The organism is Nibribacter ruber (assembly GCF_009913235.1).
GTDB lineage: Bacteria > Bacteroidota > Bacteroidia > Cytophagales > Hymenobacteraceae > Nibribacter > Nibribacter ruber.
Genome location: NZ_CP047897.1, coordinates 173,015 through 230,685 on the forward strand (window position 1 = coordinate 173,015; position 57,671 = coordinate 230,685).

A 57,671-nucleotide genomic window follows, 5' to 3' on the forward strand; every position below is an offset into this window, starting at 1 on the left:
CCCGTTTCTACTCCTACCAAATCAGCTGAAGAAAAAGATTCAAAGTCTTTGACGGTGACCACTGAGTACACCCCGCGCGTGTCTGAAAGTGGCATGGCCGAAGCCATTGACCAAAAAGTAGATGCCAACAAGTTCCTGGCCCTGCACAAAACGGCTCCGGTGGGTACCATCATGGCGGTGAAAAACCCCATGAACAACCAAACGGTATACGTACGCGTGATTGGGAAACTACCAGAAACCGGCGAAAACGAGAAAGTAGTCATTAAGCTATCCAAGAAGGCCTGCCAGCAGATTGGCGCCAACGACGGCCGCTTCAGAGTAGAACTTTCTTACATGCCATAAGGCGTTTTTGACCTATTTTCACCAAAAGAGGCGAAAAACGGAAACCCCAAAGGAATCCGCTTTTCGCCTCTTTTTTTATGAATAATGAATAATATGATTTTTAAATGTGAAGAATAGCTTTAGCCAGAACTGTGGGGAGGCTTTGTGTTAAAAAAAATTGCGAATCATTGAGGCTGTCTTTCCACCTTTCTTTCACCTGCGTAATAGAAGCCATTACCTGTAGTTACTTACTCATTGAGAAATTAATCACTAATCATTATTCATTAATCATTAAAAAGAGATGTCTTCCCAGATCAAGGCTTTGTTAGAGGATAGATACCAGCGTTACAATACCTTGGAGTTCATTCCGCATGATCCCATTTCTATCCCGCATAGGTTTACAGAGAAAAGAGATATTGAGATAGCAGGGTTCTTCGCGTCTATTTTGGCGTGGGGACAACGGAAGACCATCATCAACAAGTGCACTGAGCTCATGGCCCGCATGGACAATGCTCCCTACCAGTTCATCCGGCATCACCACGAAGATGATTTAAAAAGCTTGCTGGGGTTCAAGCACCGTACCTTCAATGACACAGACTTGCTGTACCTGGTCCATTTTTTTCGTTGGTTTTACGAGCAGCATAACTCCCTGGAAGTGGCATTCTTAGGAACTGGTCCTGTGCCGTTGCTTACTCAGAAAGCCAGACTGGAGCACTTTTATAACCTGGTTTTTTCTTTGCCAGAAGCCCCGCACCGAACCAGAAAACACATTTCCACCCCTGCCAAGAAATCTGCCTGCAAACGCATTAATATGTACCTGCGCTGGATGGTAAGAAAAGACGAGTCCGGCGTGGACTTCGGGATTTGGAAAAGCATCTCTCCCAAAGACTTAATCTGCCCCTGCGACGTACATGTCCAGCGCGTGGCCCGCAAACTCAAACTCATTGAACGCACCCAATCAGACTGGGCCATGGCCGAAGAACTCACCAAAAACCTCCGCGCCTATGATCCCCAAGACCCGGTAAAGTATGACTTCGCGTTGTTTGGCCTGGGGATTGAAGAGAAGTTTTAGTTGGGTTAACAATTAGTTCGCCTTGACAGTTAAGCCTTTTCAAACCTTCATTCTCTCAATAATTCAATCACTCAATCATTCACTCACTATTTTGTCATCCTGAAAAGATCTTGTGGGCATACTAGACAGGCTTGGTCATTGGAACAAGTACTTCTTGTTTTTTAATAATGAAGTCATCACAATGAAAAGGCGCTACTGCAGTTTGCCACCAAGATCCTTACAGGATGACAAAAGCGAAGGTTTTGCGGTTACTTATAGTTGTAGGTGTAAGTAAATAGCAATTTTTTGTATGGCGTTTTTGGCTTCTTTTCCTGAAAACAGGCCAAAAATGAGTGTTTACCTCAACTTTCACCTGTTGAGTCCTTGCACCAGCGCATCCAAATAATTCGCCCCGAAAAGGAACATCCCATTACCTCTATCTGTTATCCAATGCTTGGCAATGCTGTTTTTAACCTACTTTTGTAAAAACAGCCAAAAAACGAATAACGGTTAACCAATAACAACCAACGATACTTGATATACCCATCAAATTTTGAACAAAAGATTGGCTTCGGGCAGATTAGGGAAATGCTCTCTGATTCCTGCTTGAGTCCGCTGGGACGCCGTTTTGTGGAGCGGGTCCAATTCCTGAACCGTTTTGACCTGGTGGAACGACTGCTGCAACAGGCAGATGAGTTTGCCCAGATTCTTCGCTCCGGCGAGGACTTTCCATCACAGTATTACTTTGACGTAACCGAGCACCTGAACCGGGCCGCTTTAGAAGGAGCGTTTCTGGAAGTGCGCGGCGTCTTCGAGATAAAAATGTCATTGCGGGCCATCCGGCAGGCACTGGGCTTCTTTTTTGAGGCGGAGGAAGAGGCTTTTCCTGCCCTCAAAGCGCTCACGCAGGGCGTAGAGGTAGACCGCGCGCTGGTGGCTGCCTTAGACAAACTGGTAGATGATGCCGGCAATGTGCGGGATGATGCCTCACCGGAGTTGCAGCGCGTAAAGCGCGACCTCATTGGTCAGCAGACGCAGTTGCGCAAGACCATCAGCAGTATTCTGCGCCACGCCAAGCAGGAAGGCTGGACGCCCGGCGATGCCGAGCCTACCATCAGAGGCGGCCGCCTGGTGATTCCTGTTATTGCCGAATACAAGCGCCGCATCAAAGGCTTGATTCATGATGAGTCTACCACCGGCCAAACCGTTTACCTGGAACCTGAAAGCGTCTTTGAACTCAACAATGACATCAAAGACCTGGAGAACGCCTATCATAGAGAGATGATTAGGTTACTGACGGCGGTCACCAACCAGGTGCGCCACCATCTTCCTAACCTGAAGAAGGCGTACCAGTTCCTGTCCTTGCTGGATTTCATTAGAGCCAAGGCGGTGCTGGCCAACAGAATTGGCGGCATCATGCCCACTCTGCACAAACAACAGCTGATTAAATGGAAAGACGCCCGCCATCCCATTCTGCATTTAACCATGCAGGCACACGGTAAAAAAGCAGTGCCACTTTCACTGGAGTTGAACCCTACGCAGCGCATCCTCTTGATTTCGGGACCTAACGCCGGGGGTAAATCGGTGGCCATGAAGACGGTGGGCCTGCTGCAGTACATGTTGCAGTGCGGACTCTTGATTCCGGTGGGAGAGGGCTCAGAGGCTGGTATGTTTGACGATGTTTTCTTGGATATGGGCGATGAGCAATCCATTGAAAATGACTTGAGTACGTACAGCTCGCACTTGCAAAACATGAAGCAGTTTGTGCTGTTCGCGGGTAAGAAATCTTTGGTTTTGGTAGATGAGTTCGGGACGGGTACGGAGCCGGTTCTGGGTGGAGCCATTGCTGAGGCAGTCTTGGGGCAGCTGCACCAACAGAAGGTTTACGGCGTCATCACCACCCACTATACCAACCTCAAGAACTTCGCGGAAAAGACCCCTGAAATTGTGAACGGGGCCATGCGCTACAACCCCTCAGAACTGCAGCCTCTCTACCAGCTGGAGATTGGCAAGCCGGGCAGTTCCTTCGCCCTGGAGATTGCCCGCAAGATTGGTTTGCCCAAAAACATTCTGGACAAAGCCGGCACTTTGGTGGGTAAAGAGAAAATACGCTATGACCGCCTGCTGGAGCAATTAGAACAAGAAAAGACCGACTTTGAACAACGCAACGCCAGCGTAGCCAAGCAGGAACGCAAACTGCAGAAAGCGGTGCAGGAATACACTGAGCTCAAGCAGCACCTGGAGGAAAGCAAGACAGACGTTCTCCGGAACGCCAAGGCCCAGGCCAAACTCCTGCTCAAAGACGCCAATCAGCAGATTGAAAGCACCATTGAGCAGATAAGAAAAAGTCAGGCAGAGAAGGAACAGACCAAGGCTGCGCGTCAGGAACTGGAAACTTTCAAGGCAAAGCTGCTACCAGAACCTAAGCCTGCCATCCGGAACGGAAACGCGAAAAGTGGTCCGTTGCAGGTAGGTGAACGCGTGGTACTACAGGGGCAGGATTCAGTAGGCGAGTTACTGGCCGTCAAAGGTAAAACCGCCGAGGTGAGTTTTGGTGGCCTCAAAACCATTGTCAAGCTGGACAAACTGGAACGCCCAGACCACAACGCCGCCTGGATGAAGGAGAAGAAAGCCAAGGACAAGGAAGCCGCCACCGCCACAGGCCCTTCTAAAGGCTTGGACGTGACCCAGCGCATGGCAGATTTTCAGCACACCTTAGACGTGCGCGGCAAGTACGCCGAGGACGCCCTGACCACCGTGATGAATTTCATGGACGACGCCATCATGCTGGGCATTCCAGAGGTAAAAATCATCCATGGCCGCGGCAATGGCGTGCTCAAGCAAGTGGTGCGGGATTACGTGCGCACCTTGAAAGAAGTAGCCAGCGTAGGCAATGAGCACATAGAACGCGGCGGGGACGGTGCTTCAGTTATTGTTTTGAAGTAGTTGATATAAAATCTTATTGGATAGAAGTATAAATTAGTCCAAGCAATTTGATAATCATGATTTTGATTAATATCCTTTATTCGGCTTATTTTCTTTTCTTGAATTTTATAGTTTTTTTAACCTTAGCAAGAGCAAATAAGGTAAGTAGATTGAATATATGGTAGCTAGCTAGCTTTGTGGCGCTAGTTACCATATTGCATAATGACTTTCTAGACACTAATTACTTTATGACTTCTGAAGCATACTGGCGAATATTATGGTTTAGCTTCAGTTTAGTTTTATTACATTATGGTGACGGCTTACAAAAGTTAGTGATAGAGAAAGCTGTCCCGTCACAGGGTGTTGGAAATCAAAATATTGCCGGAGCAACTTTGAAAATATTTGATTTTTTGCGGTACAAGGTTATTTATGTTATGATTTCTTGCTACCAACTAGTTGCTATCTGGGTTCCAGTAGTAAGGGAGAGCTTAGTATCAATAAAAGAAAATGGGTTGATTCTACTTTTTAGTTGAGATTATAAACTTTCCGTTTTTTGCCTACTTTACAGAAAACAAGCCAAAATCGCCTATAAATGAAAAAGACCAGCCGAAAGCGCTGGCCTTTTTCATTTATAGGCGATTAAATTTCCTTCGTTCAAGGCAATTAAGTTATAGAGTCTTTAGATGATATTCACCTCGGGCGAAAGACTGATGCCGAATTTCTCTTCCACGGACTTTATGATTTCATAGGCCAGGGCTTTTACCTCATTGCCGGTGGCGCCGCCGTAGTTTACCAGCACTAAGGCTTGGTCTTTGTGCACGCCGTGTTTGCCCAGAACCTTTCCTTTCCAGCCACACTGCTCAATCAGCCAGCCGGCCGGCACTTTCACGGTATGCTCGCTCACGGGGTAACCAGGCATGGTGGGGTATTGCTCCTTCAGGATGTCAAACTGCGCGAGGCCGATCTCAGGGTTTTTGAAAAAAGAGCCGGCGTTGCCAATCTTGGCCGGATCTGGAAGCTTGGTTCTTCTAATGTGAATTACGGCATCACTAATGGCTTTCAGGCTCAATTCTTTCACCTGCATTTCTTCCAGGGTGTTGCTGATGGCCCCGTATGACGTGTTGAAGGTAGGATTACGGGTGAGTTGTAAGGTAACCGAGGTGACAATGTATCTGCCTTTGGCTTCTTTCTTGAAAATGCTTTCACGGTAGCCAAAGTTGCACTCCTCTTTCCCGAAGGTGATGGTCTGGCCCGTCTCCATTTCCACGGCCTCTAAGGAGTAGAAGGTGTCTTTCAGCTCAACGCCATAAGCACCAATGTTCTGCAGTGGGGCCGCGCCCACCGTCCCAGGTATCAGGGAAAGGTTTTCAATGCCGCCCAAGCCTTGTTCAATAGTATACAGCACCAGGTCATGCCAGGTCTCGCCGCTACCCGCCGTCACCAGCACGTGCTCCTGGTCTTCCTGGGGTGCTTGGGTAATGCCTTTGATGCGGTTGAGCAAAACGGCTGCTTCCACATCCTGGGTGAACAAGACGTTGCTGCCACCGCCCAGAATCAGTTTGGGGAGCGCCTTCACCTGAGGGTGCTGCAATAATTCCTGCAGCTCTTCCTTAGAAGTGAATTCAGCTAGCAGGGTGGCTTTGGCGTCTATCCCGAAGGTATTGTACGGTTGCAGGGAGGCGGCTCTCTGGAGTTCCATAGGCAAGGTGAAAGGTTCTGTAAGGGAACAAAGTTACAGAAACCCGGTAAGATTGAGGAAACCCGACGCGTAAACCTGTGATTATCTTTCCCCAACGGCAATGGCTGCCATGGAGAAGGCGGCAGAATGGGCTTTTTTTCTGAACTTGCAGGCTGTAAACCGTAAATTCCTTTCACCTTCATTTAACAAATCCACTATGGCCGCACCTACCAAACCCGTCAACTTTAACATGACTGCCACCACACTGGCCGGCCTGGAGGAAGTGCTGGCGCAGGAACTAACAGACCTGGGGGCCAAGTTTGTGAAAGTGGGAGTGCGGGCCGTGACCTTTTCCGGTGACCAGCGCCTGTTGTACAACGCCAACCTATGGTGCCGCACCGCCATCAGAATCTTAAAGCCGTTTGCGCAATTCAAGGCCAGGGATGAGAAGGAGCTATACATGAAAGTGCGGGAGCAAGACTGGAGCCGTCACCTTACCGTGAACAGTACCTTCGCCATCAACGCAGTGGTGTCCAGGTCAACGTTTGAGCACTCCTTGTTTGTGTCTCAGTTGACCAAAGACGCCATTGTGGACCAGTTCAGGGATAAGACAGGCAAGCGGCCCAGCGTAGACGTGACCACCCCAGACGTGCGCATTAACCTGCACATGCATGAGAACATCGTTTCCTTGGCCCTGGATGCCTCCGGCGATTCTCTGCACCGCCGCGGGTACCGTCAGCAGACCAACGTAGCGCCATTGAATGAAGTGTTGGCCGCCGGCATTCTCATGCTGTCTGGCTGGGATAGAAAGTCGCCGTTGTATGACCCCATGTGCGGTTCTGGCACCATTCTAGCCGAAGCCGCCATGATGGCCCATAACATTGCCCCTGGCGTCTACCGCCGCGATTACGGTTTTATGCGTTGGCCAGACTATAATGCTGAGCTGTATAAAGAAGTCTACCAAGCCGCCCTGGCCCAGGAAGACCGGGACGCGGAAGTGGAAATTTTTGGCTCAGACATTGACCCAGACTTCGTGGAAGCAGCTTTCCAGAACCTGGAGTTCGCAGAATTGGATGAATACGTGCGTATTAAAGAGCTCAACTTCGCCCAGGCCACCAAGCCCGTAGACAAAGGCATTCTTGTCTTGAACCCTCCGTACGGGGAACGCATTGGCGACGACCGCGAAATGAACGACCTCTACAAAATGATAGGAGACACGCTCAAAAGCAATTTCCAGGATTGGGATGCCGCCATCTTCACTGGCAATTTGGAGGCAGCCAAGCACATCGGCTTAAAACCTTCCAGAAGAATACCCTTGTACAATGGCCCCATTGAGTGCCGTCTGTTCAAATATGAATTGTACCAAGGCAGCAGGAGAGAAGTAGCAGAGTAAACCCAGACACATGCCCTACATTAAAAGAGCCCAAAGACGGTCGTTTTTGGGCTCTTTTGGTGAAAACAGGCTAAAAACGGGCTGCCACTTTTCAATCCAAAGATTTGCTAAAAGGTAAGGGAGGCAACAAACGAGGCCGAAGACAGACCAGCCTGCGGGGCTAGCAAGAGGCGGCTTTTGCGAGCCTTCAGCTTTTGCTCCGTTAAATTATACAGAAACACTGCGCCCTTGGCGGATAGATAGCCCACGGCAGCACCGGCCATGACGTCTGTGGCCCAGTGGGCGTTGTCATTGATGCGGGAAAGTCCCACCAAGGTGGCCGTACCATAGGCCACCGGAGAAACCCAGCCATGCTCTTGGCCATACACAGAAGCTACGGAAGTGGCCATCGCAAAAGCCACCGTTGTATGCGAGGAGGGGAAGGAGGTATTGTCAGAGACTTCTTCGCCCCAGTCATAAAAATGATTCTCCCCAGTAACGCTAGGCCGATAGCGGTGCACCTGGTTTTTGACCAAGCCGGTAAAACCTCCGCTTATGAGCAAACTTCCCAGAGACACCATGCCTACCTTTTTCAAGTTAGGGTTGTTGATGGCAAAGCCAGCCAGTGCCACGGTTCCTGTAACCGGCAGTAGAAGGCTGTGCCTGCCCATTGGTTCAACGGCTTGAGCCAACATATCCATAGGCGCTGTTCTATGTTGCTGCGTAAATTTTTGCAGCGGTTCGTCTACCCATGCGTAGGTGGCCGTCCAGAGGGCCGCACTGCCCAGCACTAATCCCGTTATTTTCAGGGCAGGAGAGAACCTGGGTTGGTGAGCAAACTTTTGCGCAGCGGCCGTGTCTTGTTGTAGCCCTATAATAGGCAACGTGTCTTGAACATGCCTAGGCCCTGGATCCTGCTGTCTGGGCTGCGCATATGCCGGCAAAGCCCCACCCGAAAAAAAGGGCAGGCACATACAAAGGCAGAGCAGTTTCAGGTACTTCATGGCGGGGCACTCAAAAAGAGAATACGCTATTTAAGAGTCACGGCCAAAGAAACGGCATCTGCCACCAAGCCGGTGTCTCGGTTATAATGGTCATAGCGCAACTCCAGCGTATTGAGCTTACTGATGCCCAGAATGCCAGCCGCGGAATTGTACCGTAGGTTCACCCCGAACAGGTGGCTCACAAACTCAGACAAGTCATAGTCGCTGGTGTAGAACTCCTCTTGGGCGGTATGGGCCCGGTAGGGAGCAAAGTAGTCTGCGGCGCTCTGGCTGTAAAAACGGTAAAACGGACTTACAGACAGGAACGGCGTAAGCTTGAAGGGTAGTTCCACCTCAGCGGAGTGGCCCATGATGCCCCAGTCATCTGTGTAAAACCGATAGAACGTCTTCACCAAAATTCGGTCCGTAGCGAAGTAGTTGAGGCGCAGGCCCAGCGGTACTTTCACGCGGGTGTCTGGTAGGCGCTCTACATGCACCGAATTGTCTGTAAAGTACACGCGCTGGTAGGGCGTAGCCAGCTGCCCCGTCTGGTAGGCTAGGTCCAGTATGAGGGAGGCCTGCAGGCGTTTGTTGATGACCTGAGCAAGAGAGGCCGAGGCATTGTACGAGTTTCTGGGATTGGTTCCCTCGGCATCTGGGTTGTCCACCGGCCCCGACGGCGTCTGCAGCGTTCTCAACTCAATGGGATAAATCATGCTCCAAGAATCCAGAAAGGCGCTCAAGGACAGGCCAATTTCGCGGTTACGGTCTTTAGAGTATTTGGCAAAGTTCACGTTCACGCCCTTAGAGAAGTAGTCATACTCTGTAGAGACAGACAAGCCGGCACCTATGGAATATCCCTTCACGTCATCTTGCATGGCCCAAGAAAGAGAGGGGTAGATGCGGTTGTCTGCCGCCGAGGCCGAGGAGATGGTGGTAGGATCAATCAAGTCTGAAGAGGCCGAGCTGTAATGGTCAAAACCTACTTCTAGCCGGAAGGAGTGCAAACGATTTTTGGCGTCTCCCTTGGCCATGGTAATGTCAAAGGTGGTGGCCACGTCGGTCAGTTCCTCAGTGCCTATGCCGCCCGTCACGGCAGAATTGTTGCCGTCCTGCCGGTAATAGCTAGTGACAAAATTGATTTCCTGGGTTTTAAGCTTGCGGCTCTTGAACGTGGTGCTGTCTGGCTGGGTAGTCTGCCCGAAGGAACTGAGAATGGTTAAAAAGAACAGCGAGGCGTGAAGGTAGATTTTCTGCATATTCTTAATTGGTTAGTTGCAGCCGCAGCCGCCACCTGTTTTGCCGCCATTGGCCCCAGAGGCTCCTTCGCGGTACAGAAGAAAATTGAGCTCCGTTTTCTGGACTTTGCGCGCGTTCAAGACCATCTCGGCATCATTGAGGTACATCTTGTTGTATTCCTGCACGGTCTGGCAAGAAAAAAGGCTCCCTGCCATAAAAAGCAAAAAGAGCCTGGTAAAATTCTGAGCAGTTAGGTTCATGTGGTCAGGTGTATGTTTTTGGAGCAATGGATTTGGTCAAAGTCGTCAATAATCAGACAGGCAATGTCGCGCATTTGGTTAATAAGGTCAAGCCCTACCTGTACCCCCATCACCATCACGGGGGTGGCCATCGCATCGGCCAACTCGGCATTGGGGCAAAGAACAGTCACGCTCTTTATTCCTGTAACGGGCAAACCGGTTTTTGGATTGATGGTGTGGCTGTATTTTTTTCCGTCTATGATGGCAAACTTTTCATAGTTGCCTGAGGTGGCCACGGCCATGTTGGAGATGTTGAACCGGGAGAAGGCGTGGAGGGCAGCGTTGGGATCTGCAATGCCAATGGTCCAGGGCTGGCCGTTGGGCTGCAGGCCCCAGGCGCTCAGGTCGCCGGCGGCGTTGACTATTCCGCTCTGCACGCCCAGCTGGAGCAGGACTTGTTTGGCTTTTTCGGCGGCGTAGCCTTTGCCAATGCCCCCAAACCCGATCCGCATGCCCTTGTGGCGCAGGAAAACGCTCTTGTCTTTGGGGTTTAATACCACGTTCTGGTAATTGACCAAACGCACCGAAGCCTTGGCCACGGCCGCGCTGGGCAGGGCCGACATGTGGGGGTCAAAGTTCCAAAGGCTTTTGTCTACCCCGCCGTAGGTGATGTCAAAGGCGCCCTGGGTGAGTTCAGAGATGCGTAGGGAACGCTCAATGAGGGCATATACCTCTTCTGACGGAGTGACCGGGGCAATGCCGGCCATGGCGTTGATCTGATTGGTCTCGCTGGAATCTGCGAAGGTGGTTAAGAGGCGCTCAATGCGCTGGATCTCAGCAACGGCGGCCTCAAGCAAGGTATCTGCCTCCTGCTGAGAGGCGGCTGCTACCGTCAATTCAAACCGATTCCCCATCAGCTTCTGCACCTTCCTGTAAAGGATGGGAGCATGTACCAATGGGGAATCTGTTGAAATCACTTAGTGGATGCTTTTGAGTTGGGTTAGAAAGGCCTGGGCGTCTTTGGCTGGGAAACCTTCCCATCTTTTGAGCACCTTGCCGTCTTCATTCACTAATAACGTTAAAGGGAACACGCCGGTTTTATTGTATTGCTCGGCCAGTTTCTCGTTCAGGGCAATCTGGTCTTTGGGCAGCTGGTTTTTCTTAAGTCTTGGGAAGTCGGCGTTCACCAAAACCAGATTCTGGGCGGCGTATTCCTGAAACTCGGGGTTCTCAAAAATCTGCTTTTCCATCTTGATGCAAGGTCCGCACCAGTCAGAGCCGGAGAAATTTATCAGAATAGGAGTGTGCTTCTCATGCGACACCTTTTTGGCTTGGTCCATGCTGTGCAACCAGGCGGGTGCAGTAAAGGAAAACCAGGCGCTGACCATCATTACTAACAAGTTCATAGGAGTACGTTTGAAAGGTGGAAACTAAAGTAAAAGAATTTTATGGTTCTTTCAGTGATAAGACAAGATACATGCCAAACTGGTTCCAGGTACCTAGGGCGCCTAAATTTTGTTTTTAGCCTCTTTCCTGGAAAACAGCCCAAAAACAACCGGCCCTACACCAGCCCTTTCCTGCGCAAAAGCCAGAAACCACCCAGTATCAACCAAGCCGGCCAAAGGTAGCACATGCCTACCAGCAAGGTCAGGAACAACTGCCAACCCGTACCGAAGGCATTGTAAAAACGGGTGCCTAACCCCAGACGCTCCGTAAAGCTCATAGGTACCACCTGGTACATGTTCAGCTTAATGGTACTGTAGGCGGTCTGGTCTTTCAAGAACCTGAATCTGGCCTCTGCGCTCTCAATTTCTTCCTGTACCTGGGTGAGATGCTGCTCCACCTCCAAAATATCTGGAATGTTTTTGGCCTGGTCCAGCAGGGTTCTATATCTGGCTTCTACGGCTCGTTTGGCCTTGATTCTGGCCTGCACGTCTACATAGGCGGCAGCTACGTCCTCAGCGCCCAGGTTCCGGAAGTCCAGGTTCACGCTTTCTTTCTGCAACTGCTCCAACAGCGGCAAAAAATGCTCAGGTTGCACCCTGATGACCAAGTCTGTAGACACTTCGTCTTCCTGGCTGTTTTGCGTGGTGTTGGAGATAAGGCCATTGGCTTTCTTAACGGCTTCTTCTATGCGCAGCATGCTGGCGGCAAGGTCTTTTACCTGAAACTTTATCTCTGCTTCTTTGATGAGCATTTGCGCTGGAGATTTCTCTGTAGATGGCTCAACTACTTTGTCTTCGCTAGAAGAAGTGGCATCTTCTGCAGGAGCCATCTCCGCCTCTGGGGCAAATGAAGATTCCTTGGAAGGTTCACAGCTGTTCATCAAGAAGGCGGTGCCGCAAACTTGTAGAAAGAGCAAAGGGTTTTTCAGGGTTTTCATAGCTGTCAGGTTTTGCCCTTAATCCTTTCAGCCCCAGGAAGGTAACCCAATAGGCAAGAACAATAAACAGAAGCACTTCTTCGTTTTAGGGCTCTTTTCCAGAAAACACTCTAAAAACGGTTGTGATTGAATGTCAATGGTATGTAAATAAAAAGAGGAAGCTTGTAGGGCTTCCTCTTTTTATTTACATACCATAGAATGACTGGTTAAATACGCGTGATGGAAGCACCAATGGCGTTCAGGCGGCCGTCAATGTTCTGGTAGCCACGGTCAATCTGCTCAATGTTATGGATGACGCTGCGGCCTTCGGCAGACAGGGCAGCCAATAGCAAGGCAACCCCCGCTCTGATGTCTGGCGATGTCATGTCAATGCCACGCAACGGCACTTGCTTGTTCTGGCCAATCACGGTGGCACGGTGCGGATCACAAAGAATAATTTGCGCGCCCATGTCAATGAGTTTGTCCACGAAGAACAAGCGGCTCTCAAACATCTTCTGATGGATCAAAACCGTTCCTTTAGCCTGGGTGGCTACTACCAGCGCCACGCTCAACAAGTCTGGCGTGAAGCCTGGCCAGGTATGGTCAGAAACGGTAAGGATGGAGCCGTCAATGTAGGTGTCAATTTCATAGCTGTCCTGCGCCGGAATAAAGATATCATCGCCCCGGAACTCCATGTTGATGCCCAATCTGCGGAACGTGTCTGGTATCAAACCAAGTTCTCTGATCTGCGCGTCTTTGATGGTAATCTCAGAACCAGTCATGCCTGCCAGGCCAATGAAAGAGCCAATCTCAATCATGTCTGGGAGCATGCGGTGCTCGGTGCCTCCCAGTTTCTCCACGCCCTCAATGATGAGCATGTTAGAACCAATGCCGGAGATTTTAGCGCCCATACGGTTGAGCATCTTGCAGAGTTGCTGCAGATACGGCTCACAGGCGGCGTTGTAGATGGTGGTAATGCCTTCGGCTAACACGGCGGCCATGGCCAGGTTGGCGGTTCCAGTCACGGAAGCCTCATCCAAAAGCATGTACGTGCCTTTCAGGTGCTTACCCTCCAGATGGTAGAAGCTGTCCTGCGCGTCATACTTGAAGGTGGCGCCCAGTTTCTCGAACCCGATGAAGTGGGTATCCAGTCTTCTTCTTCCAATCTTGTCACCGCCGGGTTTGGGCAGCTTGGCCATGCCAAAACGGGCCAACAAAGGTCCCATGATCATGACAGAACCTCTAATGGCGCGTGCCTGCTCTATGAAAGACTGCGTGGAAAGGTAATCCAGGTTTACATCCTGGGCTTTAAACGTGTAGGTATCTGGCGCATTCTGCTCCACCTGTACGCCCATGTCGCGCAACAGCTCAATGAGTTTGTTGACGTCCCGGATGTTGGGAATATTAGAAATAACCACAGGCTCAGACGTTAAGAGCACTGCGCAAAGAATCTGTAAGGCCTCGTTCTTCGCCCCTTGCGGGATAATCTCGCCGTTTAATGGGCGGCCACCCAATACTTCAAAAGAAGCCATGCGTACTTATTTATTCTTGTGTCTGTTGTTCTGATACTTGTTCTGCTGCCCGCCTTTGTTCTTCTGGTTGCTGCTGCTGCTGTTGCTAGGTCCCTGCGGGGTTTTGATGGTGCTGTCAAACAGGCCTCCTTTTTCCACCAGGGCCGTGTCCAGGTCCAGCTGTCCTTTGGACAGGTCTCTCATGTTCTCCAGAATGACCATGTCAGACACGCTGTCTTTGTTGTAGGTGCGGTACAACACCTTCATGAGCTTGCCCACTGAGATGATGGCGGCCTCTTTCTCTACCGGGTCTTGAATCTGGGTGGCCTTTTCAATGAGGCTTTCCAGGTTAGAACCATAGTGCATGTACTTGGGCGTGTTCTTAGGGTAGTCTACGCGCTGGGGTTTATCATTGAGATACTCCATGGCGCTCAAGGTGAACGGTGCGTCTACATCCAGTTGCCCGTCGGCCATCACGTACAAATGGTTCCAGAGGGTCTGCTGCGCATCCTGAATGTCTTTCACGTTCGGGTTGAGCCTGCCCATGAGGTTGACCAACAGCTGTGCCAACTGCGTGCGCTTGGTACGGTCTTCTACGGTTAAGATGTACTGCACAATGTTCTGGACGTTGCGGCCGTACTCTCTCAATAAAAGCTCTTGTTTAAATGTAGAACTGGCTACCATATAGATGGGATGAATTGCTTAGTCAAAATTAGGAATTAATATTAGATGCTAGACACTAGATGCTAGACTTTAGACTTCAATGTTGAAGGAATAACAATATAATTTTGTTTTTGGCTTGTTTTCTAGAAAACAAGCCAAAAACAAAATTGAGAATCTAGCTACTAACGTCTAGAATCTAATATCTAAGAAGCGTGCACCTTGAGCTTGGCGAAACTCAAAAGCAGGGTTTTCTCACCCACGCCCTCAAATTCAATGATGGCCTTGGTAGAGTTGCCCTGGGTGTCCATTTTGGTGACCGTGCCAAACCCGAATTTAGGGTGCTCTACGCGCATACCGGCCTGCAGGTTAGAAGTATCGCTGGGCGTGAAGTCAGCCGAAGGCGTATAATTGGGCGCAACGGTAGGTTTTTTGGCCGGCGTGATGAGCTGACTTACCGGGGTTTTGCGCTGCAACACCTTCTCAAACGGGCCACGCTCATCGCCGAACTTGAAGTTAAGGTAGGTAGGATCAATCTCGTCCACAAAACGGCTTTTTTCAGCGCTGCGCAGGTTGCCCCACTGGTAGCGGCTGGTAGCGTAGGAGAGGGTCAGCTTCTTTTCGGCGCGGGTGATGGCCACGTAGAACAGACGGCGTTCCTCTTCCAGGTCAGCGCGCGAAGAAAGCATCATCTGGCTCGGGAACAGGTTTTCTTCCATGCCCACAATGAACACGTTCCTAAACTCCAGACCCTTCGCCGAGTGAATGGTCATCATGGTCACGTATTCGCCTTCTTCCTCTTTCTTGGTGTCTGCATCCGTCAACAAGGCAATGTCTTGCAAGAAGGCTGGTAGGCTCTTGTCTTCTTTTTCAGGGTCATCCACAAACTCTTTGATGGCGTTCAGAAGCTCCTGGATGTTCTCGTAGCGGGCCAGGCCTTCCACGGTCTTATCAGCGTACAAATCATCTACCAGACCCGAATGCTTGGCAATGTAGGTGGCGGCCTCAAAGGCGTCCTTTTGCTGGGCTACCACGGCAAAGCTCTTGATCTTGGTCGCGAACTCGTCAATGGCCACGCCGGCACGGCCCATGCCCAACTGCGTGGCATGGCTCACCACTTCCCAGATGCTGTGGTTGGTGTCATTGGCCGTCACAATGAGTTTCTCTACCGTGGTGTCACCAATACCGCGTTTTGGGTAGTTGATGATGCGGCGCAAGGCCTGCTCGTCATTGTGGTTGATGGAAAGCCGCAGGTAGGAAATCAAATCCTTAATCTCTTTCCGCTGGTAGAACGACAAGCCGCCCACAATACGGTACTTGATGTTCATCTTGCGTAAGGCCTCTTCCATGGCCCTTGACTGGGCGTTGGTGCGGTACAAGATGGCGAAGTCCTCATAAGAGAGGTGCTGGTTCATCTTCTCCTCAAAGATGGCGTGCGCCACCAGTTTGCCTTCCTCATTGTCTGAGCTGGCTTTGATGACGTCTACCAGATTACCTTCTTCGTTCTCAGAGAAAACGTCCTTGCGCAGCTGCGCTTTATTGTTCTTGATGACAGAGTTAGCCGCTTTTACAATGTGCTGGGTAGAGCGGTAATTCTGCTCCAGCTTGAATACGGCCAGCTCTGGATAGTCACGCTCAAAGTTGAGAATGTTGGTAATGTCCGCACCCCTGAACGCATAGATACTTTGGGCATCATCACCCACCACGCAGATGTTCCTGTCTTTGGCGGCAAGTTTTCTGGTGATAAGGTACTGGCTGTAGTTGGTATCCTGATACTCATCTACCATCACGTACTTGAAGATGTTCTGGTATTTGTTCAGGACATCCACGTGATCTCTGAAGAGCACGTTTGTGTTGAACAGCAAATCGTCAAAGTCCATGGCACCGGCCTTAAAGCAACGCTCCTGGTAGGTTTTGAAAATCTGGCCAATCTTCGGTCTTAAGGCCGCCTCATCGTCTGCCTGAATAGAAGCATCCCGCAGGTACTGCGCCACTGATATGAGTTTGTTCTTCGCCCCAGAGATTCGGCCCAGCACCACGTTTGGTTTGTAGAGCTTGTCGTCTAGGTTCATCTCCTTCACAATGTTTCTGATGAGCGTCTTGGAGTCATCAGAATCATAGATGGTGAAGTGGCTAGGGTAACCTATTTTGGTGGCCTCGGCGCGCAGAATACGGGAGAAAACGGAGTGAAACGTACCCATCCAGAGGTTCTTCGCCTCAGGGCCTACCACTTTCTCAATACGGCCGCGCATCTCTTTGGCGGCGCGGTTGGTAAAGGTGAGGGACAAGATATTGAACGGGTCCACGCCCTTCTCCAGCAAATGCGCAATGCGGTAGGTGAGTACCCGGGTTTTGCCGGAGCCCGCACCGGCAATGATCATACAAGGGCCTTCAGTATTTAAAACAGCGGCGCGCTGTGACTCATTTAGGAGTTTAAGATAATCCATGCTCACAAGTATTCTTTCTGTCTGGGAGAACACAAAATTACGGATAAAAGCTCACAATCTTTGGTGATTGGCTAAGGTCTTTAGCAGAAAGGGAATTAACCCATGCTTTGGGCCTTCTCTTGGTAGTTTTGGCTTGGGTTGACTAGGGGCAATCCTATGAGTGACGCAATGCCTTTACCTGTCATGCTACGAAGGAACGAAGGTTATTAAAAAAAACTTAGCAGATTTCGTGTTTGTACATCTAATCGATATTTTTACGGAGTGATCAGATACGTGAAAGGCAATTTTGCCAGTTCGGGGGAACCACTATGATTTATTTTGAAGACGACATCATTTCCATCCAGTATAACGAGGCGCATGAGCTGGTATACACAGAATGGCGTGATTTTGCCAACAGTGAGGAATACCGGAGCATCCTGAATCTTTACTTGCAGCTGGTGCAGGAGAAATCCGTGACCAGATGGATTGGCAACAATACCAAAGCCAAGGCCATCCGGCCGGCAGATCAGGAGTGGACCGCCAGAGAATGGGCCCTTCAGTTTGCCCAGGCAGGGCAGGTGCGCCGCATGGCCGTGGTGGTGGCCGAGGACATTTTCAACAAGATGGCGGTAGAGAACATGTTCATTCAGAGTGCCGGTCTCATTCCCTTTGACACCAGGTATTTCCAGAACGTGCCAGACGCTGAGGCGTGGGTTTTGGAGGTATAAGCCGTTTTTGGCCTATTTTCTGGAAAGCAGCCCAAAAACGGCTGCTTTTTCTTTTTGCCTCAGCCACCCGCGCCTAGGTTTGCGGCCGAACTTAATTACCGGTACTTTTGTACTCCTGCTGAAATTGATTTGTAATGATAGTACTACAGAATACCGTCCTTTCTGACGACCTGAAAGATAAGTTCTTCGTCTGCAACCTGGACAAGTGCAAAGGGGCCTGCTGCGTGGAAGGTGATTTGGGCGCTCCTTTGGAGAAGGAGGAACTTTCCATCCTATCTGAAGTCTACGATCATGTGAAGCCCTACATGTCTGCCGAAGGAGTGAAGGCCATTGAGGAGCAGGGCTTGTACGTGGAAGATTTTGAGGGCGATTACAGCACCACCACCATTGGGGACCGCGAATGCGCCTACGCCATCTATGATGAGAACCTCACCCTCAAGTGCGCCATTGAACAGGCCTACCTGGAAGGAAAAATATCCTGGAAGAAACCCATCTCCTGCCATCTGTACCCTATCAGGATCACCAAATATGATGGGTTTGAAGCCCTGAATTATGATCGTTGGGAAATCTGCAACCCTGCCTGTTCCTTCGGGGCAGAATTAGGCGTGCCGGTCTACAAATTTCTGCGCGAACCGTTGATTAGAAGATACGGCGAAGAATGGTTCAACGAGCTGGATGCCATGGTGGCCAATGAAGCCTTGGCCAAGTAGTTTTCTATGTTAAGTTGTCTAATCGTTTTTGGCCTGATTCCCAGAAAACAAACCAAAAACGATTCTTAAACAGACTTATTTAAATGCCCTTAAAAGAAAAGGCCCTGCTATACTAGCAGGGCCTTTTCTTTTAAGGGGTTGTTCAGAATTACAACTTGGTGAAGTCGTAGCTGTCTAGGTAGCTGGTCGTGAACTCACCAGACTTGAATCCTTCATCATCCATCATGGCTAAGTGGAATGGAATGGTGGTTTTTACGCCCTCAATCACAAACTCACTCAAAGCCCGCTTCATCTTCACAATCGCCTCTTCGCGCGTTTGGGCGCTTACAATCAGTTTGGCAATCATGGAGTCATAGTTGGCTGGAATGGTGTAGCCCGCATACACGTGCGTATCTACGCGCACGCCGTGGCCGCCAGGTATGTGCAGAACGTTGATTTTGCCTGGGCTTGGGCGGAAGCCTGCCTTCGGGTCCTCTGCGTTGATGCGGCACTCAATGGCATGCATCTGCGGATAATAGTTCTTACCAGAGATTGGAATACCGGCGGCTACTTTGATTTGTTCTTTGATCAAGTCATAGTTCACCACTTCTTCCGTGATAGGATGCTCCACCTGAATACGGGTGTTCATCTCCATGAAGTAGAAGTCCTTGTGCTTGTCTACCAGGAACTCAATAGTACCCACACCTTCATAGTTGATGGCGGCGGCACCGGCAATGGCGGCTTGGCCCATGCGCTCACGCAGGTCCTCATCAATGAACGGCGAAGGCGTTTCCTCAATCAATTTCTGGTGACGGCGCTGGATAGAACAGTCACGCTCAGAGAGGTGACATACCGTTCCAAACTGGTCGCCTACAATCTGGATTTCAATGTGACGGGGCTCCTCCACAAATTTCTCCAGGTACATGCCATCGTTCCCGAAAGCTGCCTTGGCTTCCTGACGGGCGTCGTTCCAGGCTTTGTCAAACTCGTCCTCAGACTTGATAATGCGCATACCGCGTCCACCACCACCAGCGGTGGCCTTGATGATGACCGGGTATTTGATTTTGGCGGCTAGTTTCTTGCCTTGCTCGGCAGAGGACAAAAGACCTTCAGAACCAGGAATGGTAGGCACGCCGGCCTTCTTCATGTACTCCTTGGCAGACGACTTGTCGCCCATGGAGTTGATCATTTCTGGGGCCGCGCCAATGAACTTAATGCCGTTTTCAGCACAGATTCTGGAGAACTCCGCGTTTTCTGAAAGGAAACCGTAGCCCGGGTGAATGGCGTCGGCGTTGGTGATTTCTGCCGCGGCGATCAGGTTGGGGATGTTCAGGTAAGACTGGGCGCTAGGGGCGGGGCCAATACATACTGCCTCATCCGCGAAGCGTACGTGCAAGCTCTCCTTGTCTGCGGTAGAGTAAACGGCTACCGTCTTAATGCCCATCTCTTTGCAGGTACGAATGATCCGCAACGCAATCTCGCCCCGGTTAGCGATTAGTATCTTTTTAAACATTGTTGTCTAATTTGGAGATTTGAAGATTTGGAGATGTGAAGATGCAATGAAGAAAAAGGAGACACGGTTAAGCATCTCCATTCTCAAATCATCTCATTTTCAAATTTTCAAATTTGATTAACTAGGATCTACCAGGAACAGGGGTTGGTCATACTCAACCGGGGTGGCATTGTCTGTTAAGACTTTCACAATGCGGCCAGACACTTCAGACTCAATCTCGTTGAAGAGTTTCATGGCTTCAATGATGCAGATCACCTGTCCTTTTTTGATTTCATCGCCTACGTTCACAAACGCCGGAGACTCTGGGTTGGCTGAACGGTACAGGGTGCCAATCATAGGCGCCTTGATGGTTACGTAGCGGCTGCTGTCATCTGCGGCGGCGGCCGGTGCTGCTGGGGCAGCCGGAGCAGGGGCAGACGCTTGCGGAGCAGCCTGGGCGGCTGGAGCAGGCGCGGCTTGTTGCGCAGGAGCGCCACCCGTTACGTAGCTTACTTTTTGGTTAGGCTCACGTTGTACAGAAATTTTGAATTCCTCTGTTTCAATGTCTACTTTGTTCAGACCAGATTTCGCGATGAAATCAATGAGTTCTTGTAGTTCCTTAGCTTTCATAGGTTTATTTTACTCGTTCGGCGTATGAATAGGTACGCGTGTCTACCTTAATTTTTTCGTCCATGCCAATGAACAAGGGAACGGTGATGGTGGCTCCTGTTTCTACAATGGCTGGTTTGGAGGCGTTGGTGGCCGTGTCTCCCTTGATGCCCGGCTCTGTATACGTAACGGTTAGTTCTACATACGTAGGAAGTTCAGCCGTCAGGGGCGTTTCTGTCTCTGCGTGGAACAAGATAGTAACTTCCTGGCCTTCTTTCATCAAATCTGCGAAAGGCACCAATTTATCATTCAATGTTACCTGCTCAAAGGTGTTGGCGTCCATGAAATTGTAGCCATAATCATCTTTGAAAATGAACTGGTGCGGACGCTGCTCTACGCGGGCAGTGGTCACCTTGATGCCGGCGGTAAAGGTGTTGTCCACTACTTTGCCGGTTTTGATGTTCTTTAACTTGGTACGAACGAAAGCGGGACCCTTGCCTGGTTTCACGTGCTGAAACTCAGAGATGAGCCACAAGTCGCCGTTGAATTCAATGCATAGCCCGTTGCGGAAATCAGCGGTAGTTGCCATAGTAATGCGTTATTTTCAAAAAATGGGAAGCCGAAATGCTTCGTATTTACACAAAAAAAATTCGGCCAAAGATAGCCGAATTTCTTGATTTATATAGGAAAACTGTATAAAAACACTGCGTGATTACTTAGGGTCATACGCCCATTTCAGGTAGATGGCACCCCAGGTAAAGCCGCCACCAAAGGCCGCCAGAATAAGGTTGTCGCCTTTCTTAAGCTGTGGCTCATACTCCCATAGACATAAAGGAATGGTGCCGCTTGTGGTGTTGCCGTATTTCTGGATGTTGAGCATCACTTTCTCAGAGCCCACGCCCATGCGGTTGGCCGTAGCGTCAATGATGCGCTTGTTGGCTTGGTGCGGCACCAACCAGGCCACATCATCTGCGGTGAGGTTGTTGCGTTCCATGACCTCGGCAGATACGTCTGCCATGCCCTTCACGGCAAACTTGAATACCTGCTGTCCTTCCTGGTAGGCGTAATGCTCACGGGCGGCTACGGTCTCCTGCGTGGCTGGTCTGCGGCTACCGCCGGCTTTCATGTGCAGGAACTGGGCACCGGTTCCGTCAGACTTCAATAGGCTGTCCTGAATGCCCAGGCCTTCTGTGTTAGGCTCCAGCATCACGGCGCCGCCGCCATCTCCGAAGATGATGCACGTGGCCCGGTCTGTATAGTCTACAATGGCAGACATTTTATCAGCGCCTACTACTATTATTTTCTTGTATTTGCCCGTCTCTATGAATTGAGAGCCGGTGGCCAACGCAAACAGGAACCCAGAGCAGGCGGCTTGCAGGTCATAGCCAAAGGCATTCACCAAACCCGTCTCTGCGGCAATGATGTTGGCCGTAGCCGGAAACACCATGTCTGGGGTGGTAGTGGCGCAGATGATGAGGTCCACTTCCTCTGGCTTGGTATTGGTTTTCTTGAGAAGGTCCAACACTGCCGGAATGGCAATGGCTGAGGTTCCCTGGTTTTCGCCCTTCAGAATGCGTCTTTCGCTGATACCCGTCCTGCTGACAATCCACTCATCATTGGTGTCTACCATGGTCTCCAACTCTTGGTTGGTCAAGACATAGTCAGGGGCATACCCGCTTACGCCCGTGATTGCAGCGGTTATCTTACTCATAATCTTCTGAAGCTAGAAATGGGAGCGCGCTTATCTGGCGCTGAAACTTTTTTTGAGTCGCTCTGCAATCTTGGCCTCTGCCATTCTGTTGGCCAGGTGCACCATGTTGCAGATTGCGGTAGGGGTGGAGACGCCGTGGCCAATGATGGCATTGCCGTTCACGCCCAGGATAGGACTGCCGCCCACTGCCTCATAATTAAAGCGGTCAAAGAACGGATCAGTGATTTTCTTTTCATGGATGATGTCAAAGATAGACTCAGCCATTTTAAGGATGACGTTACCGGTAAAGCCGTCACAGACAATCACGTCTGCTTTGTCATTGAACAGGTCGCGCCCTTCAATGTTCCCGATAAAGTGGATGTGCTTGTTTTCTTTAAGAAGCTTGTGGGTGGGCTGGGTAAGCATGGTGCCTTTCCCTTCTTCTTCCCCTAGGTTCATGAGGCCTACACGCGGCTTGTCTATGTTAAAGACGTACTGGGCGTACAGAGAACCTATTAAACCGAACTGGTCCAGGATCTCTGGCTTGCAGTCGGCAATGGCGCCTACGTCCAGCATGATGCCGTAGCCGCCAGACAGTTTAGGAATAAAGCTGGCAAGGGCAGGGCGTAAAATCCCTTCCACTTGCTTTACGCTAAATACAGCGCCTACCAGCATGGCCCCGGTGTTCCCGGCGCTGCAGAAGGCGTCTGCTTTTTTGGAGGCGAGCATGCCATACCCCACGGCAATGCTCGAATCCGGTTTTTGTGTCAACGCTTTGGTAGGGTGCTCACCCATCTCAATTACTTGAGAGGCGTGTACTACCTTAATTCTGGAGCCGGTATAACCGTGCTTTTGCAGGAGAGGGTGAATGAGGTCTTCTTGTCCTATAAGGATAATCTGTACCTCGTCTTTCAGTGTCTCAGCGGCTAAAATGGCGCCTTCTACAACAGCTTCGGGGGCAAAGTCGCCGCCCATCGCATCCAGAGCTATTTTCATGTAAAGGGTATTTGCGTAACTATCCTACAAGTAACTAAAATAAAGCCTGAAAAGACAAGCTTTATTAAGCAACAGAGGCGTAATTTTTAATAGCCACTTTACCGTTGTGGTATAAGTCACCGTCCACTACATAGGCTCTGTGGTATTGGTGAACCTCGCCGGTAGTTGGGCAGGTAGCAATAGCCTTTTCAGTAAGCTTGTCGTGCGTTCTTCTCTTATCTCTTCTGGTTTTGGAGATTTTTCGCTTAGGATGTGCCATCTCAGGTATTTATTACAAATTGGTTTAAAAACTTATTTACTTAATCTTTCGCAAGGCTTCAAAACGAGGGTCCACTGGGCCGTCTTCGTCATCGTCGTCTTCTTCCTCTTCTGCTGTGCCAGTGGAGTAGATCAAAAGGCCTTCTGCCTCATCTCCCTCTTCGTCCTCGTCTACCTCCTCCATAAACCGAGGGTGCAGCTTTTTCATGGGTACTGCCAGACCTATGAAATCATAGAGATGCTGGGCAATATTAATGAATTGAGTCTCTGGTACAATCTGCAGTACGTTCTCGTCCATTTCTAAATCTTCTGGACCAAAGCGCACCAATAAAACTCTTTCTATGTCCAGAGGCATGTTGAACTCCTCCAGGCTGCGGTCACAGGTAACGCGTACCTCACCGGTAATGTAGAAAGTGAAATGCAGTAAAAGCTCCGACTTCTTGAGCACTACGCGCGCCTTCAAGCTGCCGCCATGAATCAACTCCTGGCTGAACATCTCAAAGAAACTGTTACCCAATTCAAACTCATACTCATGCGTCTTGTTGCTGAGCTTGGTCAGATGGATATAGTATTTCTTAATCTCCTTCACAGTGCCGACTTTTTTTGCAAGTCGCAAAATTAGCAAGAATATTGGTATAATAAAATACAGGTGCCTTTTTTGCGAGCTTTCCTATTTCTGTTTTTGCCTTGTTTTGCTGAAAACAGACCAAAAACGCTACTAGTTCATTCTATACCAACGGGGTACGGGCTTTTAAGATGTCAATGGCCGTGAAGAGCGCTTCTCTCAAGGAGGTTTCGTCTGCCTTGCCTTGGCCTGCTATGTTATAGGCCGTTCCATGGTCTGGCGAGGTGCGCACCACCGGCAGACCGGCCGTGAAATTGACGCCTCGCTCAAACGCCAGCGTTTTAAAGGGGATTAGGCCTTGGTCATGGTACAGCGCCAGGGTGGCATCAAACTTCTGGTAGCTGCGCGTACCAAAGAAACCGTCTGCCGGAAAAGGCCCGAATACCAGGTTTCCCTTGGCCTTCAACTGTTCAATGACTGGCGAGATAATCTCTGCCTCCTCAGCGCCAAGCAAGCCATTCTCACCGGCGTGTGGGTTCAGACCCAACACGGCAATCTTAGGTTTCTGAATGCCAAAGTCCTTGCGCAGGGAGCTGTCCAGAATAGAAAGTTTCCGGATGAGCAATTCTGGCGTGATCCGGCCGGCTATTTCTTTTACGGGTATGTGACCGGTGGCCGTAGCTACTCTTAGTTTGTCGGCTACCAGGAACATGAGGCTCTCTGGCGCGTCAAAATACTGCGTGAAGAACTCGGTATGCCCCGGAAATTGAAAACCTTCGCCCTGGGTATTGTCTTTGTCAATGGGCGCAGTCACTACGGCTTCAATATGACCAGCCTTTAAATCCTCGGCGGCTTTGAGTAAAGCTGCTCTGGCCAAGGCGCCGGTTTCTGCAGAAGGAGTGCCAGGGGTAAAGGTGATTTCTTCTTCCAGGCAGTTGACCACGTTCACCTTGCGGGGCAATGCCTGGTCACTGGCGGGTATGATCTGGAAGTTGAAATTCTCCAGACCCAGCTGCTTGCGGTAAAAGTTAACCGCGGCCCCCGTGCCGTAAATGATGGGCGTGCAGTGGTGTAATATGCGGTTGTCTGCCAAGGTCTTTAAAACTACCTCGGGGCCAATGCCGGCTATGTCGCCTATGGTAATGCCAATCTTTGCTTTGTATTTAGGATCCATAGATTAGGCTGAGGCCAGAGAAGATAAGAAGTGGTATAACAAGCGCACACTGGTACCGGTGGCATTTTTGCCGCGGTAGCTGTCTGGGCTTAATAAATAGGCGGTGCCGGCAATGTCCAGGTGTACCCAAGGGTAGTTGGTGAAAAACTCCAAAAACTTACCCGCCGAGATGGCTCCGGCTTCGGCGCCGCCAATGTTTTTCAGGTCGGCTATGTCAGATTTTAAATGGTCCTGGTACTCTTCCCAAAGCGGGAATTCTACTAGACGTTCATGGGCTAAATCTCCAGCTAGTTTCAAATCCGTCTTCACCAGGTCATCAGCTGTTCCCATCATCACAATGCCTTCGCGGCCAATGGCTCTTGCGGCAGCACCAGTGAGGGTGGCTATGTCTATTACGAGTGAAGGATTGTATTTCTTAGCGAAGTGTAGGGCATCTGCCAGAATCAGACGGCCTTCGGCGTCTGTGTTCAAGACCTCCACGGTATGGCCGCTGTGCATGGTAATGACATCACCCGGCGCGAATCCTTTGCCACTGATCAGGTTGTCTGTAGCAGGTATCAAACCGATTACATGTAACGGAACTTTGTTTTTAGCCAGGGCAGTGATAGTACCCGCTACGGCCGCCGCACCTGACATGTCTGACTTCATGAAGTCCATGGAGTTAGGCGTAGGCTTCAAGCTCAATCCGCCGGTGTCATACACCACGCCTTTGCCTACCAGTACCACCGGTTGCTCGTTGGTAGCGTTCTCTGGCTTCCATTCTAAAATAGAAAAGGTAGGAGACTCGTCGCTGGCTTGGCTTACGCTTAGCAAACCGCCCATTTTCAAGGATTGAATCTGCACTTCGTCCAAAACTTCCACTTGTACGCCGGTACCTTCCAGCATCTCCTGAATCTGCTCGGTGAGCAATGTGGCGGTCTGTTGGTTGTGCGGGGTGTTAATAAGGTCGCGGGTCTGGTACACAGCGTGCAACAGGTTAGCCGTTTCCTTTATTTGCGTTTCTGTATAGCCTTCACCGGTCACTGTTACCTTTTTCAAGGCAGGAGGAGTGGCTTTTTCGGTTTTATAGGTCAGGAAGGAATAGTTGCTCAGTACCAAGCCTTCGGCTACAAATAGGGCAGCGTCAGTGTTGGTGGCGTCCTGTAAAACCACGTGCTCTACTTTATCTGCGGCCAGGCGCTGTTGCAGGGCGTGACCCGCTTTGCGCCAGGCTTCATTGGTGTCTGTCTGTTTCTTCTTGGCTTCTGTGAAGACCAAATACACCTGGTGCGTATACTTGGTTAGCGTCACCAGATTGCTTTTGAGCTCTAACTGCCGTAGAATAAACGTGCGTTCCTCCTCAGAGAAGAGATCCTGGGGGAGTTGGTCACGGCCTGAAACCAAAACAGCCATGCTGGTTTGCCCGGCTAATGTTGAAGAGTATGTCAGTTCTGTGCGCATAAGATTATGTATCTTTGGCTGCAATATAGCCTTAACAAACGGAAACCGAAAACCAGTGAAGCTCGTCCAGCCCAAGAAACACCTAGGTCAGCATTTTCTAACTGATCTTAAGATAGCGCAAGATATTGTGGAAGCCCTGCGCCTGCCCAATGGTGCCAAGCAGGTGCTGGAGGTAGGCCCCGGCATGGGCGTGCTCACGCAGTTTCTCCTTCAGCATACAGAGTACCAGACCACCATCGTGGACATTGACCGCGAGTCCATTGCCTGGCTCAATGAGCATTTCCCGCAACTGGAAGGCCGCGTTCTTTTAGCCGATTTCCTGAAAACCGACCTAAAAACGCTGTTTGACGGACCTTTCTGCGTGATTGGCAACTTCCCGTACAACATCTCTACGCAGATTCTTTTCAAGGTCCTGGACCATAGAAACCAGGTGCCCGAGGTGGTGGGTATGTTGCAGAAAGAAGTGGCAGAGCGTATTGCGGCTCCGCACGGCTCCAAGACCTACGGCATAATGAGCGTGCTCTTGCAGGCCTTCTATGACATTGAGTACCTGTTCACGGTGCATGAGAACGTGTTCAATCCGCCACCCAAGGTAAAGTCTGCGGTGATTAGATTAACGCGTAACAACATTGAGACCCTGCCCGTGGATGAGAAGCTGTTTGTGAAGGTGGTGAAGGCCAGCTTTGCCACCAGACGTAAAACCCTGAGAAACTGCCTGAAGCCCTTCAACCTGCCCGAGGAGATGACCAAAGAACCTTTGTTTGACAAACGCGCCGAGCAGCTCTCCGTACAGGATTTCATTCAACTGACCCACCAGATACAGCAACATGCAGTCTGAGATTACCCGCGAGTTCATTGACCAGATAGAAGACGCCGTAGAGCGCCGTGACGGGGAGTTCATCCTCTCCAACATGGAAGACATGTACGCGGCAGACATCACCACGGTCCTTTATGAGCTCAACACGGAGCAGAGCAAATATGTGGTAGACCTGCTTCCTTCAGACGTGGGCGCCGAGATTCTCTCTGACCTGGACTCAGACGTGCGTACCAGCTTCCTCAAGAATTTCACCACTGAGGAAATTGCCCGTTACATTGGTCAGATGGATTCTGATGATGCCGTGGATTTGCTCAATGAGCAGCCCGTGCAGCGTAAAGAGGAAATCATTGCCCTCTTAGACGATCAGGAGCAGGTAGCTGACATCATTGACCTCTTGCATTATGACCAGGACTGCGCCGGCGGTCTCATGGCCAAGGAGTTGATTAAGGTCAACATCAATTGGCGGGTAGGGCAGTGCATTGAAGAAATACGGCGCCAGGCCGAGGAAGTGGAGAAAGTCTACGCTATTTACGTGGTGGACGACCGCGACAAACTGGTAGGCAGGTTGGGCATGAAAACGCTCATCCTCACCAGTGACCACACGCCCATCTCCCAGATTTATGACGATGACGTCATTGCCATAGAGTCTTACAAAGACGAGCAGGAGGTAGCCACCGTCATGCAGAAATATGACCTGGACGCCATTCCGGTGGTCAACATCCAAGGCCGTTTATTGGGCCGCATCACCATTGACGACGTCATTGACGTGATTCAGGAGCAGGCCGAGTTGAGCCGCCAGTTGATGACCGGTATCACCGAGAGCATTGAGGAAGACGATAGCGTGTTCAGGTTGTCCAGAGCACGGTTGCCCTGGCTCACCGTAGGAATGGTAGGCGGTTTGCTAGGTGCGCGCTTTATTGGGTTGTTTGAAGGCGACATCGCCATCATACCGGCGCTGGCCATGTTCACGCCATTAATCACTGCCACCGGCGGCAATGTGGGCATTCAGTCCTCGTCCATCATCATTCAGACGCTGGCCAACAAGACGGTCATGTTTGACAACTTCGGCCAACGAATCATAAAGGTATTGTTGGTGGCCATCATTAACGGGTTGGTCATGTCTGGTCTGGTGATGGGGTTCAATTTTCTGTTTAACGTGGAGCTGACCCTATCTGTGGTGGTTGCAGTGGCTTTGTTCAGCGTGGTGTTGCTGGCCTCGTTCATGGGGACGGTCACGCCCATGATCCTGGATCGGTTCGGGGTGAACCCAGCGGTGGCCGCCGGACCCTTCATAACCACTGCCAATGACCTGCTGGGGTTGGGCGTCTATTTTCTGGTGGCCCACATGCTCTATAATTTGTAAGAACTATGTCTACTCCTGCTGCTGCACCCTTCCGCTGTTTAATTATTGACCAGATGCATGAGAGCCTGTTTCCTATGCTGGACGGAATGTTGGTGGAAGTGACCTACGTGCCAGATGTGAAGAAGGACGAGGTGCCAGACTTGTTGCCAGACTATGACATGCTCATGGTGCGCAGCAAACTGCGGGTGACTGAAGCCTTGGTTTCTGCCGCCCCGCGCCTGAAGGTGGTGGCCCGGGCCGGCGCCGGCGTGGACAACATAGACGAGGGCGTCCTGGAACGGCACAACATCACGCTCCTCAACGCCCCTGAAGGGAACCGCGATGCCGTAGGCGAGCATACCCTGGGACTGTTGCTAAGCCTCTTCCGGAAGATTAATTCTGGAGACGCGCAGATTCGGAAAGGACTCTGGCTGCGCGAAGAAAACCGAGGGGAGGAGATAGGCGGCAAGACCATAGGCATCATTGGCTACGGCAACATGGGCAAGGCCTTCGCCAAGCGGTTGGCCGGGTTTGATTGCCAGGTGCTGGCGTATGATCAACAAGCTGTCACCAATCCCCTTTCTTATGTTAAGCTGTGTGTGCTGGAAGAGATTCTGGAGAAGGTAGATGTGCTGAGTTTGCACATTCCCTACACCAAAGAGAACCACGCCTTTGTAAGCCAGAAATTCATAGACAGTTTCCAGAACGCGTTCTGGCTGCTGAATACTGCCCGTGGCGAAGTGGTGGACCATGCCGCCTTAGTGCAAGGGCTCAAAAGCGGCAAGGTGTTGGGCGCCGCCCTGGACGTTCTTGAGAATGAAAAGCTTTCTACGCTCACCTCAGATCAAAAAGACAGGCTGGATGTTTTACTAGAGCACCCCCGTGTAGTGCTTACGCCCCACATTGCCGGCTGGACGCATGAGTCTTACCAGCGCATCAATGAAGTATTGGTGGCTAAACTGCAAACCTATCTTTCCCAGCACCGCAGCTAATTCGTTTTTGGCCTCTTTTCCAGAAAATAACCCAAAAACGAAGAGCTCTGCACTTATTCTTCTGTTTTAAAAGACCGCGTACCCATAACTATTAGTGGAATCTATAAGGTTGGTCCCAACAGAAAAGCGTTTAGTGTGCTTTTAATATAAGTTTCGTTTTTAGGCTGTTTTCCAGGAAATAGGCCAAAAACGGAAAGAATATGGAGTTCTAAATAAGAAGCGCCTCTCTTGCATAAGGGAGGCGCTTCTGTTTTTACCGTTGCGGATTGAAGGTGATGGTGGAGTAGCCAATGATCAGGTCTGTCCTGGACCCCGGCGGACGATAATACACTAGCACATCATACACGTTTTCGGTAGCGAAGTGGCTGCCTTCAAAGTATTGGGCATTTGCCTGTCCGTCGGCATCCTTCACTGCGAAGTAATAGTTATAGTAGCCTTGTTTTAAGAGGGCAGAGGCCGTGTACTGTTTCTTTTCAGCGTCATAGCTCATTTTAAACGGTTCCTGCATTTGCCAGTCGCTTAGGCCGCCAAACACGTACACGGGGCCTGGCGCCGGCTCAGGGGCGTGCAAAGAAAAGAGGACCTGCTGGTAATCTGCGTTTAAGGGCGCATTGCCATACTCCCGGCTCCCAAACAAAAATTTACCATTGGCATCTGGTTGCGTGCTGTAGGCGTCTCTGGCCCTGGACTTACCCGTTTGGGCATACACCCGGTCTGGCGAGGTGGTGACGTCTCTCCGTTCCACGCCCACTCCGCTGAAGCGCTCACTTCTGGTGTCCAGCGCCCTGAATTCACTTAATCCCAGAAAAGCCTGGTCCACGTCAAATAATTGATACTCAAGCCGGCGCTGGGCCTCCTGCACAAACGTAGGACGGCTGAACTGCTTGGCATTGTCCCAGCGGTGGTTCTGGCGCATGACCACCTTCACGTCCTGGCTGGGATTGACCAGCGGATATTGGGCGTAGAAGATGTTAAAGTCTAATTGCTGGCGTTGGTACCGGTCGCCGGCGCCGGGAGTTGCCGTTGGTTTGAGACCTACGTTCACCAGTTCTTCATACACCACAAACCGTCTGCTCAGCAAGAGCCCGCCGCCTTCCTGGGCCACTTCCAGTAGATAATTTCCGCTAATCTTCACTGATGGCACTTGAAAACGATAATGCCAGTACGGTACCTTGGTCGCCGCAGAGGCATTCATATCTCTAATAAAAAACTCATTGAAATCTTGTAGGTACTGCAAAGAAGCCAGCTGCGAGGGTTGCCAATTCACGTCACAATGATGGATCTTTACCACCACCCGGCTACCGTTGGCATTGAGCCGGTCAAACTCCAGAATAAGCGGCGCGCCTTGGTTCAAAGGCACCACTGCCGGGGCCAGGACGTCTGCCGCATTGTAATTCTGCGTGTACAACTGCACAGATTTCACGTCTGGCGCATACACAGCGTCTTCATAGCGGAGTGCGGCGGCAGAACTGCCAGAAACGCCAGAGGCTCCAGAGCTGGTAGATTCTACGGGTACGCAGCTGGTTAAAGAAGTAGTGGCTAGACCTACCAGAAGGGCATATAGCTTACAGGTTTTGGAGAACGTCATGCAAATCAAGTTGGGAAGGAAATGAAGAAGGGCGCTAAGTAAATTTATAAGAGCCTTTTAGTTTTTAGTTTTGCAGATACAGGTAGTGGGTGGGAATGATAAACTGCCGGTCCACCACTAATACTGAAAAGTAGATGCTGGAGTTGATTGGGTTTGAATGTAGCTTGGCCGTCTTCCAGCCTTTCATAGAAGATAACTGGTCATAGACGTAGGTTTCCAGATTGGTGTCGTTTAAGGAGGAATAGACATGGACCTTAGAAAGCTGGTTGTTGGCCAAAAGGTCTACTCCAATAATGAGCCATTGGTCCTTTACCGGCGCCGGATAAGCATTCAACTGTTGCGTGAATGCCGGGTAAAATGACTGTTGTAGATCTTCGTTCTTGTATTGCCACTCCACCACACTCCATCCGGGGCAGTTTAAACTGTTTTCTGTGAGCCTAAGGTTTTCATTGGGCGAAAATTGGGTTATGCCCACGTAAGCTTTGTCTGTGTAGACTTGTCTGTTAGACTTACCTGAAACGAACCTCCCGTTTTCATATACTTCAAAGTCTCCGGAAGAGGCCCCGTCATACCCTAGATACCATTTGCCGTGCATGAGGCCGTTTTTTACTTCGCCAGAGACGGCAAACGGTGAACAGCCCAGGTTAGGGTTGAAGAAGTTTCTGTACGTCCCGTTGCCTGCAATTACTTCGGGCTTGCCATTTTGTGCAAAAGATTCAAGGATGTGAGGGTACCCGTTTACAAAGTCAAGGATTTTCTCTGGCTGTCCGGTTTCATAAAAATAGGCCCACTTTCCGTTCCTGAGGCCAGCTTTGTATTGACCCTGTTCTTTGATGGAGCCATTGGGGTGATAGAAAGTGGCTTCTCCCTCTAGCCTATTCTGGACCATTGAGGCCTTTAGAGAGACGCCGCCGTTCTTATAAAAATCAGTGAAAGTCCCTACAACATTGATAATGTCCCGGTCAATCTTGCCAATTCTGTAATAGTCTGCGCAACTTTTATCTGAGATGGTACCCGTACAATTAAAGTACACTTTGAGGCTGTCTCCTGGCAGGATCTCTAAAAAATTACCTACCGTAAACTGGTTGGGGAGGGGAGCCTGCGCCTTCACTTGAATGCTAAAAACCAGCAACAGCAGCCCAAGGTATTTCTTTCTCATAGTCCTTTTATAATCTCTTAACCAGAATAGGATAGTTGCGGGAGCACCATCACTCAACACAGCAATCCGTTTTTGGCCTGATTTCCTAAAAATAGCCTAAAAACGGAAAAACCTCACCAACATTTACGCCGGTGAGGTTTTCATTGACTATTTGAGTTGGTTTTCTAGGGTGTCTACCTGTTCCATGAGCTGTTCCCAGAGGGTTTGTTCCTTGTCTAGCTGGCCTTTGATTTTGTCAAACTGCTGGGTGGCTTCGTGGAGGGCGTTGGGGTCTGAGTAGGTGCTAGGCAGGGCTAGTTTGTCTTCACAGCCTTTCAGTTTTTTCTCCAGGTCCTGCACCAAGCCTTCTACCTGTTTCAGTTTTTGGTTAGCTTTTTTTAATTCCTGTTCCAGGTTTTGGCGCTGGCTGGGCGTGGCTTGTACTTTGGGCTGGGCTTTGGGAGCAGAGGCTTGTACCTGCACATTGCGTTTAAAGTCACGCTCGCGCTGTTCCTGCCAGTATTCATACTCATGGTAGGTGCCCGGGTATTCCTTGAGCTCATGGTCTTCAATGTACCAGATCTTGTTGGCCACGTTCTCTACGAAGTACCGGTCGTGGGAGATGACCACAAACGTACCTTCATATTGCTGCAGGGCCTGAATGAGGATGTTCACACTCTGCATGTCCAAGTGGTTGGTAGGCTCATCCAGTAGCAGGAAGTTGGCTTCTGAAATCAATGTCTTAGCCAAAGCCACACGGCTTTTCTCGCCTCCAGATAGGACTTTGATTTTCTTGAAAACCGTGTCTCCGGTGAACAGGAAGGAACCCAGAACGCCGCGCAGTTCCATTTCGGTGCGGCGGCTACCGGCCTGTACCATCTCTTGCAGAATCTCGTTTTCTACCGTGAGGCTTTCCAACTGGTGCTGGGCGTAGAAGGCCATAATCACGTTGTGGCCCAGCTGGCGGTCTCCCTGAATGGGTTCATCTCCGGAGATGATGCGCATGAGCGTAGACTTACCTTTACCGTTGGCACCAATGAGGGCAATCTTGTCACCGCGTTCAATGTTCACGCTGGTTTTCTGGAAAATCAGCTTGTCACCGTAGCTCTTGCTCATGTTCTCCAGGCGAAGGATGTTGCGGCCCGGTTGCACTGTGAACTGGAATTTGAAGTTAACCACAGGTGCATCGCCGGCCACGTCTTCAATGCGCTCCATCTTGTCCAGGGCCTTCATGCGGCTCTGGGCCTGCTTGGCCTTGGTGGCCTTGGCCTTGAAACGGGCAATGAACTGCTCGGCTTGTTTTATCTGCTGTTGCTGGTTTTCATAAGCGCCTTTCTGGATTTCGTTTCTGAGCTCTTTCTCTTCCAGGTAGAAGCTGTAGTTACCAGCGTAGACATTCAGTTTCTGGCCAGACACCTCTACGGTCATGTTGGTGGTCTTGTCCAGGAATTCCCTATCATGGGACACAATTACCACGGCTCCCTCATAACCGGCCAGATAGGTTTCCAGCCATTTGATGGAAGGTAAGTCCAAGTGGTTGGTAGGCTCATCCAAAAGCAGGAGCGATGGTTTCTGCAAAAGGATCTTGGCCAGCATCACGCGCATGCGCCAGCCCCCTGAGAAGGTGCGCAGCGGTTGCTGCAATTCCTCGGTGGTGAAGCCCAGACCTTCCAGAATCTCCTCAGCCTTCACTTGTATGTTGTACCCATCCATGGCTTCAAACTGCTCCTGCAGCCTGGCCAGTTGATCAATGTGCTCGTCTTTGTAATCGGTTTCCATGGCATGCAGCACGGCGTCAATCTTGTGCTGCACCTGGATGGCCTCCTCAAACGCCTGCATGGCCACCTTCAAGATGCTCTCATGGGTGTCATAAGACAGCAAATCCTGGTTCAGGAAGCCCAGCGTGGTGTCACGGCTCATCTGGATGCTGCCGCGGTCTGGCTTGTACTCGCCCACCAACAGGCGCAGGAGCGTGGACTTTCCGGTTCCGTTCAAGCCCACCAGGCCAATCTGGTCCTTGGGTTTGATGTGCAGGTTGGCGTCTTCGTACAGGGTGCGGCTCCCGAAATGGAAGTCCAGGTTGTTAATGGAAATCATGGAACTTAGGCGTATGAGCCGCAAAGATACGGAATTTCCGGCTGCCAAATGGGACGCTCTCTTGTATGGGACTTGGCTGAAGAGCTAAGAAACAGCGCAGGGCAGGAAAAATTATTCCTTCAAAAGAGGTGGTGCCTTGGCAAAGAACTCCTACCTTTTCTTTGTTTTTAGCCCATTTCTCAGAAAAGAGGCTAAAAACGGAATAGGGAAGGTTCCAGTGCCGGCCTACCGGAGGTTATTTTTGGCTGAGGCCGCGTGACCACTCTGTAGGCGGAGTACCTGGTAGACAATTAGGGGAATCGTTTTTGGCTTATTTTCACCAAAACAGACTAAAAACGTAAACGAGTAACTATGGTAGCAATTGTTTCTTTGTTGGATGCCGAGCATACGCTCCGGATGAACCATCTGATTTCACTTTTGGAGCAGGAGTTTGGGTTGAAAGGTGTGCAGACTACGCCAGACCCGCACCTTACCTGGTTAACCGCGAGTGACTCCAGCCTACCCTACATCAAAGAGGCCATGCTGCATGCCGCCAGCCTGTGCTGCAAACTTCCCATCAAGACCACGGGGCTGGGTATTTTTCCGGGAGAGAAACCGGTGCTTTACATTCCGGTCATCCGGACGGCGGTCATTAATCATTTCCAGTGCCATCTGTATGAGGCCATTAGACAGATAAGCCCCGAGGTAGGTCATATTTACCAGCCTGACTCCTGGCTGCCGCACTTAACGTTGGCTTTGGCAGACACTACGCCCTTGCTGGTGGGCCAGGCGGTTCAATTCCTGAACACGCTCAGTTTCAACTGGGAAATCAATTTGGACAACCTCTCTCTGCTTACCAAGCACGGCGACAAGTTCCTAAGCGAATGTTCCTTCCCGCTGGAGGAAGCCAAAGAAGAGCCCAGAGTAAAACTGTTCAGCAAGTACTAGGCCTCTTGCCAGGAAGCCGTAATTTCCTTAGCCTTCTCCTGTAAAATTTCCAGCGCAAGATCTAGGGTAGCCTTGTGCGTTCTAAAAGACAGAATAGCGAACCTGATCATGAACTGCCCGTCCAGCAGGGTAGAGGACAAGAACACCCGCCCGTCTTTCTGCACCGCCTGAATCAGTTTTTGGTTAAAGGCATTGGCATCTATGGCAGCTTCTGGCAAATACCTGAAAATAACCACTGACAAGTCTGGCGCTACCGGCACCTCAAACCCTGGCAACCCCTGCAGTTTCTGATAAGTGTATTGGGCCAACAGTAATTTCTCTTCCAAAGCGCTCCGGAAGGCGGCTACGCCGTGCAATTTCAAGGGAAGCCAGATGCGCAATCCCCTGAAATGTTTGCTGAGCTCCGGAGAGACATCAGCGGGAGAGACTTCGCCCGTCACGGAGAGCGTGTCCTGCATGTAACTGGCTTGGTAATGATGGCTCTCTGTCAACTGCTGTGAATTCTTGATGAGCACCGCCCCAGAACCATATGGAATGAACAGGCCCTTGTGCGGATCCATCACTACGGAGTCTGCGCGCTCTATGCCCTTTAATTTCTGCTTTCCGGTAGGCGAAAGCGCAAAGAAACCACCGTACGCCGCATCTACATGGTACCAGAGGCCATGCTGCTGGGCAAGGTCTGCCAGCGCCGCCAGCGGGTCTACGGCGCCCACGTCTGTGGTGCCGGCAGAGGCGATCAGCAGCCAGGGTTTTAAACCCTTTGCCTTGTCTTGTTCAAGCTGCATTTGCAAGGCTTTTGGGTCCATGCGGTACTGGGCGTCCATGGGCACGTGCCGCAACTGGCATTCGCCTAGGCCAGCAATGCGCAGGGCTTTGTCCAGGCAATGGTGGGTATGAGAGGTACAATAGATGACACTGTCTGGAATGATGCGACAGGTAATGTTTTGGGCGTCTCGGGCGGTGACCAAGGCAATTAGACTAGCAATACTTCCGCCAGAGGTCAGGTTACCGGCCGTGTCCTGCGGAAACCCTATTTCCTGGGCCATCCACCTGATGAGCATGTTCTCCATGCGCACCGCCCCCGGTGAGGAGTAGAAGATGCCGGCATACCGGTTGGTTACCGCGGCCAGGTAGTCTCCCAGCCCAGAGTAATACAAACTACCCCCCGGAATGTAGCCCATGTGCCCCCCTGAGGCTGGGTTGATGCCGGGCGTGTCCACCTGCTCCTTTAACAAGCCCAAGGCTTCTTGCACAGGTATGCCTTCTTCCTCAATGGGACTCTGCAACAGGCCTGCTCCTTTGTCTGGCGTGTCTACAAAAACGGGCAGTTGGGGCAGGTCTTCCAGAAAAGCTTGGGCGTACTGCTCCACGGCCTGTTGCACCGGCAAACGGTCTGTAGCGGAGGGTTCCAGAAGAAGAGATTGTTGCTCCAGGTGATGAAGCCGCTGTTCTAAATGCAGAGTGTCCATGGGTGGGTTTTTCAACCCCCAAGATACGCAATGGCGCCGTGAATTTTAATTATGGTTGTAGGATTCGCGCAGGTAGCCTTGCCTGAACACGCGGTACTGGTCAAAGATGGTGCGCACGGCCCGGTTCAGGTACACGGTGCTCTCTGCGTTCTTATCTGCCAGCACGCCAGACGTGTACCCCTGCCAAACCGCGTTTTGCCGCTTCTGGTCTAATAAGGTTACCATAAGAGTGCCTTGGCTCATGTAGATTTTAATGGGTTTGTACGGGTCTTTTGACTTCACCCCCTCGCCGTTGTCAGCGTTTTCAGCCAGCCACACGTCAAACTCTTCCTGCTCATAGCCCTTCATGTTGAGGTCATCAAAGAAGATGAAGTAGCTCACCAGCAAGTCGGGCTTCTTTTCAGTGTAGGTATAGCCCTGAATCTCTAGCCTCTCTCTGATGAACTTGCGCAGGACCTCATAGTTCTTGAGAGTGGCGGTATCCTCGTTAGAAGCATGGGTAATGAAATTGAAAGTCTTGTACTTGTTGAACATGCCAGAATAGCTGTAATCTGAGCCATATTTCTGTTTGCCGAAAATCATGCAGCCACTCAGCAACAAGGCCAGCGGAAGAATCAGAAGAACTTGGATACCGTAGGTTTTTCTCATCACATTCAGTTTTAAATAAAACTCTATCACTCTTCTACTTACGATGCCCAGCCTTGGAAGGATTCTACGTGCATATAAGAATATTGAAATGGTGTGAACTAGCTTGAATCAAGGCAATGAACAAGGATTGTGGCGTGGTAGTACCGTAATGTTCAAGCTGCCAGCCTCCATATTTCATGAGAACCGGGCATAAAAAAAGGAGCGGTGTTTTCCGCTCCTTTTCCAAAAAATAGCCTAAAAACGGCTCAAAAGATATTCTTAGTAATCTAACACGATGGCGAAAATCAGCGGTGCCACAATGGTAGCATCTGACTCGATTACATACTTAGGTGTGTCTACACCCAGTTTACCCCACGTGATTTTCTCGTTCGGCACGGCGCCTGAGTACGAACCATAAGAGGTAGTAGAGTCAGAAATCTGCGCGAAGTAGCCCCACAATGGAACACCCGTACGCTGAAGATCCTGATGCAGCATTGGCACCACGCAGATAGGGAAGTCGCCGGCAATACCTCCGCCAATCTGGAAAAAGCCTATGGTGGAGGCATCCGTAGCAGTTTGCGTGTACCACTCAGCCAACTCCATCATGTACTGGATACCCGTACGCATGGTGTGCACGTTTTTGATGTCGCCAGAAATAACGTGGCCAGTATAGATGTTACCCAGCGTAGAGTCTTCCCAGCCTGGTACGAAGATAGGAAGGTTCTTCTTGGCCGCTTCCAGCATCCAGCTGTTCTTCGGGTCGATCTGGTAGTATTGCTCCAACTCGCCTGAGTTCAGGATCTGGTAGAAGAACTGGTGCGGGAAATAGGCTTCGCCGGCTTGATCGGCTTTCTGCCAGTACTTCAAAACCACATGCTCCAGGCGGCGCATGGCCTCTTCCTCTGGAATACAAGTATCGGTTACGCGGTTCAGGTGACGGTCCAACAGGTCTTGCTCGTCCTGCGGGGTCAAGTCGCGGTAGTTAGGGATGCGCTCATAGAAGTCATGGGCCACCAGGTTGAAAATGTCTTCCTCCAGGTTGGCTCCGGTACAGGTAATGGCCTGCACTTTGTCCTGACGAATCATTTCTGCAAGGATGATGCCCAACTCAGCAGTACTCATGGCACCCGCCAGGGTGATCATCATTTTACCACCGTTGTTCAAGTGGAGTTTGTATCCTTCAGCGGCGTCAATGACGGCGGCCGCGTTAAAATGCTTGTAATGGTCTTTCAGGAACTGCGTTACCTTCATGTCGTTACTGTTCTTTTAAAAAGCGTGTTATTACTTAATTTATGGTGCTTTTACGGGTCTTAAGCAGGTATACTGCCGGACCGAAAAGCAAACCGAAATGCCTTCAGGTTAGTTCGGTTTTTCAATAATGAGATTGTGATTGGTATAGATACAGATGTCAGCGGCAATGGTTAAGGCTTCGCGTACCATTTCCTCTGCCGTCAAATGCGGAGCGTGCTTCTTCAAAGCCAAGGCCGCCGACTGTGCATAGGTACTTCCTGACCCGATAGCCGCAATCTGATGGTCTGGTTCCAGCACATCACCGGTGCCCGAAATAATCAAGAGTTCTTCTTTGTTGGCGACTACCATCATAGCCTCCAACTTGCGCAGGTACTGGTCTTTGCGCCAGTCTTTCGCCAGTTCAATGGCCGCGCGTTTCATGTTGTTGCCGTAAGCGTTGAGTTTCTCCTCAAAGCGCTCCAGCAGGGTAAACGCATCTGCGGTGGAACCGGCAAAGCCCGTTACAATTTTGCCATCTTGCAGCACCCGTACCTTGCGCACGTTGCTCTTGGCAATGTATTTATCCATGGTGGCCTGCCCATCTGCCCCTAAGGCTACTTCGCCGTTGTGGTAAATGCCTAGCACCGTGGTAGAACGTATTTTAGCCATATATCTTCTAATTAACTTCTCTTCCGGGACCAGCCGCGAAACTACGACATTCTTTCTGAAATGCCACGCCCGCCTCCATTACTGGTGTTTGGTCAGTTGTTAGAAAGGGTATACGCAGGAAATACAAATCGTTTTTGACCTGTTTTTGGGAATTGATGCCAAAAACGGATTTATGTTTAAATCCTAAGTGCCATCTTTAATTACGGATTCTCCCCTTTAGGATTACCCAAACGAGAGTTTGAGGTAGCGAGCGCAGCTTTGTAGAGGGGTGTTTACATAAGCTGGTCAATACCTGGCGCCGTTGTTGGTGTTATCACCAACGACAAACTTTCCGTCTCTGCCACTCAATACCTTACCCCAACTTCTCCTTTCTTACTTTCTGCTCAGGTTTGTCACTTTTCTCCTTGATGAGAAAAGTAACCAAAAGAATCAAGAAGAAAAGAAACTCGCTGCCGCTCAGACAGCTTTTCTTCGGATTATGCACCTGGCTGGCGTGATTCGTTTCATAGTAGACTTATGCCTTTACCGTTTGAAAAGACACTGCTTGCTCCCTGCCCATGCTCCGGGCGCACAGCCAAGGCTGCCCTGCGCAAGGTCGGTCGGTGGGCTTTGTTGCTTTTGGAGGCGTTGCAATTCCTATATGCGCTTGCGCGGTGAGTTTTGTAGAGACAACGGCACCGCCTTGTTTCCTGCTCATTGGTTTGCCAGTCTGACCATCTGCCTCTGCTCCAAAGACCTCGTAGTGTCCGAGAGGACCTGCGAGCGTCTGTGCCAAGGACCGCTTTTAGCCTGATTCCCAGAAAATAGGCCAAAAACGAAGAAAGCCGCCAGATTTCTCCAGCGGCTCACTTTTATAAGCAAGTGCTTAGTAATTACACTAGCATTCTAACCGGGTCTTCAAGGAAGTCTTTCAAGGTCTGCAAGAAGGCAGAACCAACGGCGCCGTCTACTACGCGGTGGTCGCAAGACAAGGTCACTTTCATGATGTTGCCAATCTGGATCTGACCGTTCTTCACTACGGGCGTCTGCTTGATACCACCAACGGCTAAGATACACGCATCTGGTGGGTTGATGATGGCGGTGAACTCGTCAATACCGAACATGCCCAAGTTAGAGATGGTGAAGGTATTGCCTTCCCAGTCTGATGGCTGAAGTTTTTTGCTCTTGGCTTTTCCGCCCAGGTCTTTCACTTCCGCTGAGATGGCAGACAGTGACTTCTGGTCAGCGTTGCGCACTACAGGTACCAGCAATCCGTCTTCTACCGCTACTGCCACACCAATGTTGATGACGTTGTTGTAACGGATTTTATCTCCTAACCAGGATGAGTTCACGGCAGGGTGCTTACGAAGGGCGGCAGCAGCGGCTTTAATGACCAGGTCATTGAACGACACTTTCACCGGAGACACTTCATTCATGCTCGCGCGGGCTTCCATGGCTTTGTCCATGTCAATCTCCATGGTCAGGTAGAAGTGCGGGGCAGAGAATTTGCTTTCGGCTAGACGTTTCGCAATGATTTTGCGCATCTGCGACACCGGTACCTCTGAGTAGGCTTCTCCAGGCGCAGCTACCGGAGCGGCAGATGGAGCAGGAGTAGAGGCCGCTGGGGCCTGTGCTTTTGGAGCGGCAGCTGATGGCGTGAAGTTCTCCACGTCACGCAGTACAATACGGCCGTTCTCGCCAGAGCCTTTCACGTCTGCCAAGCTGATGCCTTTCTCTTGGGCTACTTTCTTGGCCAATGGCGATGCCAATACACGTCCCTGGTTAGCAGCGGCAGGCGCTGGAGCAGAAGCGTTTGAAGCAGGAGCAGGAGTTGGCAAGCTTGGAGTTGGACCAACGCCGTCAGCAGACTGAGACTGGGCTTCGGTTTTATGTTCTTCTAAGCGAGTGGCTTGTTCCTGGGTTGGGGCAGTGGTTGGGTTGGCGTTTCCACCGCCTTGGCTACCTCCGTTCAATAAAGCCTTGTAGTCAGCGCCTTCTTCCCCGATGATGCAAAGAACACCGTCTACGGCTACAGAGGCACCGGCTTCTACACCAATGTATAATAAAGTACCGTCTTCATAAGACTCTAACTCCATGGTGGCTTTGTCGGTCTCTACTTCGGCTAGCAGGTCGCCAGATTTTACTTTGTCGCCTACTTTTTTGTGCCAAGCCACAATAGTACCATCCGTCATGGTGTCGCTCATCTTAGGCATGGTCACCAAAGAGGCGTTCACATTTGCGGCTGGGGTAACTGGAGCAGCGGCGGAAGCTGGTTGGGCGGCAGGAGCGGCCTTTTCTTTCTTAGGCTCTTCTTTGGGAGCTTCGGTCTTGGGGGCTTCTTCTGCTTTAGGGGCAGGGGCAGCACTGCCGTTTACCTCGGCCATAAGGCCAGAAATATCTTCGCCTTCTTTTCCTATAATGGCCAGAACGCCGTCTACTGGGACAGACTCGCCATTTTTAGGTCCAATATATAATAAGGTTCCGTCTTCGTAAGACTCTAGTTCCATGGTCGCCTTGTCGGTTTCCACTTCGGCGAGAACGTCCCCAGATTTCACAGAATCACCAACTTTCTTTAACCAGCTGGCAATCACGCCATCGGTCATAGTGTCGCTCATCTTGGGCATTCGGATGATTTCAGCCATATTCTTTGCTCGGTTTTAGAACCTCAAAAATAGAGGCAAAATTGGTGTAATACAAATACGAGGGAAATTGATTCTGCATCAGTTTTTGGGCTAGTTTCTTAAAAAGAGGCCAAAAACGAAATTAGGCATGGGGTTAAGACAGGTGTGACACGTCGGCGAACTTCTCCACCCACAGCATACTGCCCGTAAAGTTAAGCTGGTACAAGCACAGATTGTAATGGATGAAACGGTCCATCTGGCTTAAGGGGTAATGCAATAACTGCGACAGAAAAACGCGCATGGCCCGGCCGTGCATGCAGATGAGGATTGTTTCTTCCTCAGGCCGGGACAAGATCAAATCAATGACCGGTTTCTGACGTTCTGCTACTTGCACGGGGCTTTCTCCGCCCTCAATGGGCAGGTCAATCTCGCCTTGTTGCCAGCGGCCCAACACCTCATAGTAATAAGCGTCCTCTTCGGGTGATATTTTGGTGCCCTCGCGCCAGCCCCAGCAAATCTCATTCAAGCCAGCGTGCGCCTCATGCGGCAAACCCAAGTCCAGAAATCCCTGCACGGATTGTTGCGCGCGCTGAAGAACAGAGGTATAGACTTTGTCAAATTTGATGTGCTGGTATGCCTGGAAGAATTTCTCTGCCTGCCACCGGCCAGTCTCATTCAACGGCGAGTCCACACCGCTTCCCTGAACAATGCCTTGCAGGTTCAGGTCAGTTTGGCCATGCCGGATAAGGTAGATTTTTTTGAGGCTCAATTTTACGCTAATTTGCAGGCCCTAAAGGTAGGGGATAAATACGAAAAGTAGCCATGAAAAGACGCGCTGACGTTTCTTTAGAGCAGTTAAACGCCTGGAACAAAAACACCATGGGCGAGCACATAGGCATTGAATACACTGAGATTGGCGACGATTACTTGATAGGCAAAATGCCAGTTGACCATCGCACCCACCAGCCCATGGGCCTCTTGCACGGCGGTGCCTCTGTGGCCTTAGCTGAGACCTTGGGAAGCGTGGGCGCCACCATGTTTTTGGATTTAGAGAAGCAATATTGCGTGGGGCTGGAAATTAACGCCAACCACATAAAGAGTGCGCGAAGCGGGTTTGTCTACGGCAAAGCCACAGCCATTCACGTGGGAAGAAAGACCCAAGTATGGGAAATTCGTATCACCACAGAATCCGGCGATTTGGTGTGCATCAGTCGCATTACCATGGCAGTTTTGGATAGAGGCTAGAACCTAATTCTAAGCCTTCTTTTTAGTAAGAACTAGCTGTAAAAGCTTAATTATATATTGAATGCCAGACCCCAGTACTGCGGCTCATCTTATACAGAACGCCTTGCCTATAGAGAATGCCTATTCGCTTTTTTTGGCGGGTGTAGAGACGCAATTACCGTCTGTGCTATGGCGTCTGCCGAACCAAAAAGAAGTGCAGTTGCTGGTGGCCACCTCCGGAGCTCAAACCCAACTTCCTCCATTAGAGGGACCTATTGCGGGATTTGCCTTTTGTCCTTTTGAGGCTTCCGAAGACATACACAATCAGTTTTTGCCCGCAGACATCTATTATTGCGGCAAAGCCGATGCTCAAATACAAGTAAACTCCGCTTCTGTACCCGATCATTTTTGGCCTCTTTTCCAGGAAATAGCCCAAAAACGACAACCTCAACTTCCTGGCAATTGGCCAGTGCATCCGGAAGGATCAAATTCAGAAATAGAAAGGACTGTTTTTGAAGAAACCGTGGCTATAGCCGTGAGTGCCATGCAGGCGGGCTGTCTGGAGAAAGTAGTCTTGTCGCGGACTAAGACCTTGCCTCTGGCGAAGGAGGTAGATCTAATCCAACAGTTCACCCGACTTACCCAATTATATCCCACGGCCTTTGTGTCTTTGATCGCTATTCCAGGGGTAGGGACGTGGTTAGGCGCTACGCCAGAGTTGTTAGTACAAATAAACAAGCACAAGGTGTTCAGGACTGTGGCCTTGGCCGGGACGCAACCCTTGACTGATGGCCTCACCCCCGCAGATGCCATCTGGCGGCAGAAAGAGATTGAAGAACAAGCCTTGGTGCAACGCTACATTGTCAGCTGTTTCCGGCATCTGCGCCTGCGCGAGTATGTAGAGATGGGACCGCGTACCATTCTGGCGGGTAACTTACTGCACCTGCGTACCGATTTCAGTGCGGCCATGGATGAAGTGGGCTTCCCGAAACTGGGCACCCAGATGCTGGAGCTGTTGCATCCCACTTCGGCGGTGGGCGGCATGCCTAGAGCCGCGGCCTTGAAAATGATTAGCCAACTGGAGCCCCACCAGAGACGTTATTACAGCGGTTATCTGGGGCCGGTACAGATAGAAGGGGAGACCAATCTATTTGTCAACCTACGATGCGTGGAGCTGGGCAAAGACACCGTGACGGCCTACGCCGGCGCAGGCATGACACCCGACTCAGACCCGGCCAAAGAGTGGCTAGAAACCGAAATGAAGATGCAGACAGTCCTGCGCCTTTTCCAAGATTCTCATTCATGATTTTACAATCTGTCATTGATATAGCTGAAATCTGTGCCCGTAAAGGCGTGCAGAACATTGTCTTGTCGCCGGGCTCACGGTGCGCCCCCTTGGTGCTGGCCTTTGCGCGTCATCCACAACTGCGTGTGCGCACGGTGTCAGATGAAAGAAGTGCCGCCTTCATTGGCTTGGGCATTGCCCAGCAGACCCAGAAGCCGGTGGTGTTGGTATGTACCTCAGGTACAGCAGCCTATAACTACGCGCCTGCCGTGGCCGAGGCGTTTTACCAGCACATTCCCTTGTTGGTGTTAACCGCAGACCGTCCGCCTGAATGGGTAGACCAACTGGACGGACAGACCATCAAACAATCGCACATCTATGGAGGGCATGTGAAGCGAAGTCTGGATTTTCCGGTGGAGACGCATCACGCAGACTCCCAATGGCATGCCACCCGGCTCATCAATGAAGCGCTCAATGAAACAGTGGCTTTCCCCGAAGGCCCTGTGCACATCAACATCCCGTTGCGCGAGCCTTTTTACCCAGAGGAAGGGGAGAGCTTTACTTATAGTTCAGATGTGAAAATCATTGAAGAATTGCCATCCTCGGCTCAAATGTCACAGGATACTCTTGCCGCATTACAAGCAGAGTTGAAGAACTTCAACCGTATTCTGGTGGTTGCGGGACAAGGAAGAAAAGACCAGGCTTTGCAAGAAACGGTGCAGAACTTTTGCCGGGCCACAGGCGCTATTTTTGTCACAGACACTATCAGCAACCAGCAGGCAGAAGGCGCGACCATCAATTACCATGACGTGTTCTTGGCGGCCAAATCGGCCAAAACTGAACCTACCCTTCAACCCGACCTGCTCATCACCTTCCATAAATCGCTTATCTCCAAAAACCTGAAACTGTACCTGAGAGGCCAGCAGAGCATGCAGCATTGGCACGTGCAGCCGGCAGGTCAAGTGGCAGATACATTCCAAGCTTTGACGCGCATCATTAGGGCAGAGCCGAAGGCGTTCTTTCAGCAAATCAACTCGACTGAGTTGAATACGCAAGTTGCACCTGTCTTCGCCAATGCTTGGTTTGAATTGAATGCGCAGGGCAAGTCAGTTTTGGAGCGTTTTCAGGAAAATAGCCCATTTTCGGAGTTCAAAGCGTGTCATCAAGTACTTAGGAATCTACCGGCTAATAGTTTGCTGCACTTGGCCAACAGCATGAGCGTACGCTACGCCAACCTCATTGGCGTCTCTGAACTAGAGAATGTAGAGGTGATGGCCAATCGCGGCACCAGCGGCATTGACGGAAGCACCAGCACGGCCGTGGGTGCGGCCCTCAGCACTGACAAACTCGTAATCCTGCTCACTGGTGACATGGCCTTCTTGTATGACCGCAATGCGCTGTGGCACAACTACCTTCCGAAGAACCTCAGGATAGTTGTCTTGAACAACCACGGCGGTGGCATCTTCAGGATGATTGAAGGTCCGCGCAGCCAGCCAGAACTACGGCCTTTCTTTGAAACCGACCAACGCCAGACTGCTCAGAAAACCGCCGAAGACATGGGCTTAGCCTATCTGAAAGTAATAGATGCCAAAGCATTGGCAACGGCCTTGCCTGCATTCTTCGACCTAACCGCTGGACCACAGTTATTGGAGGTAGAAACCAGCAGTCCCGAAAATTATGAGGTGTTTGCCGCGTACCGGGCCGCCGTGCAGGACAAAATTGGTCTTTCATCCAGCTAAATTCGTGTAGCAATATTCTGTTTTCTGGTTTGCATCTTTTTGAGTACCAACGTATAAGAAGGTAGGGCGCTACAGTAACGGCGTAAAGAAGATGGCATGGACAAACAATGTAGATTCTTGGCAAACCAAACATCATCCTATCATCTATGACATTGGCAGAGTGGCCCTGGGGCTGTTCCTGCTCTACAAAGGGTTGATGTTTATTGCAGATACCACGGCACTGTCTCAAATCATGGAAAAGAGTCAGTTTGAGTTTGTGGCCCTGGGCCTGGCGCACTTGGTGGCCTTCGCGCACTTGGTGGGTGGTCCTTTCATTGCGTTGGGACTCAAAACCCGTTTTTCAGCGGCGGTACAAATTCCAATTCTGCTTGGCGCAGTTTTGTTTGTGAACCCTAATAGAGGTTTTTACTCAGAAAACACCGAACTCTGGATTTCCATCATAGTCCTGCTGCTGTTGGTGGTGTATTTGGTGGGAGGCTCCGGCTATTATTCCCTTGACCGCAAAATGGACGAACACGCCACCAGAACAGATCCTTTGTGGCACCATGACACGCACAGCTATTAACTAATGTAAAACTTTTAGAACTGCCGTTTTTGGCCTGTTTCCTGAGAAATAGTCCAAAAACGATATGTCTCCGGCAGAGTGTGGCCTTCCTGATTTTCCATTCCCTGGTAGCCTTCCTGTTTCATATCCGTAGAAAGTCCTTGCATTCACGTGCCAGGACTTTCTACCTTTACGGCGCATTGTTTTACTAACGTAAGATTTCATGAAGAGCAATTATAACTGGACTACCCTCAAAGAATACCAGGAAATCCTTTTTCAATTCCATAACGGCATCGCTAAAATCAGCATTAACCGCCCGCAGGTGCATAACGCGTTCACGCCCCGCACCGTGTCTGAAATGATTGATGCCATGAACATCTGCCGTGACAACCCAGACATCGGGGTGATTGTCTTCACCGGCGAAGGCGGAAAAGCGTTCTGCTCGGGTGGCGACCAAAGCGTGCGCGGCCACGGCGGCTACATTGGCGAGGACACCGTTCCCCGCCTGAACGTGCTGGACCTGCAGATGCAAATCAGACGCATTCCTAAGCCCGTGATTGCCATGGTGGCTGGTTGGGCCATTGGCGGCGGCCACGTGCTGCACGTAGTCTGCGACCTGACTATTGCCGCTGAGAACGCCCGCTTCGGGCAGACGGGTCCTAAAGTAGGTTCTTTTGATGGTGGTTTCGGGGCCTCGTATCTGGCACGCATTGTAGGCCAGAAAAAAGCCCGCGAAATCTGGTACCTCTGCGACCAGTACAACGCCCAGGAAGCTCTGGACATGGGCTTGGTGAACAAAGTAGTGCCTTTGGAAAAACTGGAAGAAACCACCGTAGAGTGGTGCGAAAAAATTCTGGAGAAAAGCCCACTGGCGTTGCGCATGCTCAAAGCCTCTTTCAACGCCGAACTGGACGGACAGGCTGGCGTGCAACAACTAGCCGGAGACGCCACCTTGCTGTACTATCTCTCAGACGAGGCCAAAGAAGGCAAGAACGCCTTCCTTGAAAAACGCAAGCCAGATTTCTCTAAATATCCTAAATTTCCTTAAAGGGGATGCTAGTATTTAGACGCTAGATGTTAGACAAAAGCCCTGCTACATACTCTGTAGTAGGGCTTTTTTTTGGTGTAAACTTTAATGGTGCCTAACCAGTAAGTTTGCATACAAGTCTTCTGATTATTTATTGCCGACATTTAACATTTAGCGTCCCCGCCATGCCTGACCACCTGCTGCTCAACGGAAAGAAGTTCTTTTATGATGAAATCCAGCATTACTCGTTTAGGGAGAGCATTCCTTTGAACGGGTATGAGATGAAGACGCTGGAGTTCTGTAAAAGCTGGTTGCAGGGAGTGCAGGAGTTTCCGGTGATGACCTCGGGCAGTACGGGCGCGCCTAAAGTGATTACCCTCACGCGGGAACAGATGGAAGCCAGCGCCCGGCGCACCTTGCGTATTTTCAACCTTCAGCCCGAAGAGAAAGCACTGGTCTGTTTGAACACTGAATACATTGCCGGCATGATGATGCTGGTGCGCGGTTTAGTAGGCAATTTGCACATGACCATCATTGAACCCATCGGGAACCCGTTGGCCAGTGTTGAGCCGGCTGCCCATTTTGACTTCGTGGCCATGGTACCCTTGCAGTTGCAAACGCTTCTGGAGCAAACCCCGGAGAAAGTTGACCAGCTCAACCAAATGAAAGCCGTTCTCCTGGGCGGTGCCGCTATTCATAAAAACCTGGAAGAGGCCGTGCAACAGCTCACGGTGCCTGTTTACCAAAGCTACGGCATGACGGAAACCGTCTCGCATGTAGCGGTTAGGCAGTTGAATGGGTCAGCCAGAAGCGACTTTTATGTGGCTCCTGAGGAGGTAACGCTGGGGCAGGATGAAAGAGGCTGCCTCACCATTTCAGCCGAAGTCACCAATCATGAAACCCTGATCACCAATGACCTGGTGGAACTGCGCGATGCTCATTCCTTTCAATGGCTGGGCCGGGCTGACAATACCATCAATACCGGCGGCGTGAAAGTGCAGCTGGAGAAAGTAGAAAACGCCCTGGGCAACGCGATGGCCACGCTGGGCATGAACCGCCGTTTCTTCGCGGCCGCGCTACCTGATGAAACGCTGGGAGACAAGCTGATTGCCGTCTTGGAAGGCTCACCACTCACCGTGGAGGAAGAGCATAACCTCAAAGGCATGTTAAGGGAGCACTTGGGCAAATATGAAATTCCCAAACAGTTCGGCTACCTGCCGCGCCTGCCAGAAACCGCTACCGGTAAAGTAGATAGAAGAGGCGGCATGGCCCTGTTATAAACCGTTTTTGGGATGTTTCCTAGAAAACAGGCCAAAAACGGCTCAATCTTCTTAGGCTAGTTTTTGGTGGTTTGCACCTTGTTGTATTCCAGTAAGGCCTTGTAAGGACTGCCTTTCTTCAAGTAGTTCTTCGCCTTTTCACTATCCTGCATCATGACCAGTAAAGAGTCTTGCTGGAGTACCTGCAACTTTCCATCGCCCTTCTGGAAGAATTTGAAATAGTCACTGTTCGCTCCAGCAGAATTCTGGGGAAGAGGCAGGTAAGAATAGCCGTTTATTTTCCCTTCCACAGATTTGAACAGCCAGCAGCTGTCGGCTGGCAAACCCGGCACCGACTGCTTTTTATTGGTGAAGACTTTTGTAATAGAACGGGTGTTTTTAGGATAGATTTTCAGATGACGAGCAGGGTCCTTCGGCCTTTTAGATAAATCCAGCGTCTCTAGGTAACTGACCTTAAAGACATCAAACTTGATTTTGCCCTGCACCTTTATTACAGTGCTGTCCTTCATCACCACCATATAAGTAGCCAGAGGGTTGCTAAGCGTAGAACTTCTTTCGCCCATAGACATGGTATGCAGCATTTGCATCTGCCGCTGCATGTGAAACTGGTTATGCTGGTTGGCCACCATCCGGGCGGCTTGAGCAGGCATATTCTGCCCATGTACAGCAAGGACGGAACCGGTGAGGCACGTGGTGAGCAAGGCAAGAAGGAGCTTATTTTTCATAGAACATTTGGGTGAGGGAAAGGCCTAACCGTAAAAACAGAGGAGATTGTGTTGGCTTAATAGCGAATGGCTCATAAAAGTAAGCACTGGTCCAGAAAATTAAATGATCTTTTTCCCCAAGTTTAAAAGACCAGGAAGACATGCCGTTTTTGGCTTGTTTTCTGGAAAATAGCCCAAAAACGGCAGAGAAAACGATTGAAATTAAGTCTTCAGGAAGAGGTGCGGATATTATGAATTTCAAAACCAGATGTAAAAATATCTGTTCTTATTTATGAAAAGTGCAATGGAAAAATAAGTTTATTGCTAAAATGAATACTTTTGGCAGCTTCTTACGTATTGGGGGAAATCTAGCCAGAAGCCCTCTCTAGGCACAGACGTGACGGATTGAATGGGGCAGGCAGATTTCTAACCTCCACTACAGCACGCTCCATGAAAATCAAAAAACTGTTGGTCGCCAACCGCGGCGAAATCGCTATTCGTGTCCTCAGAGCCTGTAATGAGCTGGGCATCCAGACGGTGGCCATCTACACCTATGAAGACCGTTACTCGCTACACCGCTACAAGGCAGACGAGGCCTACCAGATAGGCAAAGAAAACCAACCGCTTCAGCCGTATCTCAACATTGAGGAAATCATAAGAATTGCCAAGGAAAACGCGGTAGACGCCATTCACCCGGGCTACGGTTTTCTGTCTGAGAACAAAGATTTTGCGCAGGCTTCCGTAGACAACGGCATTACCTTTATTGGGCCCAAACCACAGGCCATGGCGGCGCTGGGAGACAAGATTGCCGCCAAGAAAGTAGCCTTGGAGCAAAACGTACCGCTCATCCAAAGCAACACCATAGACCTTACCAGTAAAGAAATTGCCCTGGCCGAGGCGCACCGCATAGGCTACCCGGTCATGCTCAAAGCAGCGGCCGGCGGGGGAGGCCGCGGCATGCGCGTGATCCGGGACGATGACCAACTGGAGAGAGGATTCTTTGAGGCCAAAAATGAAGCCAGCAAGGCCTTTGGGGATGATACGCTGTTCCTGGAGAAGTTTGTGGAGCGCCCCAAGCACATTGAGGTGCAGGTGGTGGCAGACACGCACGGCAACATTACCCACCTGTTTGAGCGTGACTGCTCGGTGCAGCGCCGTTTCCAGAAAGTGGTAGAAGTGGCACCGGCGTTGGGTCTTTCTGACCGGGTAAAAGAAGAACTCTACGACTACGCGCTGCGCATCTGCAAGGCAGTGAACTACACCAACGTGGGTACCGTGGAGTTTCTAGTGAACCCAGAGAATGAAGAAATCTATTTCATTGAGGTCAATCCCCGCATACAGGTAGAGCATACCGTCACCGAGATGGTAACGGGGGTGGACTTAATCAAAACCCAGATTTACATAGCTGACGGCTACAACCTCTCTGATCCTGAAATCAACCTGGGTCCTGAGCGGAAGATTGCACCCACGGGCTTCGCCATTCAATGCCGCGTCACTACTGAGGACCCTGAAAACGACTTCAAACCCGATTATGGAACCATCATTGCCTACCGCAGTGCGGGTGGTTTTGGCATACGCCTGGACCAAGGCAGTGTGTACCAGGGTGCCAAGGTGAGCCCGTTTTTTGATTCGCTTTTGGTAAAGGTGTCGGCGCATGACAATACCCTGCAGGGCGCAGCCGTGAAGATGCAGCGTACCTTAGATGAGTTCAGGCTGCGCGGCGTGCGGCACAACATGGCCTTCTTGCACAACATTGTGAGCCACCCGGTTTTCATTCAGGGCAACGCCACGGTAGATTTTGTGAAGGACCATCCAGAGCTATTCAAATTCCAGAAAAGCCAGGACCGCGCCACGCGTTTGCTCGGTTTTGTGGCAGACACCATTGTGAACGGCAACCCAGACATCAAGATAAGCCCGCCGTACCGCAACCTGGAAAAACCGCACATTCCCGCCTTTCCCAAGCACGGGGAATACCCCAAAGGCACCAAAGACCTGCTCACCGACCTGGGTCCAGACAAGTTCTCGCAGTGGTTGCGGCAGGACAAGCAGATTCACTACACAGACACCACCTTTAGAGATGCGCACCAAAGCCTGTTGGCTACCCGCATGCGAACCTTTGACCTCATGAAAGTGGCAGAGGCCTACGCCAAAATGCATCCGCAGACCTTCAGTATGGAAGTCTGGGGCGGTGCCACCTTTGACGTTTGCCTCCGCTTCCTGCATGAAGACCCGTGGGACAGATTGCGCCAATTGCGCCAGGCCATTCCCAACATCCTGCTGCAAATGCTCATCAGGGGCTCCAACGGGGTGGGGTACAAGGCGTATCCAGACAATTTGATTGAGGCGTTCGTGGAGAAAAGCTGGGAGACGGGCGTAGACCTTTTCCGGATTTTTGACTCCCTCAACTGGATGCCGGGCATGGAATCCTGTATTAACTTCGTGCGTAAGCGTACCCAAGGCTTAGCTGAAGGCTCCATTTGCTACACCGGTGACATTCTCAACCCCGCCAAAACCAAATACACCCTGGACTATTACCTGCGCCTGGGCAAACAACTGGAAGACGCCGGCGCGCACATTATTGCCATCAAAGACATGGCCGGCCTGCTTAAGCCGTACGCCGCCAAAGAACTGGTAACCGCCTTGCGTGATACCGTCAAGCTGCCCATTCACCTGCACACCCATGACACGGCCTCTATTCAGGCGGCCACGTACATGAAAGCCATTGAAGCCGATGTAGATGTGATTGACGTGTGCCTGGGTTCTATGTCGGGATTGACGTCTCAGCCTAACTTCAACTCAGTAGTGGAGATGATGCAGTTCCAGGACCGCCACCGCGACTTTGACATGAAGAGCCTCAACGAGTTCTCCAACTACTGGGAAACCGTGCGCGAGTACTACTATCCGTTTGAAAGCGGCCTGAAAGCCGGCACCGCCGAAGTATACCGCCATGAGATTCCGGGAGGGCAGTATTCTAACCTGCGTCCGCAGGCACAAGCACTGGGCTTAGGCGAAAAATGGGAACAGATCAAGGAGACGTACACTGAGGTGAATCAACTCTTCGGGGATGTCATCAAAGTGACGCCTAGTTCTAAAGTGGTAGGCGACATGGCGCTGTATTTGGTCAGCAACAACCTCACCACCGTAGACGTGCTGGAGAAAGGCGACCAGATTTCATTCCCAGAGAGCGTGCAGTCGTTCTTTAAAGGAGACATTGGCCAACCCGAAGGTGGATTCCCTAAGAAATTGCAAAAATTGGTCTTGAAAGATGAGCAGCCCTACACCGACCGTCCCAATGACCACCTGCCGCCGCTGGACATTGACGCCACATATGAGGAGTTCAGAGAAAAGTTTGGCCGTAACCGCAACTTCCTGGATTATCTTTCCTATCAGCTGTACCCTAAAGTTTGGGAAGGCTACTGCCAGCACGAGGCCCAGTACGGCGATGTCTCCAAACTACCTACCCGCGTGTTCTTCTACGGCATGCGCCAAGGCGAGGAGTACATCATTGACATGGCCAAGGGCAAGTCCATCATTGTGCAGTACATGTCCATGACCGAGCCCGACCAGGACGGAAACCGGACGGTGTTCTTCAAGCTCAACGGCCAGACCCGCAACATTGAGGTGCGGGACAAATCCATCAAGGTGGAGAGCCGGGAGAACCGTAAAATAGAGAAAGGCAATGCCAAGCAATTGGGTGCCCCGTTGCAAGGGCTTTTGTCTAAGGTGTTGGTGCAGAAAGACCAGCAAGTGAAACGCAATACGCCTCTGTTCATCATTGAAGCCATGAAAATGGAAACCACCATCACGGCCCCTGAAGACATGGTGGTGGCAGACGTGCACCTCACAGACGGCACCCTGGTGCAGGCAGATGATCTGGTGATCAGTTTGAACTAGCCTGTTTCTTGGGTAAGGTTAATCTTCCGTTTTTGGCCTCTTTTCCAGAAAAGAGGCCAAAAACGGAAGATTTTTTACAAGCGGGCCGTAGGGGTGAAAAGCGCGTAAAAGGTCTTATACACTCACGCATAAATTACTTCTATGAAAAAGATCTTCGTGTTGTTTTCTTTTCTGGTGGTCACCGCAGCCACGGCACAAGCGCAGATTTCGCTGGGGCTAAAAGCCGGTATCAGTTCCTCTAGCGTTGACATCAAGAATGCGTCCAGCAATACGGCGCAGTTCAAGGAAGATGACAACATCACCGGCTTTCATGCCGGGGCCTTCGCCCGCATCCAGTATATGGGCTTTCATGTGCAGCCAGAGGCCGTTTTCTCTGCGTCTGGCGGTAAGGTAGAAATTCAGGAGGCAGTTTCAGGAGACAAGACCGTAGAGGAGATTGGCTTTTCGCACTTAGACGTTCCGGTGTTGTTTGGCTATACCTTCCTGAAAGTGGCCAGAGTGTACGCCGGTCCGGTGGCTTCCATTCTCATCAACAGTGACTTTGGCGATGAAAAAGTAGACAAGTACTTTGATTCTGCTGACTGGGGTTTTCAGGTGGGCGCGGGTCTTGACATTTCCAGACTCTCCGCCGATGTGCGCTACGAGCGTCTTTCCCGTTCCTACGCAGATGACGCCAGCAATAAATTTGATGTGGCCGGTCAGCAGATCATTCTCAGCCTGGGCTACAAGTTCATTGGCAAATAATCCCCTAGCACATCCCAACCTAAATTTTGAAGGAAGAGCCCCAAAAAGGCTCTTCCTTTTTTTATGGCTTAGTCCTGAGGATGGAAAATGAAAGTACCTAACATATCAACTTTTACCTTGATAAAACCCAAACAAAAATAAATAGTATACAGAATTTTGCCACTTTGCCGTTGCTTTCCTTTCTTTAGTAAAAAGTAGTAATTTTGTTTCTTCTACCTGGTCATTCTGGTAGAAAGAATCCTTTCCTCTTTCCAGCATCCCCCACAAAAAGAGGCTTTTAAGCGTTTGCCGGGCATTTTCCTTTCCATGGCAGGCAGTGTACAGTTAAGGTGTTATGAAGCATGGCTGACGTGTAATGCCTGGTCTGCAGCATGACCTTTTTGATATCCCTTGTTCAAACCATTCATTTTATGATGAAAAGACTACTTCTTCTCTTTTTGGGCTGTGTTGGCTACTTCACCAGCCAGGCGCAGATTGCCCAGGTAAACCCTGCTGCTGCGCCGGTGGAGGACAGCGCGGCCCTTGCCAAGGCCGCCGACCTAGCGTTGCTGGCAGACAAGCTGTACAAAGCCGGGTTGGAGGCCATAAGCCAGAAGGAATACCGCACGGCAGTAATTGACCTGGATTCAGCCATTGCCCTGCAACCCACCTTTGAGCAGGCGTTCATGGGCCGCGCCGCCGCTTATTTAGAACTGAAGGAAGTGCAGCGCGCCATTGACGACTACAGCAAAGTAGTTGCCTTGAATGAAAAGAACGCGCAAGCCTACTTCAGCCGGGGCCGGGCTAAATATCAGTTGCAGGACAAGGCCGGTGCCGCTGCAGATTATCAATTATCCCTGGCCGCTGATCTCAACTTTTACCAGGCCCTTTACCATCGGGGTGGTCTGCACTTTGAAAACGGAGACTACAAGGCCGCTGTGGAAGACTATTCCGGGGTTATAAAAATCAATGCAAGGAACGGGTACGCCTATCATGACCGGGGCACTGCCAAACGCTTGCTGAATGACCAGGAGGGCGCTTTGGCAGATTACCGAAAGGCCATTGAGGTAAACCCAGACATCGCCATTGCCTACGTGAGCCTGGGAAATTACAAGTTGGGCAAGAAGGACTACATGGGAGCCATAGAGGAGTTCTCCCGCGCCATTGAGCGCAAGAAAGACTATTCCCTGGCGTACAACAACCGCGGCAGGGCCAAGTTTGAAACCGGTGATTACAGCGGAGCGTTGGCAGACTTCACCAAGGCCGTGCAGCTGAACCCGCAGTCTGCGTTTGCCTTCAATAACCGGGCGGCCGCTAAATACAAGCTGCAGGATTACCGAGGGGCGCTGGAAGACTGCAACTCAGCGGTGCAATTGAACCCAGAATACGGCTACGCCTATTTTAATAGGGGCAACGCCAAAGAAATGCTGCGCGATGCCAGCGCGTGTCAGGATTGGGAAAAGGCTGTTACCCTCAAAGTACCCGCTGCCCAAGCGTATCTGTTGTTTTGCCCAGAAAAATAGTCTTTCCAAACACCTCTAGCTAAATCCCCAGACATGAAGAAATTACCTTTTCTACTGGCTTGCGCCTTGAGTGCGCACCTGGCCACGGCCCAGAACGTGGAGTTTGTGAAAGAGAACTTCCCCCAGAACAAAGAAGGCTTTAAAGAAGCCAAAAAGCGGCTGGACGAAGGGAATGATATTTTTGCCGCCACCTCTAAGAAAACAGATGACGCCTACCGTAAAAAGTTTTACAAAGACGCCATTGCTCCTTACCTGGACGCTTACGCGGTCAACCCCAACAATGCCGTCCTCAATTACCGGTTGGGTGTGGCCTATCTGTTTTCAGACCAGAAAGCGAAGGCCCTGCCTTACCTGGAGAAAGCCAAAAAACTGAACCCTGCCATTGATCCAGAACTGAGTTTCTATCTGGCCAGAGCCTACCAGATGAACCTGGAATGGCAGAAAGCAACCACAGATTACAAGAAATACCTGGCCACGCTCTCTACAGACAAAGGCAGGGCCAAGGTAGACGTGGTGAATAAATACATAAGGGAATGCCTGTCTGGCGAAAAACTGCAGAAAAAGCCGGTACGGGTGTTTATTGACAACGCCGGCGAGGCACTCAACTCCAAGTTCGCGGACACGCAACCCGTGGTCTCCGCAGATGAAACCGTGCTTCTGTTCTCTTCGCGTAGAGAGATGATGCCAGACGGCAAAGCCCAGCCAGAGAAGCCAAAGGTGCCCCATGATGACATTTACATCTCTACCAAAGTGAACGGTCAATGGACGGCAGCCAAACCCCTGGATTCTAAGATCAACACAGACAAGAACGAGCAGGTGGTGGCCATATCACCAGACGGGCAGCGCTTTCTGTTTGTGAGCGATGAGAATGAGGGCAACGTGTTTGAGTGCGTGCTCAAAGGAAAAGAGTGGGACAAGCCAGAAGGATTTGGGAAGGAGATCAATTCCAACGGCAGAGAATCTTGGGCTACTTATTCTTATGACGGCAAGACCATCTACTTTGTAAGCGACCGCGAAAACGGCATTGGCAAGGGAGACATTTACTTTACCACGCTAGACGCCAAAGGCAACTGGAGCAAACCGGTCAATGCGGGTCCCAAGATCAATACGGCCTATGAAGAAGGATCAGTGTTCATGATGCCAGACGGCAAAACGCTGTATTTTAGTTCTGAGGGCCACAACTCCATGGGTGGCTTTGATCTCTTCAAAAGTGTGCTGGAAAACGGACAATGGTCTGAACCGGAGAACCTGGGTTACCCCATCAACACGCCAGATGATGACGTTTTCCTGAGCATCACCGCCAACGGCCGTTACGGGTACATGGCCTCTAACCGCCTGGAGAAGAGTCAGGGCGAAAGCGACCTCTACCGCATCACGTTCTTAGGCGCAGAAAAGCACATGGTCCTGAGCACCGAGGATGACCTTATTGCCAGCACCTCTTTGCAAGTGGCCCAACCGGTGCAGCTGCCTGCCCTTGACTTAAAAACGCCCCAGAGCATTCTGGTGGAAGGGGCCGTGCTAGATGCCAAAACGCAAAAGCCCCTGGAGGCCACCGTAGAAGTGATTGACAACGCCCGCAAGGAAGTTATTGCCACCTTTACCACCAACAGCGCCACTGGAAAGTATCTGGTCTCATTGCCGGCAGGAAAGAACTATGGCCTGGCCATTAGGAAAGACGATTATGTGTTCTATTCAGAGAATTTCCAGTTGCCGGCCGCCAGCACGTTTAGACAAGTGCACCAGCCGGTAAAACTTCAACCCTTGGAACCGGGTAGCACCCTGGCTATGCAAAACATTTTCTTTGAGGAAGGAAAAGCCATCCTG

At 50.7% G+C, this 57,671-nt stretch carries 50 protein-coding genes (2 of these 50 running past the window's edge); 20 read left to right on the plus strand and 30 right to left on the minus strand.

Annotated elements, in window-relative coordinates:
- From GU926_RS00685 to GU926_RS00695, 3 genes are all read left to right on the plus strand, one after another.
- Positions 1–342: the end of a LysM peptidoglycan-binding domain-containing protein gene (locus tag GU926_RS00685; protein ID WP_160688047.1), read on the plus strand. The gene continues 801 nt to the left of window position 1, outside the view; only the last 342 of its 1,143 coding nucleotides appear in the window; its start codon lies beyond the left edge, outside the window; the stop codon is at positions 340–342.
- Positions 343–622: 280 nt separating this feature from the next.
- Positions 623–1,393: a TIGR02757 family protein gene (locus tag GU926_RS00690; RefSeq protein WP_160688049.1), complete on the plus strand. Its 771-nt coding sequence runs from the start codon at positions 623–625 to the stop codon at positions 1,391–1,393.
- A 513-nt stretch (positions 1,394–1,906) separates the two neighbouring features.
- Positions 1,907–4,318: an endonuclease MutS2 gene (locus GU926_RS00695; RefSeq protein WP_160688051.1), complete on the plus strand. Its 2,412-nt coding sequence runs from the start codon at positions 1,907–1,909 to the stop codon at positions 4,316–4,318.
- A 658-nt stretch (positions 4,319–4,976) separates the two neighbouring features.
- Here GU926_RS00695 and murB read toward each other — a convergent pair.
- On the minus strand, positions 4,977–5,996 hold the full coding sequence (murB, locus tag GU926_RS00700) for a UDP-N-acetylmuramate dehydrogenase (protein ID WP_160688053.1): 1,020 nt from the start codon (positions 5,994–5,996) through the stop codon (positions 4,977–4,979).
- Between the two features lie 196 nt (positions 5,997–6,192).
- Here murB and GU926_RS00705 point away from each other — a divergent pair, with 196 nt between their 5' ends.
- A complete protein-coding gene (locus GU926_RS00705; RefSeq protein ID WP_160688055.1) occupies positions 6,193–7,368 on the plus strand; it encodes a THUMP domain-containing class I SAM-dependent RNA methyltransferase in 1,176 nt (391 codons plus the stop codon).
- 107 nt (positions 7,369–7,475) lie between these two features.
- Here GU926_RS00705 and GU926_RS00710 read toward each other — a convergent pair whose 3' ends face one another.
- From GU926_RS00710 to GU926_RS00750, 9 genes are all read right to left on the minus strand, one after another.
- Complete coding sequence (locus GU926_RS00710; RefSeq protein WP_160688057.1) at positions 7,476–8,351, minus strand: phosphatase PAP2 family protein; 876 nt, start codon at positions 8,349–8,351, stop codon at positions 7,476–7,478.
- Between the two features lie 26 nt (positions 8,352–8,377).
- Positions 8,378–9,589 (minus strand): DUF3570 domain-containing protein, encoded by a 1,212-nt coding sequence (locus GU926_RS00715; RefSeq protein WP_160688059.1) that lies wholly within the window; start codon positions 9,587–9,589, stop codon positions 8,378–8,380.
- A gap of 12 nt (positions 9,590–9,601) precedes the next feature.
- On the minus strand, positions 9,602–9,829 hold the full coding sequence (locus GU926_RS00720) for a DUF4266 domain-containing protein (RefSeq protein WP_160688061.1): 228 nt from the start codon (positions 9,827–9,829) through the stop codon (positions 9,602–9,604).
- Positions 9,826–10,785, minus strand: coding sequence for an FAD:protein FMN transferase (locus GU926_RS00725; protein ID WP_394350772.1), 960 nt, complete (start codon positions 10,783–10,785; stop codon positions 9,826–9,828). Before GU926_RS00725 ends, GU926_RS00720 begins: the two co-directional genes overlap by 4 nt.
- Complete coding sequence (locus GU926_RS00730) at positions 10,786–11,214, minus strand: thioredoxin family protein (RefSeq protein WP_160688063.1); 429 nt, start codon at positions 11,212–11,214, stop codon at positions 10,786–10,788. It abuts the gene before it with no gap.
- A 155-nt stretch (positions 11,215–11,369) separates the two neighbouring features.
- Positions 11,370–12,191 (minus strand): DUF4349 domain-containing protein, encoded by an 822-nt coding sequence (locus GU926_RS00735; RefSeq protein WP_160688065.1) that lies wholly within the window; start codon positions 12,189–12,191, stop codon positions 11,370–11,372.
- A gap of 206 nt (positions 12,192–12,397) precedes the next feature.
- A complete protein-coding gene (gene murA, locus GU926_RS00740) occupies positions 12,398–13,702 on the minus strand; it encodes a UDP-N-acetylglucosamine 1-carboxyvinyltransferase (RefSeq protein WP_160688067.1) in 1,305 nt (434 codons plus the stop codon).
- Positions 13,703–13,708: 6 nt separating this feature from the next.
- On the minus strand, positions 13,709–14,365 hold the full coding sequence (locus GU926_RS00745) for a DUF4290 domain-containing protein (RefSeq protein ID WP_160688069.1): 657 nt from the start codon (positions 14,363–14,365) through the stop codon (positions 13,709–13,711).
- Positions 14,366–14,547: 182 nt separating this feature from the next.
- Positions 14,548–16,788 carry an ATP-dependent helicase gene (locus GU926_RS00750; protein WP_160688071.1) on the minus strand — a complete coding sequence of 747 codons (2,241 nt, stop codon included), beginning with the start codon at positions 16,786–16,788 and terminating at the stop codon, positions 14,548–14,550.
- Between the two features lie 308 nt (positions 16,789–17,096).
- Between GU926_RS00750 and GU926_RS00755 the strand changes: the two genes are divergently transcribed.
- Together GU926_RS00755 and GU926_RS00760 are read left to right on the plus strand one after the other, a co-directional pair.
- Positions 17,097–17,495 (plus strand): STAS/SEC14 domain-containing protein, encoded by a 399-nt coding sequence (locus GU926_RS00755; protein WP_160688073.1) that lies wholly within the window; start codon positions 17,097–17,099, stop codon positions 17,493–17,495.
- Between the two features lie 134 nt (positions 17,496–17,629).
- Positions 17,630–18,205 (plus strand): DUF3109 family protein, encoded by a 576-nt coding sequence (locus tag GU926_RS00760; RefSeq protein WP_160688075.1) that lies wholly within the window; start codon positions 17,630–17,632, stop codon positions 18,203–18,205.
- 148 nt (positions 18,206–18,353) lie between these two features.
- Here GU926_RS00760 and accC read toward each other — a convergent pair whose 3' ends face one another.
- From accC to GU926_RS00805, 9 genes are all read right to left on the minus strand, one after another.
- A complete protein-coding gene (gene accC, locus GU926_RS00765; RefSeq protein ID WP_160688077.1) occupies positions 18,354–19,697 on the minus strand; it encodes an acetyl-CoA carboxylase biotin carboxylase subunit in 1,344 nt (447 codons plus the stop codon).
- 117 nt (positions 19,698–19,814) lie between these two features.
- Positions 19,815–20,306 (minus strand): acetyl-CoA carboxylase biotin carboxyl carrier protein, encoded by a 492-nt coding sequence (gene accB, locus GU926_RS00770; RefSeq protein WP_160688079.1) that lies wholly within the window; start codon positions 20,304–20,306, stop codon positions 19,815–19,817.
- A gap of 4 nt (positions 20,307–20,310) precedes the next feature.
- Entirely contained in the window at positions 20,311–20,874 is a 564-nt protein-coding gene (gene efp, locus GU926_RS00775; RefSeq protein ID WP_160688081.1) for an elongation factor P, read from the minus strand.
- 123 nt (positions 20,875–20,997) lie between these two features.
- Positions 20,998–21,996 carry a beta-ketoacyl-ACP synthase III gene (locus GU926_RS00780; RefSeq protein WP_160688083.1) on the minus strand — a complete coding sequence of 333 codons (999 nt, stop codon included), beginning with the start codon at positions 21,994–21,996 and terminating at the stop codon, positions 20,998–21,000.
- Between the two features lie 30 nt (positions 21,997–22,026).
- Positions 22,027–22,971: a phosphate acyltransferase PlsX gene (gene plsX / locus GU926_RS00785; RefSeq protein WP_160688085.1), complete on the minus strand. Its 945-nt coding sequence runs from the start codon at positions 22,969–22,971 to the stop codon at positions 22,027–22,029.
- Between the two features lie 64 nt (positions 22,972–23,035).
- On the minus strand, positions 23,036–23,230 hold the full coding sequence (gene rpmF, locus GU926_RS00790) for a 50S ribosomal protein L32 (RefSeq protein WP_066510210.1): 195 nt from the start codon (positions 23,228–23,230) through the stop codon (positions 23,036–23,038).
- Positions 23,231–23,266: 36 nt separating this feature from the next.
- A complete protein-coding gene (locus GU926_RS00795; protein WP_160688086.1) occupies positions 23,267–23,818 on the minus strand; it encodes a YceD family protein in 552 nt (183 codons plus the stop codon).
- Between the two features lie 139 nt (positions 23,819–23,957).
- On the minus strand, positions 23,958–24,968 hold the full coding sequence (gene pdxA / locus GU926_RS00800) for a 4-hydroxythreonine-4-phosphate dehydrogenase PdxA (protein WP_160688088.1): 1,011 nt from the start codon (positions 24,966–24,968) through the stop codon (positions 23,958–23,960).
- 3 nt (positions 24,969–24,971) lie between these two features.
- A complete protein-coding gene (locus tag GU926_RS00805; RefSeq protein ID WP_232058390.1) occupies positions 24,972–26,360 on the minus strand; it encodes a leucyl aminopeptidase family protein in 1,389 nt (462 codons plus the stop codon).
- A 103-nt stretch (positions 26,361–26,463) separates the two neighbouring features.
- Between GU926_RS00805 and rsmA the strand changes: the two genes are divergently transcribed.
- From rsmA to GU926_RS00820, 3 genes are read left to right on the plus strand one after another with little or no spacing between them, the layout of a single operon-like run.
- Positions 26,464–27,246 (plus strand): 16S rRNA (adenine(1518)-N(6)/adenine(1519)-N(6))-dimethyltransferase RsmA, encoded by a 783-nt coding sequence (rsmA, locus tag GU926_RS00810; protein ID WP_160688091.1) that lies wholly within the window; start codon positions 26,464–26,466, stop codon positions 27,244–27,246.
- Entirely contained in the window at positions 27,236–28,588 is a 1,353-nt protein-coding gene (gene mgtE, locus GU926_RS00815; RefSeq protein WP_160688092.1) for a magnesium transporter, read from the plus strand. Before rsmA ends, mgtE begins: the two co-directional genes overlap by 11 nt.
- 5 nt (positions 28,589–28,593) lie before the next feature.
- Positions 28,594–29,559 carry an NAD(P)-dependent oxidoreductase gene (locus GU926_RS00820; protein WP_160688093.1) on the plus strand — a complete coding sequence of 322 codons (966 nt, stop codon included), beginning with the start codon at positions 28,594–28,596 and terminating at the stop codon, positions 29,557–29,559.
- A 253-nt stretch (positions 29,560–29,812) separates the two neighbouring features.
- Here GU926_RS00820 and GU926_RS00825 read toward each other — a convergent pair whose 3' ends face one another.
- The 3 genes from GU926_RS00825 to abc-f all read right to left on the minus strand — a co-directional run bounded on the left by GU926_RS00825 (position 29,813) and on the right by abc-f (position 34,382).
- On the minus strand, positions 29,813–31,147 hold the full coding sequence (locus tag GU926_RS00825; protein ID WP_160688094.1) for a type IX secretion system plug protein: 1,335 nt from the start codon (positions 31,145–31,147) through the stop codon (positions 29,813–29,815).
- A 64-nt stretch (positions 31,148–31,211) separates the two neighbouring features.
- On the minus strand, positions 31,212–32,306 hold the full coding sequence (locus GU926_RS00830; protein ID WP_160688095.1) for a toxin-antitoxin system YwqK family antitoxin: 1,095 nt from the start codon (positions 32,304–32,306) through the stop codon (positions 31,212–31,214).
- 147 nt (positions 32,307–32,453) lie between these two features.
- Positions 32,454–34,382 carry a ribosomal protection-like ABC-F family protein gene (gene abc-f / locus GU926_RS00835; protein WP_160688096.1) on the minus strand — a complete coding sequence of 643 codons (1,929 nt, stop codon included), beginning with the start codon at positions 34,380–34,382 and terminating at the stop codon, positions 32,454–32,456.
- Between the two features lie 351 nt (positions 34,383–34,733).
- On the opposite strand from abc-f, the gene GU926_RS00840 reads away from it, so the two are divergent.
- Positions 34,734–35,309, plus strand: coding sequence for a 2'-5' RNA ligase family protein (locus tag GU926_RS00840; protein ID WP_160688097.1), 576 nt, complete (start codon positions 34,734–34,736; stop codon positions 35,307–35,309).
- Here the strand turns inward: GU926_RS00840 and GU926_RS00845 are convergent.
- The 6 genes from GU926_RS00845 to GU926_RS00870 form a co-directional block, all read right to left on the minus strand.
- The gene (locus tag GU926_RS00845; protein ID WP_160688098.1) at positions 35,306–36,778 is read right to left on the minus strand and encodes a pyridoxal phosphate-dependent decarboxylase family protein; all 1,473 of its coding nucleotides are present in this window, start codon (positions 36,776–36,778) and stop codon (positions 35,306–35,308) included. The genes GU926_RS00840 and GU926_RS00845 overlap by 4 nt on opposite strands.
- A gap of 45 nt (positions 36,779–36,823) precedes the next feature.
- Entirely contained in the window at positions 36,824–37,426 is a 603-nt protein-coding gene (locus GU926_RS00850) for a DUF4136 domain-containing protein (protein WP_160688099.1), read from the minus strand.
- Between the two features lie 258 nt (positions 37,427–37,684).
- A complete protein-coding gene (locus GU926_RS00855; RefSeq protein ID WP_160688100.1) occupies positions 37,685–38,656 on the minus strand; it encodes a deoxyhypusine synthase family protein in 972 nt (323 codons plus the stop codon).
- A gap of 108 nt (positions 38,657–38,764) precedes the next feature.
- A complete protein-coding gene (gene hslV / locus GU926_RS00860) occupies positions 38,765–39,304 on the minus strand; it encodes an ATP-dependent protease subunit HslV (RefSeq protein WP_160688101.1) in 540 nt (179 codons plus the stop codon).
- A gap of 872 nt (positions 39,305–40,176) precedes the next feature.
- On the minus strand, positions 40,177–41,925 hold the full coding sequence (locus tag GU926_RS00865; RefSeq protein WP_160688102.1) for a pyruvate dehydrogenase complex dihydrolipoamide acetyltransferase: 1,749 nt from the start codon (positions 41,923–41,925) through the stop codon (positions 40,177–40,179).
- A gap of 133 nt (positions 41,926–42,058) precedes the next feature.
- Positions 42,059–42,673: a histidine phosphatase family protein gene (locus GU926_RS00870; protein ID WP_160688103.1), complete on the minus strand. Its 615-nt coding sequence runs from the start codon at positions 42,671–42,673 to the stop codon at positions 42,059–42,061.
- Between the two features lie 53 nt (positions 42,674–42,726).
- Here GU926_RS00870 and GU926_RS00875 point away from each other — a divergent pair, with 53 nt between their 5' ends.
- The 6 genes from GU926_RS00875 to GU926_RS00900 all read left to right on the plus strand — a co-directional run bounded on the left by GU926_RS00875 (position 42,727) and on the right by GU926_RS00900 (position 49,003).
- Positions 42,727–43,149: a hotdog fold thioesterase gene (locus GU926_RS00875; RefSeq protein ID WP_160688104.1), complete on the plus strand. Its 423-nt coding sequence runs from the start codon at positions 42,727–42,729 to the stop codon at positions 43,147–43,149.
- Positions 43,150–43,210: 61 nt separating this feature from the next.
- Complete coding sequence (locus GU926_RS18550) at positions 43,211–44,434, plus strand: chorismate-binding protein (RefSeq protein WP_160688105.1); 1,224 nt, start codon at positions 43,211–43,213, stop codon at positions 44,432–44,434.
- Complete coding sequence (menD, locus tag GU926_RS00885; protein ID WP_160688106.1) at positions 44,431–46,152, plus strand: 2-succinyl-5-enolpyruvyl-6-hydroxy-3-cyclohexene-1-carboxylic-acid synthase; 1,722 nt, start codon at positions 44,431–44,433, stop codon at positions 46,150–46,152. The genes GU926_RS18550 and menD overlap by 4 nt, the downstream gene beginning before the upstream one ends.
- 91 nt (positions 46,153–46,243) lie before the next feature.
- A complete protein-coding gene (locus GU926_RS00890) occupies positions 46,244–46,717 on the plus strand; it encodes a DoxX family protein (protein WP_160688107.1) in 474 nt (157 codons plus the stop codon).
- 202 nt (positions 46,718–46,919) lie between these two features.
- Entirely contained in the window at positions 46,920–47,744 is an 825-nt protein-coding gene (gene menB, locus GU926_RS00895; protein ID WP_160688108.1) for a 1,4-dihydroxy-2-naphthoyl-CoA synthase, read from the plus strand.
- Positions 47,745–47,908: 164 nt separating this feature from the next.
- Positions 47,909–49,003, plus strand: coding sequence for an AMP-binding protein (locus tag GU926_RS00900; protein ID WP_160688109.1), 1,095 nt, complete (start codon positions 47,909–47,911; stop codon positions 49,001–49,003).
- 56 nt (positions 49,004–49,059) lie between these two features.
- Here GU926_RS00900 and GU926_RS00905 read toward each other — a convergent pair whose 3' ends face one another.
- Positions 49,060–49,728, minus strand: coding sequence for a hypothetical protein (locus tag GU926_RS00905; RefSeq protein WP_160688111.1), 669 nt, complete (start codon positions 49,726–49,728; stop codon positions 49,060–49,062).
- Entirely contained in the window at positions 49,718–49,969 is a 252-nt protein-coding gene (locus tag GU926_RS00910) for a hypothetical protein (protein WP_160688113.1), read from the minus strand. The genes GU926_RS00905 and GU926_RS00910 overlap by 11 nt, the downstream gene beginning before the upstream one ends.
- A gap of 188 nt (positions 49,970–50,157) precedes the next feature.
- On the opposite strand from GU926_RS00910, the gene GU926_RS00915 reads away from it, so the two are divergent.
- From GU926_RS00915 to GU926_RS00930, 4 genes are all read left to right on the plus strand, one after another.
- Positions 50,158–53,601 (plus strand): pyruvate carboxylase, encoded by a 3,444-nt coding sequence (locus GU926_RS00915; protein ID WP_160688115.1) that lies wholly within the window; start codon positions 50,158–50,160, stop codon positions 53,599–53,601.
- A 141-nt stretch (positions 53,602–53,742) separates the two neighbouring features.
- Entirely contained in the window at positions 53,743–54,345 is a 603-nt protein-coding gene (locus tag GU926_RS00920) for a porin family protein (protein WP_160688117.1), read from the plus strand.
- 410 nt (positions 54,346–54,755) lie between these two features.
- Entirely contained in the window at positions 54,756–55,847 is a 1,092-nt protein-coding gene (locus GU926_RS00925; protein WP_160688119.1) for a tetratricopeptide repeat protein, read from the plus strand.
- A gap of 33 nt (positions 55,848–55,880) precedes the next feature.
- Positions 55,881–57,671, plus strand: partial view of an OmpA family protein gene (locus tag GU926_RS00930; protein ID WP_160688121.1) — the 5' portion only. 273 nt of this gene lie beyond the right edge of the window; the window shows 1,791 of its 2,064 coding nt (coding positions 1–1,791); it begins with the start codon at positions 55,881–55,883; its stop codon lies beyond the right edge, outside the window.

Bases quoted from the DNA above. Each gene is read 5' to 3' on its own strand.
- GU926_RS00805 (WP_232058390.1), bottom strand. From the start codon at position 26,360: ATGGCTGTTTTGGTTTCAGGCCGTGACCAACTCCCCCAGGATCTCTTC.
- hslV (WP_160688101.1), bottom strand. From the start codon at position 39,304: ATGGCTAAAATACGTTCTACCACGGTGCTAGGCATTTACCACAACGGC.
- GU926_RS00735 (WP_160688065.1), bottom strand. From the start codon at position 12,191: ATGAAAACCCTGAAAAACCCTTTGCTCTTTCTACAAGTTTGCGGCACC.
- GU926_RS00825 (WP_160688094.1), bottom strand. From the start codon at position 31,147: ATGACGTTCTCCAAAACCTGTAAGCTATATGCCCTTCTGGTAGGTCTA.
- GU926_RS00780 (WP_160688083.1), bottom strand. From the start codon at position 21,996: ATGAGTAAGATAACCGCTGCAATCACGGGCGTAAGCGGGTATGCCCCT.
- GU926_RS00900 (WP_160688109.1), top strand. From the start codon at position 47,909: ATGCCTGACCACCTGCTGCTCAACGGAAAGAAGTTCTTTTATGATGAA.
- GU926_RS00840 (WP_160688097.1), top strand. From the start codon at position 34,734: ATGGTAGCAATTGTTTCTTTGTTGGATGCCGAGCATACGCTCCGGATG.
- plsX (WP_160688085.1), bottom strand. From the start codon at position 22,971: ATGAAAATAGCTCTGGATGCGATGGGCGGCGACTTTGCCCCCGAAGCT.
- GU926_RS00820 (WP_160688093.1), top strand. From the start codon at position 28,594: ATGTCTACTCCTGCTGCTGCACCCTTCCGCTGTTTAATTATTGACCAG.
- GU926_RS00875 (WP_160688104.1), top strand. From the start codon at position 42,727: ATGAAAAGACGCGCTGACGTTTCTTTAGAGCAGTTAAACGCCTGGAAC.
- GU926_RS00720 (WP_160688061.1), bottom strand. From the start codon at position 9,829: ATGAACCTAACTGCTCAGAATTTTACCAGGCTCTTTTTGCTTTTTATG.
- murA (WP_160688067.1), bottom strand. From the start codon at position 13,702: ATGGCTTCTTTTGAAGTATTGGGTGGCCGCCCATTAAACGGCGAGATT.
- accC (WP_160688077.1), bottom strand. From the start codon at position 19,697: ATGTTTAAAAAGATACTAATCGCTAACCGGGGCGAGATTGCGTTGCGG.
- rpmF (WP_066510210.1), bottom strand. From the start codon at position 23,230: ATGGCACATCCTAAGCGAAAAATCTCCAAAACCAGAAGAGATAAGAGA.
- GU926_RS00845 (WP_160688098.1), bottom strand. From the start codon at position 36,778: ATGGACACTCTGCATTTAGAACAGCGGCTTCATCACCTGGAGCAACAA.
- mgtE (WP_160688092.1), top strand. From the start codon at position 27,236: ATGCAGTCTGAGATTACCCGCGAGTTCATTGACCAGATAGAAGACGCC.
- GU926_RS00925 (WP_160688119.1), top strand. From the start codon at position 54,756: ATGATGAAAAGACTACTTCTTCTCTTTTTGGGCTGTGTTGGCTACTTC.
- GU926_RS00920 (WP_160688117.1), top strand. From the start codon at position 53,743: ATGAAAAAGATCTTCGTGTTGTTTTCTTTTCTGGTGGTCACCGCAGCC.
- GU926_RS00905 (WP_160688111.1), bottom strand. From the start codon at position 49,728: ATGAAAAATAAGCTCCTTCTTGCCTTGCTCACCACGTGCCTCACCGGT.
- GU926_RS00755 (WP_160688073.1), top strand. From the start codon at position 17,097: ATGATTTATTTTGAAGACGACATCATTTCCATCCAGTATAACGAGGCG.
- GU926_RS00745 (WP_160688069.1), bottom strand. From the start codon at position 14,365: ATGGTAGCCAGTTCTACATTTAAACAAGAGCTTTTATTGAGAGAGTAC.
- murB (WP_160688053.1), bottom strand. From the start codon at position 5,996: ATGGAACTCCAGAGAGCCGCCTCCCTGCAACCGTACAATACCTTCGGG.
- GU926_RS00850 (WP_160688099.1), bottom strand. From the start codon at position 37,426: ATGAGAAAAACCTACGGTATCCAAGTTCTTCTGATTCTTCCGCTGGCC.
- GU926_RS00855 (WP_160688100.1), bottom strand. From the start codon at position 38,656: ATGAAGGTAACGCAGTTCCTGAAAGACCATTACAAGCATTTTAACGCG.
- GU926_RS00710 (WP_160688057.1), bottom strand. From the start codon at position 8,351: ATGAAGTACCTGAAACTGCTCTGCCTTTGTATGTGCCTGCCCTTTTTT.
- GU926_RS00830 (WP_160688095.1), bottom strand. From the start codon at position 32,306: ATGAGAAAGAAATACCTTGGGCTGCTGTTGCTGGTTTTTAGCATTCAA.
- menD (WP_160688106.1), top strand. From the start codon at position 44,431: ATGATTTTACAATCTGTCATTGATATAGCTGAAATCTGTGCCCGTAAA.
- menB (WP_160688108.1), top strand. From the start codon at position 46,920: ATGAAGAGCAATTATAACTGGACTACCCTCAAAGAATACCAGGAAATC.
- abc-f (WP_160688096.1), bottom strand. From the start codon at position 34,382: ATGATTTCCATTAACAACCTGGACTTCCATTTCGGGAGCCGCACCCTG.
- GU926_RS00760 (WP_160688075.1), top strand. From the start codon at position 17,630: ATGATAGTACTACAGAATACCGTCCTTTCTGACGACCTGAAAGATAAG.
- GU926_RS00750 (WP_160688071.1), bottom strand. From the start codon at position 16,788: ATGGATTATCTTAAACTCCTAAATGAGTCACAGCGCGCCGCTGTTTTA.
- GU926_RS00915 (WP_160688115.1), top strand. From the start codon at position 50,158: ATGAAAATCAAAAAACTGTTGGTCGCCAACCGCGGCGAAATCGCTATT.
- GU926_RS00705 (WP_160688055.1), top strand. From the start codon at position 6,193: ATGGCCGCACCTACCAAACCCGTCAACTTTAACATGACTGCCACCACA.
- GU926_RS00730 (WP_160688063.1), bottom strand. From the start codon at position 11,214: ATGAACTTGTTAGTAATGATGGTCAGCGCCTGGTTTTCCTTTACTGCA.
- pdxA (WP_160688088.1), bottom strand. From the start codon at position 24,968: ATGGATCCTAAATACAAAGCAAAGATTGGCATTACCATAGGCGACATA.
- accB (WP_160688079.1), bottom strand. From the start codon at position 20,306: ATGAAAGCTAAGGAACTACAAGAACTCATTGATTTCATCGCGAAATCT.
- GU926_RS00890 (WP_160688107.1), top strand. From the start codon at position 46,244: ATGGCATGGACAAACAATGTAGATTCTTGGCAAACCAAACATCATCCT.
- GU926_RS18550 (WP_160688105.1), top strand. From the start codon at position 43,211: ATGCCAGACCCCAGTACTGCGGCTCATCTTATACAGAACGCCTTGCCT.
- GU926_RS00690 (WP_160688049.1), top strand. From the start codon at position 623: ATGTCTTCCCAGATCAAGGCTTTGTTAGAGGATAGATACCAGCGTTAC.
- GU926_RS00715 (WP_160688059.1), bottom strand. From the start codon at position 9,589: ATGCAGAAAATCTACCTTCACGCCTCGCTGTTCTTTTTAACCATTCTC.
- GU926_RS00865 (WP_160688102.1), bottom strand. From the start codon at position 41,925: ATGGCTGAAATCATCCGAATGCCCAAGATGAGCGACACTATGACCGAT.
- efp (WP_160688081.1), bottom strand. From the start codon at position 20,874: ATGGCAACTACCGCTGATTTCCGCAACGGGCTATGCATTGAATTCAAC.